The following is a 56430-nucleotide window of genomic DNA, read 5'->3' as shown; positions in this document are numbered from 1 at the left end:
GTCGTCCTCGCACGCGCTGATCGGCGGCCTGGTCGGCGCCGCGCTGCTGGCCGGCGACCAGGTGAAGTGGCACGGCATCCTCAACAAGGTCATCCTGCCGATGCTGCTGTCCCCGCTGGCCGGCTTCGTCCTCGGCTTCCTGGCGATGCTGGCCCTGATGTGGAGCTTCCGCAACGGCCGGCCGGGCAAGCTCAACCGCGGCTTCCGCTGGGCCCAGACCGCCTCGGCGGCCGCCATGTCGATCGGCCACGGCCTGCAGGACGCGGCGAAGACGATCGGCGTGATCGTGCTGGCGCTGTACGTCGGCGGCTTCCAGCAGACCGTGACCCACATCCCGCAGTGGACCTACTGGACGTCGGCTACGGTGCTCGCCCTCGGCACGTACGCGGGTGGCTGGCGCATCATCCGCACCCTCGGCCGCAAAATCATCGACCTGGGCCCGCCCGAGGGCTTCGCCGCCGAGGTCGTGGCGAGCGCCCTGCTCTTCGTCTTCGGCATCGGCCTGGGCGCCCCGATCAGCACCACCCACACGATCACCTCGGCCATCATGGGCGTCGGCGCGACGAAGAAGCTCTCCGCCGTACGCTGGGGCGTGGCCGGCAACATCGTCGGCGCCTGGATCCTGACCTTCCCCGGCGCGGGCGGCATAGCCGCCCTGACCTTCCTGGCCATCCGTCCGCTCTTCAGCTGAAGAGCTGACCGTGCACAACGCGCCGATACTTCGTATTTCTGCTGCTCGTCGCGTTTTCCGTCGTCTCGACGAGGCCTTCCTTCCGCAGGATCGTGAGCCATCGCCGCACCGTGGGGTCGGTCAGGCCGGCGCGTGCCGCCAGCTCAGCACGTGAGGCGATGGACGTCCCCAGCGCTTCCAAAATCTGCTCACGCCGGTCGGTGGGTGTGGGGTGGCGCTTGCCTACGTCGGCGTCGGCGGCCAAGCGGGGAACCAGGGAATACCGGGCCCACCGGCGCGTGCCCACCACGTGCTCGACCAACTCACGAGCTACCAGGTCCTGCAACTCGGAGGTGGCCACTCGGGAATCCAGTCCGGTCAGCTTCCGATAGGTCGGGTCGTCGAGAACGGTCCCGGCATGAAGCACAGCCCAGGATCCGGAGAAGGGACGCGTTGCGCGACGAGGTGGCGCCCTCCTCGCCGAGGTTGTCCAGGGTCACCGGCCCTTCGATCGCCACGCTGTCGAGGAATCGGGTCCGTTCTCCTCGTCCGACCCGCGCTCGGTCGGATAGTGCACGAAGGCCAGCATGAGCTGCGGAAAATACTCCTGCGGATAGGAACCGAGCGCCAAGAGACCGCCGACTGTCACGACATCACCGGCTTCGGTTCCGTCCGCGACCGTCGCCTTCATACGGCGCAGGATCTCCGGCGGGGACAATTCCTGGTAGGCATACGGTCGGCTGCTCTTGAGCCGCACCATCATGGCCGCGCCCAGGCGTTCGTCAAGCGCATCCAGACCGGAGGAAGCTCCGGCACCTCCGCAACCAGAAGCGGCACGCCTTCGAAGGTGTGGATCTGAATGTACGGCCGCAACGCGGGTTCCATCTCTCGTCGGAGCAGGTGCTGGCCAGATCCGACGCCATCTTCGACGGATCGGTGAGACCCGTCGTTAGCAGGATGACCTCAATACGCCACGCCGATCTCGGAGCGGATCGTGTCGAGGAGGCTCATCACCTCGAGGCTGGTCGCGTGGGGCATCAGCGGGCTCTCGAGCTCGCCGGCCAGGAAGCAGCGCTGCACCTCGGCCGCCTCGAACTGGTAGCCGCTGCCCTCGAAGGGAAACTCGAAGATTTCCGGGTCGTGGCGCGGCCGGGTCAGGGTGAACTCGCGCGGCACGAAGAAGCCCGGCGGCAGGTCGATGCGGCCCTCGGTGCCGGTGATCGAGGCGGCGTTGCGGCTCTCGCCGTTGATGCTGCAGGTCAGGGCCGCGACCGCGCCGTTCTGGTAGCCCATCAGCACGCCGGTGTTCTCGTCGACGCCCTCGGGGGTCAGGTGGGCCCAGGAGTGCACCTCGGCCGGCGCGCCGAGGATCAGGTGGACCAGGTTGATCGGGTAGACGCCGAGGTCGAGCAGGGCGCCGCCGCCCAGCTTGGGGTCGCGCAGGCGGTGCTCGGGCGGGAACGGGCCGTGCAGGCCGAAGTCGGCGTGGATCGAGCTGATCCAGCCGATCGCGCCCTCGTCGATCAGGTCGGTGATCTTGCGGATGGCCGGGTTCATGCGCATCCACATGGCTTCCATCAGGAAGACGTCGCGTTCTCGGGCGGCCGCCACCAGCCGGGCCGCCGCGGCCAGGTCGAGGGTGATCGGCTTCTCGACCAGGACGCCCTTGCCGCTCTCGATGCAGGCCAGCGCGGCGTCGAAGTGCATCGCGTGCGGGGTGGCCACGTAGACCACGTCGACCTCGTCGTCGGCGGCCAGCGCCTGGTAGGAGCCGTGCGACCGGGCGAAGCCGAACCGCTCGGCGAACGCCGCCGCCGACTCCGGCGATCGGGATCCGACGGCGGCGAGTTCGGCGCCCTCGACGAGCGCGAGGTCAGCGGCGAACTGTGCGGCGATGCCACCGGTGGCCAGCACGCCCCAGCGAACCTTCGGTTGGGTCATGATCGGTACGCTATCGCCCTTCGCGCCGCCGGTGGCAGGATCGACTGGTGACCGATGCCATGCCGCTCCCGTCCGCCATGGTCGAGCGCGCTCGCGCGTTCCAGGGGCCGCCGGCCCCCACCCGCGCGGCGGCCACCGTCGTCCTCCTACGCCCTCGAGGCGAGACCTTTCAGGTGTACGTGTTGAGGCGCGCGACGACGATGGTCTTCGGCGGGGTCTACGCGTTCCCGGGAGGGCGGGTCGACCCGTCGGACCGTCCGGAGACGTTGCGCGACGACTGGGCCGCGCGCCTGGGGGTGGGCGACCAGGAGGCCCGGGCGGTGGTCGGCGCGGCCGCCCGCGAGCTGTTCGAGGAGGCCGGCGTGCTGCTGGCCGGCCCGCACGACGAGGTCGACCGCACGGTCAGCGACGGCTCGCTGAGTGGCGTCGTGACGCTCGGCGGCCCCGACGCGACGGCCGAAGCCGAGCAGGACGACGACGAGGTCACCGACGCCGAGCGGACGCTGAGCGACGACGACGAGGAGCCGGCCGCGGTGGTCGGCGACGTGAGCAAGGCCGACAAGGAGCCGGCCGCGGTGGTCGGCGACGTGAGCAAGGCCGACAAGGAGCCGGCCGCGGTGGTCGGCGACGTGAGCAAGGCCGACGAGGAGCCGGCCGCGGTGGTCGGCGACGTGAGCAAGGCCGACTGGGAGGCCGACCGGGCCGCCGTGGCCGCCCGCGAGCTGACGATGACCGAGGTGCTGGAGCGCCGGGGTCTGCGGCTGCGCGACGACCTGCTGCTTCCGTGGGCGCGGTGGATCACCCCGGAGTTCGAGCCCAAGCGCTTCGATACCTGGTTCTTCGTGGCGCTGCTGCCCGAGTCGCAGACCGCGCGGGACGTGTCCGGCGAGGCCGACCACGCACAGTGGATCGGGCCGGCCGAGCACGCGGAGCTGACCATGCTTCCACCCACGCGGGCGATGATGCGCGGGCTCAGCGCGTACGGGAAGGTTGCGGAAGTGATCGCGGCCGCGGGTCGCCGTGATGCGGCGACCCCGGTGATGCCTCGCGTGATCTTCACCGCGGACGGCGGCGCCCGGGTCCTCATCGAGGAGCCGGGCGCCGGCCACCAAGAGGCCTAGCCGAAGCGGCCGGTGATGTAGTCCTCGGTCTTCTTCTCGGTCGGGTTGCTGAAGATCTTCTGGGTGTCGTCGTACTCGATCAGGCGACCGGGGTCGCCGGTCTTGTCGATCGAGAAGAACCCGGTCTTGTCGCTGACCCGGGCCGCCTGCTGCATGTTGTGCGTGACGATGATGATCGTGAAGCGGTCCTTCAGCTTGAACATCAGGTCCTCGATCGCCAGCGTCGAGATCGGGTCGAGGGCCGAGCAGGGCTCGTCCATCAGCACGACCTGCGGCTCGACCGCGATGGTGCGGGCGATGCAGAGACGCTGCTGCTGACCGCCGGAGAGACCGGCGCCGGGCCGGCCGAGCCGGTCCTTGACCTCGTCCCACAGGTTGGCCGAGCGGAGCGACCTCTCGGCCGCCTCCTCGAGCACCGACTTCTTCTTGACGCCGTTGAGCTTGAGGCCGACCACGACGTTCTCGTAGATCGACATCGTCGGGAACGGGTTGGGCCGCTGGAAGACCATGCCGATCAGCCGGCGGACCGCGGTCACGTCGACGTCGGGGTCGTAGATGTTCTGGTCGTCGATGGTTAGCTTGCCCTCGATGCGCGCGTTGGGCAGCACCTCGTGCATGCGGTTGATGGACCGCAGGAACGTCGACTTGCCGCACCCGGACGGACCGATGAGCGCGGTGATCGTCTTGGGCTCGACCGTCATCGAGACGCCGTCGATCGCCTTGAACGAACCGTAGTAGGAGGTGACACCTGTCGCCTCGATGCGCTTGGCCATGGGGGATACCTCTTATCGGGACAGTCGGTTGCGGCGGGCGAGCAGCTTCGCGGCGATGGTCAGGATCAGCACGATCGCGACCAGGGTCAGTGCCGCGGTCCAGGCACGCGCGGGGGCGTACTTGGAGGCGTTGCCGGCCTGCTGGTAGACGTACAGGGCCAGCGAGGACTGGTTGCCGCTGAAGGCGTCGAAGTTGATGGCGTCGGCGCCACCGGCCACCAGCAGCACCGGAGCGGTCTCCCCGGCGGCCCGGGCGATCGACAGCATGACGCCGGTGACGATGCCGGGCAGGGCGGTCGGCAGGACGATCCGCGTGATCGTCTTCCACTTCGGCACGCCCAGGGCGTACGAGCCTTCCCGCAGCGGGCCCGGAACCAGTCGCAGCATCTCCTCGGTGGAGCGCACGATCGTCGGCAACATCAGCACCGTGAGCGCCAGTGCGGCGGCGAAGCCGGAGAACCGCGGGACACCGTTGTTGAACCACTTGCTGACGATCAGCACCCAGAACGAGAGGACGAACAGGCCGACCACGATCGACGGGACGCCGGTCATGACGTCGACGAAGAAGCGGATCGTCGCGGTCAGCTTGCCCCGGCCGTACTCCACGATGTAGATCGCGCCGAGCACACCCAGCGGCACCGCCAGGATGGTCGCGATGCCGACCTGCTCCAGCGTGCCGATGATGGCGTGGTAGGCGCCGCCGTTCGGGTCACGGGCGCCGATGTTGTTCATCGAGGAGTTGAAGAAGTTGCCGTCCAGCCGGGACGAGCCCTTGGAGATCAGCGTCCAGGCGACCGAGGCGAGCGGGATGATGGCGAGCAGGCAGGCGACGTAGATCGCGGCCCGCCACATCCGGTTGCGAGCGGCGCGGCGTCCCTCGATCCGACCGGACACGATGTTGAGCCCGGCCAGGTAGAACACCAGACCGAGCACCAGGGCCAGAACCCAGTTGCCGATCCCGGTGCCGAAGACGATCGCGCCGGCCAACACCAGGGCGACGACGGCGATGGCGAGGTCGGCGACGACCGGCAGCTTCTTCGTACGGATGTTGTCCGCCGTCATCACGACGTCGGGCATCTGATTCTCGAGAACGGTCATGCGGCACTGTCCCGGAACTCGCGACGGCGGTAGATGATCGCCCGCGCCGTCATGTTGACCACCAGCGTGATCGCGAAGAGCACCAGGCCGGAGGCGATCAGGGCGCCGCGGCCGGTGTCGTTGGCTTCGCCGAAGGTGTTGGCGATGTTGGCGGCGATGGTGTTGCCACCGGCCTGGATCAGGTTGAACGAGACATTGAAGGTGATGCCGAGGGTCAGCGCCAGGGCGATGGTCTCGCCGAGGGCACGGCCGAGGCCGAGCATCACGGCGGCGATCACGCCGGGCTTGCCGTACGGCAGGACTGCGGTGCGGACCATCTCCCACTTGGTGGCGCCCAGCGCGAGGGCGGCCTCCTCGTTCATGCCGGGGGTCTGCTGGAAGACCTCGCGGGAGAGCGAGGTGACGATCGGCAGCACCATGATCGCCAGAACCAGCGAGCCGAGCATGATCGACTGCCCGAACGGCCCGTCGCCGCCGAACAGCGGGATCCAGTGGAAGTAGTGGTTGAGCCAGCCCGAGAAGTCCCGCACCGGGTTCTGGAACAGGTCGCGGCCCCAGAGACCGAAGACGACGCTCGGCACGGCCGCGAGCAGGTCCATCACGAAGCCGAGCGGGGTCGCCAGCGACTTCGGGGCGTAGTGCGAGAGGAACAGCGCGATACCCAGAGCGATGGGCACCGCGACGATCAGCGCGATGACAGCGGTGAGCACCGTTCCGAAGGCGAGCGACGCGATGCCGAAATGCGGCGCCGCGTCGTTCGGGAACCACTGCTGGTCGGTCAGGAAGTTCGTCTTGTCGGCCTTGATCGCCGGCACGGCCTTCGAGATCAGGAATACCGCGATGGCAACGATGATCACCAGGACCATCGAGCCGGCGGCCAGGGAGAGGCCACGGAACCCGCTCTCCATGGAGAAGCGCACCTTCTTCGGCAACGCACCGCCACCGCCCAGAGGTGGCTCTTCGTAACGTCTCGGCGAAACGCCGTTGCCGGCGGGCCTGACGTGCCGTCCTGGCACGCCCGATCCGCCGGCGGTGGCGTTCGTCGAGCGGGAGGGGGTGTCACCCATCTGCTCGCTCGCTGTCTGTCGAATTCGGAGGATTCGGAGGTTCAGGTGCGGTGGATCAGGCGATGCCGGCGACCGAGGCGGCCACCTTGGTGCGGACCGACTCGGGCAGCGGCGCGTAGCCGAGGTCACTGAGGACGGACTGGCCACCGGTGCTCGAGGTGTAGGTCAGGAACGCCTTGATGTCGGCGGCCTTGGCGCTGCCCTTGCTGCAGGCGATCTCGTAGGTCACCAGGACGATCGGGTAGGCACCCGCCTGCGTGGTGGCGTAGTCGATGGTCATCGTGAGGTCGGGAGCGGTGCCCGTGACCTTGGCGCCCTCGATGGTCTTGCCGGCGCTCTCACCGGTCAGCGCGGCGTACTCACCGGCGCCGTTCTTGACCTTCGCCATCGCGAGGCTGCTGTTCTGGGCGAACGACAGCTCGACGTAGGCCAGCGAGCCCGGGGTGCTCTTGATCTTGGCGGCAACGCCGTCCGAACCCTGGGCGCCGATGCCGCCCGGAGCCTTCCAGGTCTTGTCGTGGTCGAAGGTCCAGTCCGACGCCGCGACCTTCGAGAGGTACTTGGTGAAGTTGTCGGTGGTGCCGGACGAGTCCGAGCGGTGCACCGTCTGGATCGCGGTGGAGGGCAGGGTCGCGCCGTTGTTCTGCGAGGCGATCGCCGGGTCGTTCCACTTGGTGATCTTGCCCGCGAAGATCTTGGCCAGCGTCGGGCCGTCGATCTGCAGGTCCTTCACGCCGTCCACGTTGTAGACGACGGCGATCGGGCCGACGACCATCGGCAGGTCCATCGCCACGCCGCCCGCGCACTTGGGGTCGGCCTTGGCGTGCTCCTCGGGCTTGAGCGCCGAGTCGGAGCCGGCGAAGTCGGAGGTGCCGGCGGTGAAGGCCTCGACGCCCGCCCCGGAACCGGTGCCCTGGTAGTCGATCTTGGCGCCCGAGCACTGGCCCTGGTAGTCCTTGATCCACTCGGCCATGGCGTTCTTCTGGGCCGTCGAGCCCGACGCGGTGAGGCTGCCCGTGGCGCAGCTACCGGCCGCCGCGGAAGCGTTCGCGGCTCCGCCGGCGTTCGACGACGTGTTGTTGTCCGAGCCACAGGCAGCGAGCGACAGCGCCGCAGTCAAAGCAATGCCGGCAACGTAACCGGACCGCTGGAGCTTCACAGTTTTCCTCTCGGATGGGTGCATCGCCGGTCTCTCACCGGCACAACCCGAAAGTTAGGAGGCGGAGGTAGCCGCCGAACCGGGCCCAAATGAACGAGGGGTGAACTCGTCAAGCCCTATAGATGGCTTCGGACTGAGGGCGAGTTGTCCGTTGCGTGAACCGAGTGGCGAGTGACTGAAAAGTCGGATATATCGGTGCGACTGTAATCGGCTCGAGACCGGGCCTTGTCTCGCTCGTGACGTAACAGACTCGTCGCCGGCCCGCGTTAGCTGCATAATACAGTTATGAGCTCCAAGCCAACGTCGAACCCGTTCCGGCAGCCACGAGCCGTCTGGGCCGTGGCCTTCGCCTGCGTCATCTCGTTCATGGGCATCGGCCTCGTCGACCCGATCCTGCCCGCGCTCGCGCACAACCTGAACGCCACACCCAGCCAGGTGTCCCTGCTGTTCACCAGCTACCTGGTCGTGACCGCGGTCGCCATGCTGTTCGTCGGCTGGATCTCGAGCCGGATCGGCGCCAAGCGCACGCTGATCTACGGCTTGATCCTGATCGTCATCTTCGCCGCGCTCGCCGGCACCTCCGGCTCGGTCGGCGGCATCGTCGGCTTCCGGGCCGGCTGGGGCCTCGGCAACGCGATGTTCATCGCCACCAGCCTGGCCGTCATCGTGGCCTCGGCCAGCGGCGGCTTCGCCGGAGCGATCATCCTCTACGAGACCGCGCTCGGCCTCGGCATCGCGGTCGGCCCGCTGCTCGGCGGCGAACTCGGCAGCATCAGCTGGCGAGGCCCGTTCTTCGGGGTGTCGGTCCTCATGGGTATCGCGCTGATCGCGACCGCGCTCTTCGTGCCGTCGCTGCCCAAGCCGCAGCACAAGACCTCGATCGCCGCCCCGCTCCAGGCGCTGCGCCACCGCGGCCTGCTGACCATGGGCATCATGGCGCTGCTCTACAACTGGGGCTTCTTCACGATGCTCGGCTACGCGCCCTACCCGATGGAGCTCTCGGCGCAGAAGCTCGGCCTCGTCTTCACCGGCTGGGGGCTGCTGGTCGCCGCGTTCAGCGTCTACTTCGCGCCCCGCCTGCAAGCCCGGTTCGGCACCGCCAAGGTGCTGTACGTCAACATGTTCGCGCTCGGCATCGTCATGGCCGTGATCGCGGCCGGCGTGCAGACCCCGGCCGTGGTGATCGTCGCGGTGATCGTGAGCGGCGCCTTCATCGGCATCAACAACACGCTCACCACCCAGGCGGTCATGCTGGTCGCGCCGGTCGAACGGTCGGTCGCCTCCTCGGCGTACGGCTTCGTGCGGTTCATCGGCGGGGGCCTGGCCCCGTTCGTGGCCGGCAAACTCGCCGACGCCTTCAACCTGAGCGTTCCGTTCTACCTGGGCGGCGTCGCGTTCATTCTCGCCATCTTCGTGCTGGCCAGCGGCCACAAGCTGGTCACCGCGGCCGAGGCCGGGCTGTCCGAGCCCGCACCCCTGGAGGCGGTCGGCCCGGTGGCCGACGCGGGTTCCCGCCCGGTGGTCGTCGCCGTCGGCGCCACCCCGGACGCGGGTGAGGTCGTCGAAGCGGCCGCCGCGATCGCCCGCGACCTCGGCGCTCCCCTCGAGGTGGTCCGGGTCCGCGAGACGGTGGTGATCGAGGAACTGGCGGTCGACCCGGAGGACGAGGACGACGCCCGCGCCGCCGTCACCGAACTGCTCGGCCACCTGGCCGCGCACGGCATCGCGGCGACCGGGCAGATCCTGCGCAGCGTCGGTGATCACGCCGCGGCCGGCCGGGTGCTGGCCCGGCACGCCGACGAGATCGACGCCCGTACGGTCGCGGTCGGTCGCTCCCCGCGCGGCCCGGCGTCCCAGTTCGCCGAGGGCAGCTTCACCTCCGCCCTCACCCACTCGACCACCCGTACGGTGGTGTTGGTCAGTCCTGGCGCCACGCCGCACGAATTGACGGCCGACGTTCTCCCGTCGCTGCGCGGGGCCTAGGTTGGATCCATGGGGTTCGAGCTCGGCACGGATGGTCCCGGCGCGATCGTCGTCGGTGTCGACGGATCCCCGACGTCGCTGCGCGCCGCGGCCTACGCGGCCGGACTCGCCCGGCGGCAGCACACCAAGCTGATCGTGGTCTACGCGCGAACGTCGCCGGCCACCCTGCTCACGCTGGCCGACCACAGCGGGCTGGCGACCAACGCGGTGCTCCAGACCCAGGACGAGCTGGAAAACCAGCTCCGCACCGAGCTCGAACGCCAGTCGTCGGTCTGGGGCGTCGACGCCCGCCTGGTCGTACGCCGCGGCGACCCGTTCACGCTGCTCGCCGAAGTAGCGAAGGAGACCCGGGCCGAGGCCGTGGTGGTCGGCTCCTCGGCCGGCGTCGGCCACCGCATCACCGGCTCCCTGGCGATCCGCCTGGTCAAATACGGCCGCTGGCCGGTGACCGTGGTGCCCTAGCTCCGCTGGTACATGACGTCGGCCTTGTGGATCTCGAATCCGAGGCGGCGGTAGAGAGCGACCGCGGCCTCGTTGTCCTCGTCGACGTAGAGCATCGCCGTGGTCAGGCCCTCGGCGGCCAGGAAACGCAGGCCTTCGACCTCGAGCGCGACGCCCAGCCCGCGGCGGTGGCCGCCCGGGTCGACGCCGAGCACGTACGTCTCGCCCAGCGCGGGATCGTCGCCGGTGGCCGGATGCACCTTGGTCCAGTGGAAACCGAGCAGGGTGTCCTCGATGTCGACCGCGAGCAGGAAGCCGGCCGGGTCGAACCAGGGCTCGTCCTCGCGCAGGCGCAGGTCGTCGAGCGTCCAGCGGCCCTGCTCGGGGTGGTCGGCGAAGGCGCGCGAGTTGACCCCGAGCCACGCCTGCTCGTCGGAACCGGGCCGGAAGTGACGGATCGTCACGCCGGGCGGCAGCGGGGCGTCGGGCAGAGGCGCCTCCAGGGAGCGGCGCATCTGCCAGAGGACGCGTACGCGCTCGAAGCCGTTCCGGACGGCGAAAGCCTTCGCACCCGGTTCGTCGCCGTGGGCCCAGAATCGCAGCGGGCCCTCGCCGGCCGCCTCGAGCAGCGCGCTGCCGTGCCCGCGGCGGCGCGCACCCGGGCCGACGAACAGCTCGCCCGCGCCGTCCTCCACGAAGGCGTAGCCGCTCAGCGATCCGTCGGCCTCGTGGGCCAGCAGGTGACGGCCGGAGCTGCCGCGCACGCGCAGCACGACGTCCTCGGACAGGGGGTAGACGTGATCGGCCCGCTCGGCGGCGGCCGCCAGCGCCAGAACCTGATCGGTCTCGGACGCGGACAGCCGTTCCACAGCTCGAACCGTCATAGCGAAAAGCCTAGACCGGAATCGGCACCGGTTCAGTCGCGGGCAGCTGGCGGCCCGAGGGCGGGACCACGAACTTGTAGCCGACCTGGCGCACGGTGCCGATCATCGACTCGTACTCGGAGCCGAGCTTGGCCCGCAGGCGCCGCACGTGCACGTCGACCGTGCGGGTGCCGCCGAAGTAGTCGTAGCCCCAGACCTCGCGCAGCAGCTGGTCGCGGGTGAAGACCCGGCCCGGGTGCTGGGCGAGGAACTTGAGCAGCTCGAACTCCTTGTAAGTGAGGTCGAGCGGGCGGCCCTTGAGCTTGGCCTGATAGGTGTCCGGATCGATGGTGAGCTCGCCGGACCGGATCGAACCGCCGGCGCCCGCGGTCGCGTTGGTGAGGCGGCCCACGCCCAGGCGCAGCCGGGCCTCGAGCTCGGCCGGGCCCGCACCGGCCAGGATGACGTCGTCGACGCCCCAGTCGGCGTTGAGCGCGATCAGGCCGGCCTCGGTGACCACGGCGAACAGCGGCACCCCGATGCCGGTGGCGTGGAGCATGCGGCAGGTGGCGCGCGCCTCGGACAGCTCGGTGCGGGCATCGACCAGCACGGCGTCCGGGCTCGGGCCGGAGACCAGGGTGCGGACATCGCGCGGGGCGGTGCGTACGGAGTGGGGAAGCAGATCAAGCGCGGGGAGCACAGCCGAGGGCTCACCGGCCCGTGCCGTCACCAACAAAAGGATTTCCACACTCACCTCCGTCCTTGCGGCGCGGGGCCGCTCGGGTGACCCGGCCGCGACCTGCTGTTAACAGTCGCGTGACCGGAGAAACGTCCCGGCGTCACCGACGGGTGGGCTAGCCATCACTTTAACCGATCTGCTCGCACGCAGGCTTCGGTCATGTAACCAGCTGATGACGTAAACCGGCACTCCGTGACCGAACGGGCGGGGGATTAGTGCGGTGCACCCTTCTCTGGCACCATCGCAGGCGTGTTCCCCTCCATGCCGCAGAAAGACGACTGGGACGCCGAAGCGACACGCGACGTAGCTCGCGCGTCCGGTGGCGGCCGCGGCCCGAGCACGTACGGCGCCGTGCCCGAGGAGGGCCGCACCAGCCACCGCTCCACTGGCAACTCTTCCGGAGACGACCGCAAGGACCACCCGGAGGAGGACGAGGAGGAACTCGAGGAGATCGAGGTCGTCCCGGTCCGGCGGCAACTCTCCCTGGCCATCGCCGCCTTCGCCGGCCTGCTCGGCATGGGCCTGATCCTGGGTGCGGCGACCGCGGCGCCCGACAGCCGTCTCCCGTTCGCGATCGTGCTGTTCGGGGTGCAACTGCTCTTCCTGCTGGCCTGGACGATGGCGTTGCGTCCCCCGGCGGCGAGCGCGACCGCCGGCGTCTGCGTGGCGGTCGGGCTGGTCGCCGACTACCTGGTCGCCGAGCGTGAAGGCACCGGCTTCCTGACCCTGCTGCTGGTCGGGCTCGGCGGCTTCGTGGTCGCGCTGGCCGGCCAGCTGTTCCGGGCCGAGGACCGCGCCCGGGTCAGCGACACCTACCGGACGACGCTGGTGATCGTGCTCGGAGTCGTGGCGTACGCGATCCCGGTGACCCTCACGAGCGTGCCGGTCGGCACCCAGACCGTGGAGGTCTGCGCCGCCGCCGCAGGCGTGGCGCTGCTGATCGCCCGGGTGACCGACGCGATCTTCCCCAAGCCCCGCATCGCGCCGCAGGTGCCGCGCGGCGCGACCGGCGTGGTTGTCGGCGCGATGCTCGGCACGCTGCTCGCGGCCCTCCTGGGCAGCGAGCTGGTGCTGCCGTTCACGCCGGCCAAGGGCGCGGTGATCGGCCTGATCGCGGCAGTCGTGGCCACCCTGGTCGACCTGGCGGTCAACTTCGGCGAGGCCGGGCGCACGCTGGCCGGCGACGCGCCGACCTTCTGGGTGGCCCGGCACATGCAGGGCCCGCTGGGGGCATTTGCCCTGGTCGCTCCCGTCGCGTACGCGTTGACCCACTGGTATATGTCTTAGCCCCCGTTTCGCGACCCTCTGGATCGGGGCATGTACGGTCCTCGACAGCCATCGCCGTTCGAGGAGGATCCGTGGCCGAGTACGGGACACCGCGCCCCAAGCGACGCCGTGGGCGCGGCCTGCTGATCACGCTCATCGTGCTGCTCGTCATCGTCGGCATCGTGCTGTTCGCGGGCGACCGGGTCGGCCGTTCCTACGCCGAGCGCATCATCAGCGACAAGGTGAGCGACCAGGTCGCCAACCAGAAGGCGACAAGCGAGAAGCCGGACGTCACGATCGAGGGCTTCCCGTTCCTCACCCAGGTCCTCCACGGCCGGTACGACGAGATCAAGATCGAGCTGGCCAATTTCTCCGGGCCGGCCGACCAGAACGGCACCAAGAAGATCAAGCTGCCGCTGCTGGACATCCGGGCCAAGAACGTGCAGGCCTCGATCGACACCCTGCGCTCGGGCGGCAACATCGTCGCCGGCGCGGTGACCGGCACCGGCACGATCGACTACAAGCAGCTGGCGGCGCTGGTCGACCAGCCCGGCCTCACGCTGACCGAGAAGAACGGCCAGCTCACCGGCTCGGCCAAGGTCAACGCGCTGGGCCAGAGCTTCGACGTGACCGGCGCGGCCAAGCTGAGCGTCGCCGACGGCCTCGTCCACGTGCGGTTCGCGAACGTCGACTCCCCCGACCTGCCCAACCTCCCCGGCATCAAGGCGCTGGTCGCCGGCTACGCCGACAAGCTGGGCATCGACGTACGCGTGCCGACCCTTCCGCTCAAGCTCAAGGTGCAGCAGGTGCAGCCCGAGGCCGACGGTCTGCGGTTCACCGCCGGGGCCAGCAACGTCACCCTCAACTCGAGTGGTGCGTGACCTCGTTTGTGATCCGGCCCTCCTTCCCGGATCGTGGTTGGTTCTGTTACCACCTCGTGAACCGCTGGTAGTGTCGGCCGCATGAGCCTGCTGCTCACCAAGAGGCGCGCGGTCGACCTGTGCCGCGTGGCCGCCTGCCTGTGTCGCCCTGTCATCTGACGGGGCCACGAGTGCTGAGCACGTTTTAGCTCTGTTCTTTCGCCCGGCGATGAAGCCGGCTTGTGGCACCCGTCGCAAACCCCGAGATCCGTTCCGTCCATGGGTCCCGCGCGGGGTGCGACAACACCTTCCGTGCGCTGACTCACCCCTAATCCCTCACCCATCAAGGGAGTGAATCGATGAGTCGCGACACCGCACTCGTGTCGGCCGACTGGGCCGAAAAGAACCTGGAAACCCCGGGGGTTGTTTTCGTCGAGGTCGACGAGGACACCACCGCGTACGACGGCGGCCACATTCCGGGCGCCGTCAAGATCGACTGGAAGAAGGACCTGCAGGACCAGGTCCGGCGCGACTTCATCAACCAGGAGCAGTTCTCGGCGCTGCTGTCGTCGCGGGGCATCTCCAACGACGACAAGGTCGTGCTCTACGGCGGCAACAACAACTGGTTCGCCGCGTACGCGTACTGGTACTTCAAGCTGTACGGCCACCGCGACGTCGTGCTGCTCGACGGCGGCCGCAAGAAGTGGGAGCTCGACGCCCGTCCGTACTCGAAGGACGTGCCGTCCCGCGCCGAGACCAGCTACCAGGCGTCCGCACCCGACCTGTCGATCCGCGCGTTCCGCGACGAGGTCGTCCAGTCGATCGGCGTGAAGAACCTGGTCGACGTCCGCAGCCCCGACGAGTACGCGGGCCGCCTCCTCGCCCCGGCCCACCTCCCGCAGGAGCAGTCGCAGCGCGCCGGCCACATCCCGACCTCGATCAACGTGCCGTGGAGCAAGGCGGCCAACGAGGACGGCACCTTCAAGTCGGACGACGAACTCGCCAAGATCTACGGCGACGCCGGCCTGGTCGACGGCAAGGACACCATCGCCCTGTGCCGGATCGGCGAGCGCTCCTCGCACACCTGGTTCGTGCTCAAGGAACTGCTCGGCCAGCAGAACGTGAAGAACTACGACGGATCGTGGACCGAGTACGGCTCGCTCATCGGCGTGCCGATCGCGCTCGGCGACGAGCCCGGGAAGGCGTGATCCCATGACGTCACCGTCGAACATCGCGGCCGGCTGCGCCGCCCCGGACCAGTCGGCACCCATCCCGGCCGGCGTCGACCTCGAAAAGGAAACGGTCATCACCGGCATCGTCAGTGCCGCTGACGGTGCGGCGGTCGGCGGGGCGTACGTCCGCCTCCTCGACTCCTCGGGCGAGTTCACCGCCGAGGTCGTGTCGTCGCCGGAGGGCGTCTTCCGCTTCTTCGCGGCCCCTGGGTCGTGGACGCTGCGGGCCCTTTCGCGGTCCGGCAACGGGGAGGTCGTCGTCGACGCCACTCGTGGTGTCAACGAGGTCGGCATCGGCGTCACCGCCGCCTGATCCTGTACGAAAAGCGGGGCTCCATCAGGAGCCCCGCTTTTTTGTGAGCTGCCCTCGGCTTTGTGAGCTGCCCTCGGCTTATGAGCTGACCGGCTTTATGCGCCGCCCGGCTTCATGCGCCGCCCGGCTCCATGCGCTGACCGGCTTTATGCGCTGGCCGGCTTCATGCGCTGGCCGGCTTCACGCGCTGGCCGGCTTCATGCGCTGGCCGCGTTTATGAGCTGCCCCCGACCACCACCGCATCGGGCGGGGTCTCCGGGCGGGTGCGACCCAACCGGCGTACGCCCGTATTCAGGACCGCAATGACCGGGACCGCGACCAGCGCCCCGATGATGCCGGCCAGGATCACCCCCGACGCGATGCCGACGATCACGACCAGCGGATGGATCGCCACCGCCCGGCCCATGATCAGCGGCTGGAGGACGTGGCCCTCGACCTGCTGCACCAGGATCACCGCGCCGAGCACGATCAGCGACACCACCCAGCCCTGATCGACCAGGGCGACCAGCACGGCCACCGCGCCGGAGACGCTGGCGCCGACGATCGGGATGAAGGCGCCCAGGAACACCAGCGCGGCCAGCGGGAACGGGAACGGGATCTTCAAGATCACCAGGGCCAGCCCGATGCCGAGCGCGTCGATGAACGCGACCAGCACGGTCGCTCGTACGTAACTGCTCAGCGTCTGCCACGAGGCGTCACCGGCGTCGGCCAGCGACCAGCGGGCGTTCAACGGGAACAGCCGCACGATGAACCGCCAGATCTTGCGGCCGTCACGCAGGAAGAAAAACGTCGAGAAGAGCACCAGCAGCATGCCGGTGACCAGTTCGGCCAGCGTCGCCGCGGTGGACAGGCCGGTCGAGGTCAACGTCGACGTGTTCGAGTTGACCCAGTTCTGCGCATTGTTGATCGCGTCGTTGAGCTGGGCGTCGGACAGGTGCAGCGGACCCGTCTTGGCCCACTCCTGGATCTGCCGCACACCCTGAGTGGTCTTCGAGGTCAGCTCGGGCAGGCCGTCGATGAACTGGTTGATGACCAGCGTCAGCGTGCCGGCGATCACCGCGATGCCGCCGACCAGCACCAGGAAGGTGGCCAGCGACCGTGGCACCTTCAGCCGGAAGAGCAGCCCAACGGCCGGCGCGAGCAGCGCCGACAGCAGCAGCGCGATGGCCAGCGGGATCATGACCACGCTGATGATGCTGATGAACCGCAGCAGCGCCCAGCCGACCACGCCGACCACGATCAGCCGCCAGCTCCAGGCGGCGGCGATCCGCAGCGAATGCGGGACCTCGGTGTCGTCCAGGCTCGAGATCGACCGGTGGACCAGCTCGGGTTCGGCGGGCGGTGGCGGCTCGAAGTCGTCCTCGACGAGTTCCGGCTCGAGTTCCCGCTCGACGATCTCCCGCCGGGCCACGCGCACCGACTCGCGGCCGGAATCATAGGCGCGCCGGAGGTTGCTCCGGACCCGCTGCAAACGGCTCAACCGTGTTACCTCCCTGCCCGCCCGACGGATGTGCGGTCTTCACCGTAGTAGCCGCGTGCCTCTCCGTGCGCACAGCTACCAGCGGCAAACGACCAGGAGTGCGCGGCGTACCGTCTGCGTCGTGAGCACCGACACCCGAACCGAGTCCGGATTGCCGATCCGGATGCTGCACGACCGCGTCCTCGTCCAGCAGGACGGCGGTGAGGGCGAACGGCGGTCGACCGCCGGCATCGTGATCCCGGCGACCGCCTCGATGGGCCGGCGCCTGTCGTGGGCGACGGCGGTCGGGGTCGGCCCGAACGTGCGGTCGATCGTGGTCGGCGACCGCGTCCTGTTCGACCCCGACGACCGCTCCGAGGTCGAACTCCACGGCCGCGGCTACGTCCTGCTGCGCGAACGCGACGTCCACGCGGTAGCCGCCTCCCGCGTCGAATCGAACGCCACCGGCCTCTACCTCTAGGTGCGCTCGTCACCACCCTGAGCTGGTGTTTCACCGCCCGGCAGACCCGAATCCGGAGCGCCGTAGCCCGGAGCGCCGTGCCCAGGAGCGCCCTGCCCCGCGGCGCTCTCCCCTGGGGCGCCGTAGCCTGGGGCGCCGTAGCCCGGAGCGCTTTGCCCGGAGGCGCTCTGCCCCGGAGCGCCGTAGCCTGGAACGCTCTGCCCACGAGCGCCCTCCGCCGGAGCGCCGTAGCTCGGAGTGCCCTGACCCGGAACTCCATAACTCGGGGTGTTCTGGCCCGGCCCGCCGAAGTTCGGGGCACCGGACGCAGGCATGCCCGAAGGCGACCCATAACCAGGCGCGCCATAGCTCGGATCGCCATAGCTCGGCGTGCCTTGACCTGACGCCTCGTAACCCGGAGCGCCGTAACTCGGCGTGCCAGAACCCGGCATCCCGTAAGCCGAAGTGCCCGACGCCGACGGACCGTAGCCAGGCGTGGCCTGACCCGCCGCGTCGTAGGCGGGACCGCCGTAACTCGGCGTTCCAGAGGCCGGGGCGCCATAAGCCGGAGTGCCGGACGCCGGGCCGCCGTAAGACGGAGTGCCAGACGCCGGGGCACCGTAAGCCGGCGTCCCAGAAGCCGGGGAACCGTAAGCCGGGGCGCCATAGGACGGCTGGCCGTAGGCGGATGCGCCCGGCTGCGGATAGCCATAGCCCGACAGCTGCGCGCCATAGCCCGACGGCTGCGCGCCATAGCCCGACGGCTGCGCGCCATAGCCCGACGGCTGCGCGCCATAGCCCGACGGCTGCGCGCCATAGCCTGGCGCCGGGTAGCCCGGGGTGATGCCGTAGCCCGCGTACGCCGTTTGCGCGAACTTGATCGGCACCGGCACCACCGGCTCGTCGGGTGGGGTCACCGTGCGGACCACGCCGTCGGGGAAGGCGATCTGGTAGAGCTCGCCGTTCCAGAAAGCCTGCGGCATCTGCGGGTCGCGGCCGGTGAACGACGACCGGTAGTCGACGATCGCGGTCAGGAGGCGCTGCTCCTCGGCCTCGGCTCGCTGCAGTGACAGTGGCGTGCGGTGCAGGCCTCGCTGCATGCCGTCGCGTAGCAGGGCCAGTTGGGTGGCGGCGAACTGGAAGCCTTTCATCGCGCGCTGCCCGGCCGGGCCGGCGACCCGCTTGGCCCACTGCCGGGCCGAGTAGCGGCGGCCCAGGCTGCCCAGGGCGGCCACCTCGGGCGGCGCGAACCAGCCGGTGCGTACGTAGAAGGGCAGAATGCGCTCGGCGATCCGGCCCTCCCAGCCGCGCAGGGCGATCGCGAAGCCGACCACCGCGAAGAAGAAGGGCACCATGAAGCCCAGGTAGCCGTACAGCATGATGAACGGCTCGCCCAGGCTCACCGACAGGGTCGGCAGCAGGTTGAACGTGCCGTGCAGCATCATCGCGACCAGGATGCCGGCGATCGGGGCGAGCCAGCGCACCCGGCGGTCGCCGGAGCGGGACGAGACGCCGAGGCCGATGCCGGTCATCGAGGTGAAGAGCGGGTGCGCGAAGCCGGTGAACAGGATGCGCACGATGAAGATGGCGAAGACGTTCTGGAGGCCGGTGGCCGCTCCGTACTGTTCGGCGCCCGCCGCGTAGCCGTGGCCGCCCAGGTAGAGGACATTTTCCACCATGGCGAAGCCGAGCGCGGACAGGCCGCAGTAGACGATGCCGTCGGTGATGCCGGACCATTCCTCGCGGCGGCGCCAGAACAGCAGCAGCGGGCCGCTCGCCTTCATCGACTCCTCGATGAGCGGGGCGATCAGCACGGCGACCAGCGACTCGGAGAGGCCGGCCTTGTCGAACAGCCAGGCCGCGCCGGTGTTGACCAGCAGCGCGACCGAGGTGGCGACGGTGGCGCCCCAGGCGAAGCAGAAGGCCAGCAGGTGCATCGGCTCGGGCTCGTAGCGGTCGAGCCAGAGGAACGCGGCGACCAGCAGCGGTACCGGGATGACGGCTGCGATGATGCCGACGAAGAGGGCCACGCCGCCGTAGTTGGCGCCCAGGAACAGCAGCATGCCGACCGCGCCGGCCAGGATCAGGGCGACCACGCCACCGATCGGCAGCCAGCGCCGCCAGCCGCCGCGGGCCCGGCCGGTCGCCGGGTCACGCCAGGAATGGAGCCGGGTCGTCGACGCCTCACTCGGCACCGGCAGGAAGGTGGCCGGCGGGGAGCCCGCCCCTGGGCCGGCCGCGTAGCCCATGGCCGGGTCGAATGCACCGCCGGCGTAGGACGGCGCCGGCCCGGGGTGGGGGGCCGACAGGCCGAGCGGAGCCGTCTCCCCCACCGAATAAGCCGGTGCGGGCGGCTGGGCAGGAGCGGAGGAAGCCGGGAACGCCGAGGTGGGCGCTTCCGGGGCAGGCGGGGTGGCGCCCTGCTCGGGCCCCCCGCCCGGTGAAACGTCGGCCATGCCCGCCAGCGTAGTCACCCGCGGCGGGCGGGGCGGCCCCGAGGACTACCGAGGAAGATCAAGGCCACCGAGCGGCGCGGCGGCGGAGGGTACGCGAGTGCGCCTGCCGACCGACGGCCTGGCGCACCATGCGTACGGCCTCGGAGCTCTCCACCCCGGTGGCGCGCAGCAGGTCGCTGACCGTGGTCCGCACCTGCGCCACGACCACCCCGCCGGAGAAACCGACCCCGTCGTCGTACCCCCGCATGGCCTGCACCACGGCCCGCAGGGCCCGTTCGCGGGCCGCGAGCGGCTCGGCGCCCTTGGCCCACTCCTGTTTGAGCAGCCCGACCGCGTCGCCGAGCAGGCCGATGGCCGCCGGCAGGCACTCGGGCACCGTCTCGTCGTCGTCGAGCGCGGTCTTCACCCGACGGCTCATCACCCGCACGTTGCGCAGCGCGTAGGTCATGTGCGGCGCCCCGCCGACGTATTGGGCCAGCGCGCCGCGGGTGTGCCAGCGGGCCGGGGCGAACGCCACGTTTTCGCGGGCGGCCGAGACCGCCGAGGCGAAGGCGGCGAACGTGCTCTCGGCCGCCCGGAGCTGGGCCAGGGCCGCGGTGATCCGGTCGCCGTCGCGGACGGCCAGCGCGGCCGAGATCTCGTGGAGGCCGTCGGCCAGCGCCTGCAGGGCCGGGTCGGCGGAGCGCCGCACCACCGTCAGCGGGTTGAGCGGCAGCAGCACCGTCATCACGGTCAGGCCGATGCCGCCGCCGACCAGCGCGTCGAAGAACCGGGTCCAGGGCTGGCCGGTGCTCGAGGTGAGCGTGGCGACCAGCACGGCCGAGGAGGCGGATTGGGTGACCAGCGGGGTGCCGCCGCCGACCCCGGTGGCGATCAGGACGGCCATGACCACGACGAGGCCGATCTGCCACGGCCCGGTGCCGATGACGTGGATGATCGCGTCGCCGATGCCGATGCCGAGCGCGACCCCGATGACGAGTTCGGTGGTGCGCTGCACCCGCTGCCCGACCGAGGAGGCCAGGGTGATCACGGCGGCGATGGGCGCGAAGAAGGGTGCCGGCCGCCCGATCAGGTCGTGGGCGATGAACCAGGCCAGCGCCGCACCGACCCCGGCTTGGAGGGCCAGGGTCAGGCCACCGCGTACGCGGGCGAGGGCACCTTTCATGGAAGGAGAACCTACCGACGAGCGTGACAGGATGGCGAGCGTGACCTCCCTCGTTGACCAGTTCTGTGACGCGGCCCGGCAGGCCGGTGCGACCGCCGGCGACGACGACCTGCGGGCGGCCGGCGACTACCTGCTCGGGCGGTGGTCGGAGCCGCAGCGGCACTACCACACCGTCGCCCACCTGAGCGCCGTGCTGGCCGTGGTTGACGAGCACGCCGGCCTGGCGCCGCACCCGGAGCGGGTGCGGCTGGCGGCGTGGATGCACGACGCGGTCTACGACCCTCGCGCGCTGGGTGACGCCAACGAGCGGGACAGCGCCGAGTTCGCCGCCGGCCTGCTGGCCACGCTGGGGGTGCCCGACCGGGTGGCGGCCGAGGTGGCCCGCCTGGTCGGCCTGACCGCGGGGCACGCGACCGGCGACGACGACCCGGACGGCGAGTTGCTCTGCGACGCCGACCTGGCCGTGCTGGCCGGCGACGACGAGCAGTACGCGGCCTACACGGCCGCCGTCCGCCGGGAGTACGCGCACGTCGGCGACGACGATTTCCGGGCCGGCCGGGCCCAGGTGCTCAAGGCCCTGCTCGAGCTGCCCACGATCTACCGCCTGCCGTCCCTGCGCGAGGAGTGGGAGCAGCGGGCGCGGGCCAACCTAGAACGAGAGATGCTTGGGCCGTCGCAGCCCGGACGCCCTTAGCCGGAAGGCCAGCTCGCGCGAGGGCAGGAGTGTCGCCCCGAGCCAGATCGCACTGCGGAACATGGCCGAGGGGATGTCGTAGTGGTCGCGGTCGAACCCCCGGCGCGGCGCGCCCAGCATCTCGGCGAACACATGCAATTCGTCGTAGGACAGGTCGCTGACCAGGTGCGACCAGAGTCGCCCGCGAGCCGGCCACAGCGGCTCGTCGACGAGGATCAAAGGTCGGCGACCAGGTCGATCCCGCGGTCGGCGGCGAACCCGCGTACGTCGGGAACGCCGACGCGTGCCGCATCGGCGGTGAGATCGTCCGGCATGGTCTGCGATTGGCGTTCGGCGTCGACCCGGGCCCGGTAGTGCTCGATCTCGCGCTCGCGGACCGCCGCGTCCCAGCCGAGCGCATCGCCCATCAGCTTGGCCGCGTGTTCCATCGTCTCGGTGCCGCGGTGCGACGTCTCGATCGAGATGCGGGTGCGCCGGGTCAGCACGTCGTCGAGGTGCAGCGCGCCCTCGGCCAGTGCCGCGTACGCCACCTCGGCGGCCAGGTATTCCGGCGCACCGGTCAGCGGCGCGGCCAGGCCCGGATCGGCCGCGATCATGGCCAGCAGGTGGACCGACAGCGTGCCGTACCTCTCCAGCAGGTGCTCGATCACCCCGGTGGTGACGCCGTGCCGCCGGGCCGTGTCCTGCCGGTCACGCCAGGCGGCGGCGTAGCCGTCGGCGCCGAGCAGCGGAAGCTGGTCGGTGTGCGAGGCCCGCCGGGGACCCCCGAGGCGCTGCATGGCCCGGTCGATGACGTCGGCCGCCATCACCCGGTAGGTGGTGTATTTGCCGCCCGCGACCAGGATCAGGCCGAGCATCGGTTCGAACACCGCGTGCTCGCGGGAAAGCTTCGAGGTCGAGTCGGCCTCGCCGGCCAGCAGCGGGCGCAGACCGGCGTAGACGCCCTCGATGTCGTCGGTGGTCAGCGGCCGGTCGAGCACCGTGTTGACCTGGTCGAGGATGTAGCGGATGTCGCGGGCCGAGGCCGCCGGGTGGGACCGGTCGAGCTGCCAGTCGGTGTCGGTCGTCCCGATGATCCAGTGGCCGCCCCACGGCAGCACGAACAGGACCGAAGTGGGGGTGCGCAGGATCAGGCCGGCCTCGCCGGTGATCGCCGAGCGGGGCACGACCAGGTGGACGCCCTTGGAGGCGCGCACCCGCATGCCCGGGCGCACGCCGACGTCGCTGAGCATGCGCGACATGTCGTCGCTCCACACCCCGGTGGCCGCGACGACCGTGCGGGCGCGGACCTCGAACTCGGGCTCGTCGGGCGACTCGAGGTCGCGGACGCGGACGCCGACCACCTCGCGGGCCTCGCGGAGGAAACCGGTCACCCGGGCGCTGGTGACCACGGCCGCGCCCAGGCTGGCCGCGGTGCGGGCCAGGTTGACCACCAGGCGCGCGTCGTCGACCTGGCCGTCGTAGTAGCGGATCGCGCCGGCCACCGTGTCGGCCCGCAGGCTCGGGAACAGGTGGCGGGCACCGTTGCGGCTCAGGTGCCGGTGCAGCGGCATCCCCCGGCCGGTGCCGAAGACACCGGCGAACACGTCGTACGCCGCGACGCCGAGCCCGTAGTAGCCACGGTGCCAGGCCCGGGCGGCCGGGTTGGCGGCCGGCAGCGGCACCAGGATCGGCACCGGGCGCACCAGGTGCGGTGCGAGCCGGGTCGAGAGCAGTCCGCGCTCGGTGAGCGCCTCGTGCACCAGGTGCAACTCGAGCTGCTCCAGGTAGCGCAGGCCGCCGTGAATCAGCTTGCTGGAACGGCTGGACGTGCCGGCGGCCAGGTCGCGGGCCTCGACGAGGGCCACCTTGAGCCCGCGGGACGCGGCGTCGAGGGCGGCACCGGCGCCGGTCACACCGCCGCCGACCACCAGGACGTCGAACTGCTCGTCACGCAGCCGCCGAAGGTCGGCGACGCGGCGGATCGGGGAGAGCCGGCCGGCGGTGTTGCGGGAGACCGATGGATCGCGCACCCGTCCAACGTTAGCGCTCGCGCCGGGCGCGGCAAGGGCGGGCCGCCAATGGCGACCCGCCCTTATGTGGTGCTTATGACTGGACTCAGAAGTCCATGTCTCCGCCGCCCGGGGCGCCGGCCGGGGCCGGGTTCTTCTCGGGCTTGTCGGCCACGACGGCCTCGGTGGTGAGGAACAGCGCGGCGATCGACGCGGCGTTCTGCAGCGCCGAGCGGGTGACCTTGGCCGGGTCGATGATGCCCGCGGCCAGCAGGTCGACGTACTCGCCGGTCGCGGCGTTCAGGCCCCAACCCGCTTCGAGGTTGCGCACCTTCTCGACCACGACGCCGCCCTCGAGGCCGGCGTTCACGGCGATCTGACGCAGCGGGGCGTCGAGCGCGACCTTGACGATGTTGGCACCGGTGGCCTCGTCGCCCACCAGGTCCAGCTTGTCGAACGCGGACTTGCCGGCCTGCACGAGCGCCACGCCACCGCCGGGGACGATGCCCTCTTCGACGGCCGCCTTCGCGTTGCGAACGGCGTCCTCGATGCGGTGCTTGCGCTCCTTGAGCTCGACCTCGGTGGCCGCGCCGACCTTGATGACCGCAACGCCGCCGGCCAGCTTGGCCAGGCGCTCCTGCAGCTTCTCGCGGTCGTAGTCGGAGTCCGACTTCTCGATCTCGGCCCGGATCTGGTTGACCCGGCCCTGGATCTGCTCGGCGTTGCCGCCGCCGTCGACGACGGTGGTCTCGTCCTTGGTGATGACGACCTTGCGGGCGGTGCCCAGCAGGCTCAGGTCGGCGCCGTCGAGCTTGAGGCCGACCTCCTCGCTGATGACCGCGCCACCGGTGAGGATCGCGATGTCCTCGAGCATGGCCTTGCGACGGTCACCGAAGCCGGGGGCCTTGACGGCGACCGACTTGAAGGTGCCACGGACCTTGTTGACCACCAGGGTCGCCAGGGCCTCGCCCTCGACGTCCTCGGCGATGATGATCAGCGGCTTGCCGCCCTGCATGACCTTCTCGAGGATCGGGAGCAGGTCCTTCACCGCGGAGATCTTGCTGTTGGCGATCAGGATGTACGGGTCGTCGAAGACGGCCTCCATACGCTCGGCGTCGGTCATGAAGTACGCCGAGATGTAGCCCTTGTCGAAGCGCATGCCCTCGGTGAGCTCGAGCTCGAGACCGAAGGTGTTGCTCTCCTCGACGGTGATGACGCCTTCCTTGCCGACCTTGTCCATGGCCTCGGCGATGATCTCGCCGACCGTGGAGTCACCGGCGGAGATGGAGGCGGTCGAAGCAATCTGCTCCTTGGTCTCCACGTCCTTGGCGATCTGGGTCAGACCCTCGGAGACGCTGGCGACAGCAGCCTCGATGCCCCGCTTGAGGGCCATCGGGTTGGCGCCGGCGGCCACGTTGCGCAGGCCCTCGCGGACGAGCGCCTGGGCGAGAACGGTCGCCGTCGTCGTGCCGTCACCGGCGACGTCGTCGGTCTTCTTGGCGACCTCCTTGACCAGCTCGGCGCCGATCTTCTCGAAGGTGCCCTCGAGCTCGATCTCCTTGGCGATCGACACACCATCGTTGGTGATGGTGGGAGCGCCCCACTTCTTCTCGAGCACTACGTTGCGGCCCTTGGGGCCGAGCGTCACCTTGACGGCGTCGGCGAGCTGGTTCATACCGCTCTCGAGGCCGCGACGAGCTTCCTCGTCGAATGCGATGATCTTGGCCATACGGCGTTGTCCTCCTGGACATTCGCGGTGCCGGGCCGTCTGGCCCTGCCGCTCGTTGCGAAACTGTGTTGCCTGAATCCTGCGGACGTCACCACCTGGCGATGTGACGTCCCAAGTCGAGCCGGATGGCCCGCGACGACCAGCCCCGCGCCCCGGCGCCGATGGCGGCACCGCGACCGGAACCCCACCGTCCCGACCTGTTTGGCACTCACAGGTCACGAGTGCCAATGACTTGTTTAGCACTCTGAGGGGGCGAGTGCAAGCAAACAGCACCCTGTTCGCTAGCGGCTCAGAAGAGCTCCGGGGCGGCCAGCTCGGCGCGCAGGGAGACGCTGGTCACCGGGCCTTCGGCCCGACGGGCCTGGGCGTACGTGACCAGGGCCGCGACCGCCCAGAACACGCCGGACGCGACCCCGGTGGCGGTCTGCGCGACCGAGCCACCGACGGCGTCGGCCAGCCGGGGCAGCAGGATGAACGCCAGGGAGGCCACGGCCAGCCCGGCCACCCCGGCGGGTGGTGTGCCGGCCAGCAGGTGCAGCGCCCGGCTCGGGCCTCGGCCGTGCTCGATCAGCACCACGCAGCCGACCATGCCGGCCACCGTGAGCACCGCGCTCGACGCGAGCACCAGGATGATCCGCAGCGGCTCGGCCACGCTGCCGGCCACATCGGGCTGCGAGTCGAGCAGCGGCAGGCCCTGTGCGACCAGACCGAACAGGGCCAGCCAGAGCCAGAGCGGGCGCAACCGGTCGGCGACCAGCGACCAGACCGTGCGCAGGCGTGGCCGGGCGCCGTCGGCGGCCGCCGGTACCGCCACCCCGACCGCTCCGGCCAGCACGATCAGCAGCGGCAGGGCCGAGACCGCGAAATAGGCCAGCCACATCAGCGGGAGCAGCAGCAGGCCGAAGCCGCCGATCACGTCGGAGAGCGCGGGCGCGGCGATCAGGGTGTCGTCGACGCGCCCGACGAAGAAGTGCGTGGGCAGCGCGGCCAGCAGCGCGATCAGCACGAACAGCACCACGTTGCGCAGCAGGACGCCGCCGGCCTTGTCGGCCCAGCCGCCGAACCCGGGACCCGGCACCAGGCGGTCGGACATCTGGGGAGCCGCGGTCACGACCAGCCCGGGATGGGGCAACTCGGCCGTCCGCGACTCGGCGTCGAGCGGATCCGCCGCCTCGACCACCGGTTCGTCGACCAGGCGCAGCGGGGGCTCGGCTGATTCCATAGCTGACCACCTTGCCTCAGCCTGCGGCGACTTGCCACCCCGGACGGATATGCGGCAACCCGGTTGCCGCCCGCACCTGGACCGGGGTAGGGAGAAGACCATGAAAAGCTGGACCGTACGCCGGGTGACCGTCGACGACGCCGCCCGCATGCGCGCTCTCCGGCTCGAGATGCTGGCCGACAGCCCGCTCGCGTTCCTCGAGACGCTGGCCACCGCGGCGGCGCGGCCCCACGAGGCCTACCGGGCACGCATCGCCCAGGCCACCGTCGGCCGCCAGCTGGCCCAGTTCATCGCCGACCCCGGTGGTCGCCTGATCGGGCACGCCGGCGGCACGGTCATGCCGGAAGATCCGGCGACCACGATCGTGTTCGCGGTCTACCTGACCCCGGCCTACCGCGGCAGCGGCCTGCTCGGCGACCTGGTCGACGCGGTCTCCGAGTGGTCCCGCGAGTGCGGGCGCGACGAGCTGATGCTCGAGGTGGTGACCGGCAACGACCGGGCCGTCCGGGCGTACGAGAAGCTCGGCTTCAAGGAGGTCGGCGAGCCGGTGCCGCACCCGGTCATCCCGGTGCTGACCGAACTGAGGATGCGGCGCCGGGTCTGAGCGGGTCTCACACGTCGAGCCGCCAGTGGATGATCGACTCCGAGGGCGCGAAGCCGATCTGCCGGTTGATCGAGAGCATGTGCCCGTTGGAGAGCGCGTTGAACGTGTCGATGTAGCGCAGTTCGGGTCGCCGGTCCCGCACGAACCGCAGGTTCTCCAGCTTGAGCACCAGGCCCAGCCGGTGTCCGCGGTCCTCCGGCAGCACCAGGGTGATCTGCTGCCAGGCCCGCTGCGGCTCGGCGAGCAGGCCGGCGATGGCCGTCCAGCCGACCAGCCGGCCGTTGCGACGTACGCCGGTGTTGAAGGTCTCCCGGCCCCGGCTCACGTTGGACGCCTCGGCCTGCCGGATCTGATCGGCGTCCAGCTGCTCGGGCTCCAGCGGCAGGTCGCCGATCGGGGAGTCGGTGTTGATCCGGTTCCCGACCGTGGCGACGTCGTCGATGATGTCGTCGGGCGGCACGCCCGTCCACTGCACCACGTCGTAGCCGGGGGCGTGCTTCCACGCCTCGGCCAGCAGCGCGTCGAGGCGGTCCTGGTCGGCGTCGTGCAGGTCGAGGCGGCAACGGATCTGCTGCAGCGCGGCCCGGGCGCCGGCCGCCTCGGCGAACGCGGCGCCGTCCGGCCGGGTCTGCACCGACCGGCCGACCAGGTGGTGCCGGCCGAGCGCGCGGGCGCGGTGCTGGGCCAGCTCGAGCAGCACCCGGCCGGCCCCGCGGCGGCGCTGCCGCGGAAGCACGACCAGGTCGACCTCGACCAGCGCCCGGTTGTCGTGCTGCGGGAAGCCGAGCACCAGGTAGCCGACCGGGGTGTCGCCGGCCTTGGCGAGATAGCGCTCGTAGGTGAGGCCGGGCCACGGGTTGTCGAGGGCGGCCAGGAACGCCTCGCGCGGCAGCGCGGGCAGGTCGGGCTGATCGAACTCCTGACAGGAGCAGACGATCCCGAACGCGTCATCCGGAGAATCCAGCGGCACCGCTGAAATGCGCATGGCCGTCACCCTGCTCGGGTGACGGCCACCTAACAATCTATTAAATGACTCTATTAAATGACTGCTCTTGGATGACTGGACGAATTTGGTCGGGAGGGCGGACGCACGGCGCCTCCGGCACCGGGTCGTTGGGCCCCTCGAGAGATTGTCACCAAGCTCGAGAAGTGAGGGGCCTCAGTACGGCGTCACGCCCTCCCGCGTAGAGCATCCTGCCGATCGGCCGGTCGGTTCGCAAGTCCTCCCACGATGGAATCTTGAACCGTGGGCAGAGGATCAGTCACTCTGCGTCATCCGAGCAGGCCCGCTTCGCGAGCACCGCGCAGCGACGGCTTGATGCGGTGCGTGGGTCCCACCAGTTCGGCGACCGCGTCCAAGGTCTTGAGCCCCTCACCCGTGTTGAAGACGACGGTCTCCTTCGCCGGGTCGAGCTTTCCGGTTTCCACAAGCTTTTTCAGTACGGCCACGGTCGTGCCGCCGGCCGTCTCCGCGAAGACTCCGGTCGTCTCGGCGAGGAGCCGGATGCCGTCGCGGATCTCGTCGTCGTCGGCGTAGTCCATCCAGCCGCCCGTCCGCTTGACCGCCTCGATCGCGTACGCCCCGGCCGCCGGGTCGCCGATGTTGAGCGACTTGGCGATGCCGGTCGGCTTGACCGGGACGATCTCGTCGGTGCCGCCCTGCAGCGCCGTCGCGATCGGGTTGCAGCCGGCCGACTGGGCGCCGAACACGGTCCAGCCGCCCTCCGGCGCGTCGACCAGGCCGATCTCGACCAGCTCGGAGAACGCCTTGTCCACCTTGGTGAGCAGCTCGCCGGAGGCCATCGGGATGACGACCTGGGCCGGGATGCGCCAGCCGAGCTGCTCGGCGACCTCGTAGCCCAGCGTCTTCGAGCCCTCGGCGTAGAACGGGCGGACGTTCACGTTGACGAAAGCGGTGTCCTCGAACTCGTCGGTCTCGACGAGCTCGCCGCAGAGCCGGTTGACGTCGTCGTACGACCCCTCGATCGCGACCAGTTCGCCACCGTAGACCGCGGTGGTGATGATCTTGCCCTGCTCCAGGTCGTACGGGATGAAGACGATGCTCGGAACACCCGCCCGCGCCGCGTGCGCGGCCACCGAGTTGGCCAGGTTGCCGGTCGAGGCGCACGCGTACCGGGTGAAGCCGAGGCCGCGGGCCGCGGTCAGCGCGACCGAGACGACCCGGTCCTTGAACGAGTGGGTCGGGTTGGCCGAGTCGTCCTTCACCCACAGCGGGCCGGTGATGCCGAGCCGGGCCGCCAGGCCGGGCGCGCCCACCAGCGGGGTCAGGCCGGGGTCGAGGGTCACCCGGGTCGCCGGGTCCTGGCCGGTCGGGAGGAGACCGGCGTACCGCCAGATGTTCTTGGGGCCCGCCTCGATCTGGGCCCGGGTCACCCGCGCGAGCGCCGCCGAGTCGTACGCGACCTCGAGCGGGCCGAAACATTCGTAGCAGGCGTGCTGCGCGACCAGTGGATATTGTGCGCCGCAGGCGCGACAGACGAGGCCTTTGGCCGGGGATTCGGTGGCAGCGGGTGCACTGACGGTAGACGTCATCGAGGCGTGTCCTCTCATCTTTCCCCGGCGGCGACCTGCCGAACGGGGACGGAATTAGCACCTGCCGCGCGTCAATGCGCGGTGGTTGCCGGGGCTTCGTCGGGCCGTATCCCTCTGCCCCTCTGGATGAGGTATTCAGTTGTTTCCCACACCTTACGCGGACGTTCCGGCTCCGCCACGGGTCGATCCCGAGGTGTGAGCCACACCTTAATCCGTCAAGATCGTCACGCAGCCGATATTAACGGTCAGCGCACGGTAACCAAGGCGCTCGTTGATCGCGACCATCGGTCGGTTGGCCTCGCTGTTGGCCGTGTAGGCGACGGTGGCGCCGGACCGGGCCGCCCGGTCGAGGGAGGTCCGCTTGAGAAGGCCCGCCAGTCCCATTCCGCGGAACTCGGGGACGGTCGCGGTCATGTCCGACCAGAGCCGGGTGCCGTCCCTCAGGAGCAGCGTGAAGGCGAGCACCCGGCCGCCCTGGACCGCGATCATGCTGGACCGCCGGTCGAGGTCGGGGTTGTCCCAGACCTCGTAGCGCCAGGTGTCGCGCGGGCTCGCGACGGCCGGGAGATCGCCGGGCTCGTCGGTTGCCGCCTCGCCGTCGGCCCGGTAGAGAGCTTGCTCGTCGACCTCGTACAGCGGGATCACGCGAAGGCCGTCCAGTGGCACAGGTCTGCGCGGGGCGGTGGCGCGCGGACGGTCGGACAGGTCGAGCGCTGAGTAGCGGATCTCGCGCGACGGCTGGAAGCCGTGCCGGCGGGCGAACGGCAGCGAGTCGGGCTGGGCGACCGTGCTGATGCGGCGGAGGCCGGCCGAACGCAAGTGGTCGGTCGCGGCTCGGTGGAGGGCGGTGCCCACGCCCCGGCGGCGGTGGTCCGGGTGGACGTGGAGCAGGGAGATCGCGCCGGCGTCGGTGGCCTCCGCCCGCGGGTTGCCGGAGGCGGCGACCCAGCCGATCACGCGGTCGCCGTCGGTGGCTACGAAGGCGGCCCAGGATTCGCCCGGCGGCGGGTTGGCGATCATGCGGGTGGTGGCGGCCACCCCGCGTACGAGATAGGGAAAGACCGTCTCGCGCAGGGTGACCACCGCTGGGGCGTCGGCCGGAACGGCCGGGCGAATTGTCGGCACGGCGATCAGGATGGGGGAAATCCATGGGTCCGACAACGCAATTCGGGGCTAGCGGCTCGGCAGCCGGAGGAAAGCGGCTCGGGACCAGAGGATGCCGACCAGCGAGAGGCCGATCGACCAGGCGACCGCGGCGATCCAGGTGGTGCCGACCGGAGTGCCGGTGAGCAGGGCCCGGAAGGTGTCGATGATCGGGGTGAAGGGCTGGTATTCGGCGAACCAGCGGATGCCCTTGGACATCGCGTCGGGGGAGACGAAGGCGCTGCTCACGAACGGGCCGAACTGGAAGAGCAGGGAGCTCGAGTTGGCGCCGGCCACGGTCTTGGCGACCAGGCCGAAGGCGGCGCACATCCAGCTCACCGCGAAGATGACCAGCAGGGCCAGGCCGCTGAATGCCAGCCAGTCGACGAAGGACGCCGACGGGCGGAAGCCGACCAGCAGCGCCACGCCGACCACCAGCACGAGGCTTGCCGCGGTGCGGATCAGGCTGCCGCCGACCTGGCCGGCCAGCACCGCGGTGCGCGGGATCGCCATCGTGCGCAGGCGGGCGATCACGCCCTCGCTCATGTCCTCGTTGATGTTGATCGCGGTGGCCGCGCCTCCGCCGCCGATCGCCATCATCAGGATGCCGGGGACGATGTAGTTGACGTAGGAAACGCCGCCGCCCAGGGCGCCGCCGAAGACATACGTGAAGAGCAGCAGCATCAGGCACGGGAAGGCGATGCCGCTGACCGTCATGAGCGGGAACCGGAGCATGTGCCGCATGTCGCGGCGGAGCATGGTGGCGGAATCAACGAGCACGTAGGTCATCGGATGCCCCCGGTGAGTGCGAAGAAGACGTCGTCGAGCGTGGACGCGGCGCCGACCGAGCTCTTGAGTTCGGCCGCGGTGCCGGTGGCGACCAGCACGCCGCGGTCGAGCAGCGCGATCCGGTCGGCCAACTGGTCGGCCTCGTCGAGGTACTGCGTGGTCAGGAAGATCGTCACGCCGTCGACCGCGACCAGTTCGCGGATGATCTCCCACATGGTGCGGCGGCTGCGCGGGTCGAGGCCGGTGGTCGGCTCGTCGAGGAAGATCAGCTTGGGGTCGCCGATCAGGGTCATGGCCAGGTCGAGGCGACGCTTCATGCCGCCGGAGTAGGCGTGTGCCGGCTTGTCGGCCGCGTCGGCCAGGTCGAAGCGCTGCAGCAGTTCGTCGACCCGGGCCGCGCCGGCCCGGCGGCCGAGGTGCCGCAGGTCGGCGATCAGGCGCAGGTTTTCGCGGCCGGTCAACAGCTTGTCGACGGCCGAGAACTGGCCGGTCACGCCGATGATTGTGCGGATTTCCGCCGGCGCAAGCCGCAGATCGTGCCCGTCGATTCTCACCTGCCCGTCGTCGAAGCCGACGAGCGTCGTGAGGATCTCCACCATGGTGGTCTTGCCGGCGCCGTTGGGGCCGAGCAGCGCGAACACGCTGCCCGCCGGCACGTCGAGGTCGATGCCGTCGAGGACGGTCTGCTTGCCGAATGACTTGTGGAGCCCGCTCACGGAGATCATACGCATACTCTACATACAAGTATGCGTATGCGCTACGTATAAAAGAGCGGGCTACGAAGTGATGTCCTTGCGGGTGAAGCGCCAGAAGGCCAGCGACCAGAACACCGTCGCGTAGAGGACCGCGGTGATCGCCCCTTTGACCAGGTCATCGACCTGCGGCGGGGTGGAGAGCAAGCCCAGCCAGGCCTCGCTGTAGTGGGTCGGCAGCACGTTGCGGATGCTGCCGAGCGCCGTGATCTGGTCGAGAATGCCGGAGAGGATCCACAGCAGCACCGCGCCGCCGACCGCGCCGAGCGCGGCGTCGGTCGACACCGACAACAGGAAGGCCAGGCCGGCCACGATCAGCATGGTGATCGCGAGGTACGCCATGATCCCCAGCAGCCGCACCACGCCCTGACCGGGCGGAATCGTGGCCGCCACGGTGCTGCCGAGCGGGTGCCACCCATAGCGCAGCGTGCCCGCCAGCAGCGCTGTCCCGCCAAGAATCAGCAGGGCGACCAGCGAGTAGAGCAGCGACACGATCAGCTTGACCGCGAGCAACCGGGCCCGCGGCACCGGGACAGCCAGCAGATAGCGCAGACTCCCCCAACTGGCCTCGCTGGCGACGGTGTCGCCGTTGAACAGCGCCACCACCACGACCAGCAGGAAACCCGACGAGACACCCAGGCAGCAGAGCGCGAAGTTGAGCCCGCTCGAGGTGGCCAGGTCGATCAGGCTGCCGAACGCGCCGCCGCCGTTGTTGTCGTCCGAGTTGCTGTCGCTGCCGAACTCGAACGCCACCAGGATGATCAGCGGCAGCACGAACATGAAGCCCAGCGCCAGCTGTGTACGCCGTCGCGTCGCCTGCCGCCGCACCTCGGCCAGGATGGACAGTGTCCGGGTGGGCCGATAGCCCACCGCACCTGTTCTGGCGAGCTCAGTGGTCATCGGTCTCCGCTCCCCTTCGAGTTGTCCCCGACCAGGGCCAGGAACGCATCTTCCAAACGCCGCCGGGGAACCACCCGGTCGACGTCCACCCCGGCCCGCACCAGCGAGGCGACCACCTCGGCGCGTGGCGTCCCGTTCATGTCGACGATCAGGCCGGACGGCCCGTCGGGAGTCACCGAGCGGACCCCGAGACCGGTCAGCACGCGCTCGGCGGCCGGCACGTCGGAAACCTCGATCTGCACCGAGGGCGACTCGCCGACGATCTCCTCGACCGGGCCGGACGCGACGATCCGGCCCTTGTTGACCACCACCGCGTGGGTGCAGGTCTGCTCGACCTCGGCCAGCAGGTGGCTGGAGACCAGCACCGCCCGGCCGTCGGTGGCGTACCGCCTCAGGACCCGGCGCATCTCGGCGATCTGCGGCGGGTCGAGCCCGTCCGTCGGCTCGTCGAGCACCAGCAGGTCCGGCAGCCCGAGCATGGCCTGGGCGATCGCCAGCCGCTGGCGCATGCCGTGGCTGTACTTCCTGGTCTTGCGGTGCACCGAGCCGCCCAGGCCGGCGATCTCGAGCGCCTCCTCGAAGTGCGCGTCGGCCTCCGGGCGGCCGGTCGCCGTCCAATACGCGCGAAGGTTTTCGTAGCCGCTCAGGTGCGGCAGGAAGCCGGGGCCCTCGACCAGCGCGCCGACCCTAGAGAGCACCGGCGAGCCCGGGGCCAGCCGGTGGCCGAAGACCAGTGCGTCGCCGGCGGTCGGCATGGTCAGCCCCATCAGCACCCGCAGCGTGGTCGTCTTGCCGGCGCCGTTCGGGCCGAGCAGGCCGACCACCTGGCCGGGTTCGACGGTGAAGCTGACCTCCTCGACCGCGACGAAGCCGTCCGCGTAGGCCTTGCGCAGGTTGCGGACGACCAGCGGGGTGCCGGCGAACTCGGCGATCGTCGGATCGTGCCGCTTACGCAGGCGCTGCCGGCGGATCAGCAGCACGACCGCCAGGCCGAGCGCGATGGCGACCAGCAGGCCGCCCAGCACCCAGCGCCAGATCGTCTCCGGGTCGGCGATCGGCGTGCCGACGACCGTCGGCAGGGTGACCGCGTCGCCGATCTGCACGGTGTAGGTCGCCGGGGCCGGCGGGGACAGGAACGCCTGATCGCTGGTGGCGACCACCACGCGTACGGTGTGTCCGGGATCGATCTGCCGCACGATCGCCGGAAGGGTGACCGTCGCCGGGGTTGCCTGCGCGATGTCGGCCGGCAGGCCGACGAGCCGGACCGGCGCGACCAGGCCCGCGCTCAGCGTCTCGGCGCCCGACTTGTCGACGTCGTAGAGCTTGACGAACAGTGTCGCCTCCCCGGTCGGCGAGGCGGCTTTCAGCTGGACCGTGGGCGCGCCGACGACGTCGATGGTGCTCGGCAGCGGCTTCGAGTCGAACGTGGCGAACTGCCCGGGGATGTCCGAGGCGACGCCGCCGAGCAGGGCGCTGAGGCGCCCGCCGACACCGGGCAGCGAACTCAGGGCGCCCGGATTGCCGTTCGGCGGGTTGGCGACCGGCTGCGCCGGTCCGGTGAGCGAGACCCGGGTCCGATCGGTTCCGGTTGTTCCCGGGTACGCCTTGGTCGAGTAGCCGCTGGTGACCAGGCCCCGGTCGACGGCGCTGAAGCCGGCCACCCGCGAGTAGGTGAAGTCCGTGTCGGGCGTCTTGCCGGTGCCCTTCACGTAGTGGTCGAGCCACTGCAGTGTGAGGAAGCGCGTCCGGTCCTGGTCATTCTGCGGGCCGAGACCACCGTCGTGGCCTCCGGTGAACCAGGCGACCCGCACCGGGGTGCCGGCGGCGGCGATCCCGCGGGCGTTCGCGTCGGCCTCGGAGAGCGGGAACAGCGTGTCGACCGCGCCCTGTATGAGCAGGGTCGGGGCCTTGATCTGGCCGAGGACGGTGTCCGGGCTCGACTTCCGCAGCAGGGCGAGCGTGGCGTCGTCGGGGGTGCCGCTGGTGGCGAGCTTGAGGTAGGCCGCGCACACGTCGGCGGCGAACCGCCCGCAGGCCGGCGTGCCCTGTTGCTCGGTTCCGGGTTGGCCCGCTGCCGCGCCGTTGCCGAAGAACAGTCCGGCCCAGCCCTTCTTGAACACCCCGGTCGCGCTGCTGTCGGCCGACTGGGGCAGGAACGAGCGGCCGAGATCGTTCCAGGTGATCTGCGGCACGATCGCGTCGACCCGGTGGTCCTTACCGGCCAGCAGCAGTGACAGCGCGCCGCCGTAGGAGCCGCCGACCGCCGCCACCCGCGGGTCGCCGGTGCCGTCCAGCTTGATCTCCGGCCGGGCGGCCAGCCAGTCGACCAGTCGCTGCGCGTCGGTGACCTCGTAGTCGGGGCTGTCCAGGTGGATCTGGCCGCCGCTGCGCCCGAAGCCCTCCGCGGTCCAGGTCAGCACCGCGTAACCGTGGTCGGCGAGGGACTCGGCGTCGCTGCTCACCGAGTCTTTCGTGCCGCCGAAGCCGTGCGCGAGCAGCACCGCCGGGACCCGTCCGCCGCGGTCGCGAGGCAGGTAGTAGCGGGCGTCGAGGGCCACCGGCTGGTTGCCGTCCGGGCCGGTCATCACGTTGATCATGAGGTTGCGGGCGGTCCAGCCGGGCCGGTCCGGCCAGGCCGCCCAGCCGACCAGAGCGGCGACGAGCACGAGCGTTATCGAACCGGCGACGACGCGGCGTTTCGTCATTTTTGGGGGTCTGACCATGCCGCCAAAGCTAATCGGCGACTTCTGAGCTTCGCCTGTGAAGGCTCTCAGCAGCCGGGTGCGCCGGTCTGCAGGATCGATGCGGGGCCGGCCTCGACCGCCGTCACCTTGCCTCCGGCAAGGCGGAACAGCAGGGCGAAATCGCCGGTCGGTGCGTACCAGGCCCGGCCGGAGGTCACGCTTCCGTTCGGGTACGCGGACTTCACGCTCGCCTCGCTCGACCCGACCTTGATCCCGGCCGTCGTCTGTACGGCCGCGCTGGTGATCTTGACGTGCTGGATCTTGCCCTTGGCCAGGAACAGCGTCGGGCTGCCCCACTTGGCGACGCCACTGCCCGAATCGCAGCCGGTCACGCCGCTCTTCACCGGGCCGATGAGCTTGGCCGTGGTGAGCGCGGCCTCCTCCTGGCCGATCGTGTAGGGGCCGATGCCGACGGCGTTGATCTGGGTGCCGGTGGAAAGCGTCTGCGGGTGACCCTTGACCGCGCCGGCCGGATCGGTCGGGGCGGCCGGCTGGTTGCCGGTGTCACCCGCTGTCCCGGTCGGCGGCCCGGTCGGCGGCGCAGTCGGCGGCGCAGTCGGCACGGCCGGCGCGCTGGTGCCCGCGCTCCCGGTCGGCGCGCTCGCGCTCGCCACCGGCTGGGCTTGCGGGGCTGGGCGATCATCCTTGTCGCGGCTGCAGGCGGCAAGGCCGGCCACCACGAGCACAATTGCCGGGACGACGAGACGATGCCTCATGCTCTCCAACCCATGCTCCCTCATCGACTCCTTCATCGGCGATACCGTGTGACCCTAGGACAAACGTGCATACGGAGGCACCTCGGTGGCTGACGAATTGACGCTGACCGTGACATTGCGGCCGGCCGCCCTCGACGCCCGCCGCGGCATCGTGCGGCTGCATCCCGAGGTCATGGCCGCCCTGGCCATCAACCCGGGCGACGCCGTACGCCTCACCGGCACCCGCACCACCGCCGGCCTGGCCGCGCGCGCCGAGGCCGGCGCAAGTCGTGCCCTTCTGTACGCCGACGACCTCACCCTGGGGAACCTCGGCATGCGCGACGGCGGCCAGGTCCGGGTCACGCCGCTGCCCGTGGTCGCCGCTCAGCGGGTCACGTTGACCGGGCCGGCCGAGATCGTCGCCGTGGTGTCGCCGGAAATGCTGCGCCTGGCGCTGCTCGGCAAGGTCGTCAGCACCGGCGACGACGTCTCGCTGATCCCGCAGGACGTGGTGCCCGAGGCGGCCAACCGGTCGCTGGTCGAGTCGGCCCGGCGCTCGCTGGCCAACCGGGTCGGCTACGGATGGACGAGCACCCTGCTGTCCGTGCTCTCGATCGAGGGCGCCGACGCCGCTCTGGTCACGATGGACACCGTGGTCGGGTGGGAGTCGTCGTACACGACTGCCCCTTCGTCGGCCGCGGCCGCCCGCCCGTCCGCGCCCGCCTCGACCGATCCCGAGGTGCCGCCGCCCAGCCTCGACGACCTGCCCGGCCTGCGGGCCCAGGCCAAGGAACTGGAGGAACTGCTCGACCTCGGCTTCCACCACGGCGAGGTGCTGGCCCGAATCGGCACCAAGGTCTCCCTCGGTGTTCTGATCACCGGGCCTTCCGGCTCCGGCAAGTCGGCCCTCGTACGCGCGGTCGCCGCCCAGGTCGGCGCCCGGGTGTTCCCGGTCTGGGCGCCGGAAATGGCCGCCCTGACCAACGACGCGGCCGCCACCCGCCTGCGCGGCCTGGCCCGCGACGCCCGCGGCGCCGGCCCCGCGGTGCTGCTCTTCTCCGACGTCGAGGCGCTCGCCCCACGCGACGAACCGGGCCCGCTCGCCACCGTCTTCCACCAGCTGATCGAGGAGACGGTCCGGGCCGGGGTGGCCGTGGTGTGCACGACCAGCCGGCCCGAGTCGGTGGACCGTTCGCTGCGCGCACCCGACCTGCTCGCGGTCCAGCTGGCCGTGCCGCTGCCCGATGCCGCGATGCGCCGCGAGCAGCTGGTTGTGCTCACCCGGGGCATGCCGCTGGCCGAGGACGTGCGGTTGGATGACGTCTCCGGGCGTACGCCCGGTTTTGTCGCCGCCGACCTCGGCGCCCTGGCCCGCGAGGCCGGCGTCCGCGCCGCCCTGCGGCAGAAGGACGCCGAATCCCCCACCGTGACCATGGCCGACTTCGAGGCCGCCCTCGACGTGGTCCGGCCCACCTCGATGGCCGACTCGACGCTCGAGGTCGCGGCGGTCACCCTCGACGACGTCGGCGACATGGTCGAGGTCAAACAGGTGCTGACCGAGTCGGTGCTGTGGCCGCTCACCTACCCCGACACGTTCGCCCGGCTGGGCGTCTCCCCGCCCCGCGGCGTGCTGCTCTACGGGCCGCCCGGCTGCGGTAAGACGTACCTGGTGAAGGCGATCGCCGGCACCGGCAAGGCCAACGTGCTGTCGGTCAAGGGCGCCGAGCTGCTGAGCAAGTGGGTCGGCGACAGCGAGCGGGCCGTACGCGAACTGTTCCGCCGGGCCCGCGAGGCCGCACCCACCCTGGTCTTCCTCGACGAGGTAGACGCCCTCGCCCCGACCCGCGGCCAGGGCACCGACGGTGGCACCGCCGACCGCGTGGTAGCTGCGTTGCTGACCGAACTGGACGGCGTCGAAGACCTCCGCAACGTCGTCGTCATCGGAGCCACCAACCGGCCCGACCTGATCGACCCGGCCCTGCTGCGTCCAGGCCGCCTCGAGCGCCTGGTCTACGTCCCGCCGCCGGACGCCGACGCCCGCACGGCCATCCTCAAGGCGGCGGCCAAGGCGGTCCCGCTGGATCCGTCGGTCGACCTGGCGGTGCTGGGCGCCTCGCTGGACGGCTTCTCGGCGGCCGACTGCGCGGCCCTGATCCGCGAGTCGGCCCTGGCCGCGATGCGCGACTCCCTGGAGGCCACCACGGTCACCGCCGACAACGTGGCGTCGGCCCGCGCCCGGATCCGTCCCTCCCTCGACCCGTCCCAGGTCGCGTGGCTCGCGACGTACGCTTCGACGCACCAGCCCGGCTGAGCCCTACTGGTCGACGGTGAAGACCACCGAACGGCCGCCCTCGGCGGCACGCCGGTAGAACTCCCGCACGTCCTGCAGGTAGTGCCAGGTGTACTCGAAGTCCTCGTCGCCCAGCTCGCCCTGGTAGTCATCGGGGTCGATGGCGTCGTACCGCGCCCGCAGCCACCCCTCGTCGACCTCGTCGAGCGCCGCCGCCACTCCGGCCACCTGCTCGGCGAGGACGTGCGCGACCACGTACTCCTCGCCCTCGTAGTGGTGGCCGCCGCCGAGCACCACCAGCTCGAGCGGGCTGCCGCTCTGCCGCCCCAGCCGCAGGGTGCCGTCACCGAGGCAGCGGTGCATGGCATCCCAGGCTTTGTCCACTTCGCACAGCCAGTCCCAGTCCCAGTCACCCTCGACCTCGGCGACGAAGTCCCGGACCTCGTCGTCGTCCCGGGTGGCAACCAGCGCCGCATCCTGCGACGCGCTCAGCGCGAACAACACCCCACGGCAACCCACGGCGGCATCATAGAGACCGATGTGAGGCCTTCTCGGGTCCGGTGCTTGCCGGGTCGATGTGGTCGACGTGGTGGAGGGCCTGGGCGAGCAGCCGGCGGACGTGGTCGTCGGCCGCCGAGTAGTACATGAAGGTGCCCTGCCGGCGGGCCGTCACCAGGCGGGACATGCGCAGCTTGGCCAGGTGCTGGCTGACCGCCGTCGGGGAGGTGCCGGCCAGCTCGGCCAGGCAGGCGACCGACGACTCGCCCTGGAGCAGCGCCCACAGCACCTTGATGCGCGTCGGGTCGGCCAGCAGCCGGAACGTCTCGGCGGCGAGGTCGACCTCCTCGTCGTCGGGCATGTCGAAGTCGGCCAGCCTGTCATGCATATCTCAGAGCCTAACTGAGTACGTATCTGCGTATCTGCGCAGGTATGCTTTCGACCCGTGGTGACAGAGGAAAGAACCCGACCGGCCGCGCCGGCCCCCGCGCCCGCCCGATCGGCCCGGCGGCCGGTGCCCGAGGTGCGCTGGGCGGCGATGGCGGCCACGCTTTTCGTGGCCGGCCTGCTCGCCCAGCTGGTCGGCACCCCGGCCTGGTGCTGGTGGACGCTCTACCTGGGCTGCTACGCCGCGGGCGGGTGGGAGCCGGGCTGGGCGGGAGTGCAGGCGCTGCGGGAGCGGCGGCTCGACGTCGACCTGCTGATGGTGTTCGCGGCGGTCGGCGCGGCCGCCATCGGGCAGGTCCTCGACGGGGCGCTGCTCATCGTCATCTTCGCCACCTCGGGCGCCCTGGAGGCGGTCGCGACGCGGCGGACCGCGGACTCGGTCCGGCGCCTGCTCGACCTGGCGCCCGAGTACGCCAACCGGCTCACCGCGGACGGCGAAGAAGCCGTCCCCGCGGCCGACCTGCAGGTGAGCGACGTGATCGTGGTCCGCCCCGGTGAGCGCATCGGCGCCGACGGCCACGTCGTCGACGGTGTCAGCGAAGTCGACCAGGCGAGCATCACCGGTGAGCCGCTGCCCGTCGACAAGCGGCCGGGTGACGACGTGTTCGCGGGCACGGTCAACGGCACCGGCGCCTTGCGGATCGTCGTCAGCCGCCCGGCCGCGGACAGCGTCGTCGCACGGATCGTCGCCCTCGTCGAGCAGGCGAGCGCCACCAAAGCCCGCACCCAGCTGCTCGTCGAAAGGGTCGAACAGCGCTACTCGATCGGCATGGTCGCCGCCACCGTCGCCCTGTTCGTCATTCCGCTGCTGCTCGGCGCCGACCTGCAGCCGACCCTGCTGCGGGCGATGACGTTCATGATCGTGGCCTCGCCCTGCGCGGTCGTGCTGGCGACCATGCCGCCGCTGCTGTCCGCGATCGCCAACGCCGGCCGGCACGGCGTGCTGGTCAAATCGGCGGTGGTCATGGAACAGATCGGCCAGGTCACCCGGGTCGCCTTCGACAAGACCGGCACACTCACCGAGGGACGGCCGCGGCTCACCACCGTCCAGCCGCTGCCCGACGCCGGACTGAACGCATCGGAGCTGCTCGCCTTGGCCGCCTCCGCCGAAGAACCCTCGGAGCATCCGCTCGCGCGGGCCGTGGTCGCCGCCGCGCGCGCGAAAGGCCTGCGTCTGCAAGCCGCCGAGGACTTCTCCTCCACGCCCGGCCGCGGCGTCACGGCTCGGGTCGGCGGACGCATCGTCCAGATCGGACGCCCGGGCTCCCAGGATGACGCCACGACGATCGAACACCGCGGGGAAACGGCCGTCGTGGTCGCGCTCGACCGGCGACCGGTCGGCGTCCTCGGCTTCGCCGACCGGCTCCGGCCCGAGGCGGCGGCGACGGTCGAAGCGCTGGCCGCTATGACAGCCGCCGCGCCGATCCTGCTGACCGGCGACAACGCTGCCGCAGCCGGCCGCATCGCCGCCGGCACCGGCGCCGGCACGGGCCTCGGCACGGGCCTGGGCACGGGCCTCGGCACGGGCCTCGGTCTCGGCCTCGGCCTCGGCGAGGTGCACGCCGGGCTGCTCCCGGACGGCAAGGTCGAACACGTCAACCGGCAGACGGCCGCCGGTCATCGGCTCCTGGTCGTCGGCGACGGCGTCAACGACGCCCCGGCCCTGGCGGCCGCTCACACGGGCGTCGCGATGGGCCGCTCCGGCTCGGACCTGAGCGTCGCCACCGCAGACGCGGTCATCGTCCGCGACGAACTGGCCGCCCTCCCGGCCGTGATCCGCCTGTCCCGCCGAGCGCGCCGCCTGGTCGTCGTGAACCTGGTGGTTGCGGCCACGTTCATCGCCGTACTTGCCGGCTGGGACCTGTTCGGCCATCTGCCGCTGCCCCTGGGCGTGGCCGGCCACGAGGGCTCCACCGTGATCGTCGGCCTCAACGGGCTTCGCCTGCTGCGGGACACTGCTTGGCGGCCGGAGCGCCGATAGAGCGCGGCCAGGACCGCCGGTCCCTGGTGTAGACGTCGATCTCGTAGGCGGTGTCGCCGACGACGTCGTGAATCTCGACCCGTCGCCTCGCGGAGGGTGCGCGCGGTGAAGACGGCGGGAGTCGGGCAGGCCGCCGGCTACTCACGCGGCATCGTCACCATCACTTCGGAAGCCGCGACGTTCGAGAGGCGCGACGGACTCTTCCGCGGCTGTTGGAAGGAGGCCGACGGCTCGATCCGTGCCGGCGTGGGCGCGGCGGCTACGGCGGGTGGCGCTGGTCGTGTTGGCCGGCCGAACCCCGCCCATCGCCGGCGGGTGTGAGTGGGCCTGGATTCCCAGCAGACCCGGCTGGGCGCCACTCAACGCCGGCGAGCGTGGATGGGCCGGGGCTCCCAGCAGACCCGGCGTGGCGCTACTCAACGCGGCTCGGCACCGAAGACCGCTCCCGATGGCCGAGCTCACCCGGGTCCGTGGATTATGAACTTGGCGCCCACTCACCGTCGGCGGGTGCGGGCCCTCGTGGAGCGCAGGCGGCGGAGGCGGCCGACCAGGACCGGGTCGTGTTCCAGGGCGACCGGGTTGTCGAGCACCGCGTTGAGCAGCTGGTAGTAGCGCGTAGACGACAGCGCGAACGTGTCGCGGATCGCCTGTTCCTTGGCGCCGGCGTGTTTCCACCAGCGTGCCTCGAACGCCAGGATCTGCTGTTCGCGGTCGGACAACGCCGGGGCGACGGTTTCCGATTTTTCCGGTGAGGGGGAATTGTCGGCCGGGCGCGGGGTCGGGATGTGCTGCTGGTCCTCGGCGGGTTGCATGGCACTCCCAGAAAGCACAGATGTACGAGCGGACGCCAGCATAATGGCCACCGTCCGCCCCTCGCATTCCCGGCCGACGTTACATCACGTTATGTCCCGCCTACGAATAGTCCACAAAGCAGCCCCCACAATGACGACAAAGGCGATTGCCAGCGCGGAGCCCGCCATGTGCCACGTGATCGTGAAGGTGTCCGGCTCGCAGCCGTTGGTGCCCGAGAAGTTGCAGGAGTTGTAGTCCTCGACGACGAACTTCTGCTTCATCCAGGCCTCGATCCAGAGCGGGATCAGGTACGCCTGCGAGAACTTGACCTTCGCCAGTGCCAGCGCCGTGCCGAGGCCGAACTGGAAGACGATGACCAGGCCGATCGCGACGCCGAGCGCCATCGCGGTGTGCCGCCCGATCGAGGCCAGCCCGAAGCCGAGCGCGCCCGCGACGACGACCAGGGCCAGGCCGCGGGCCTCCATGAGTCCCAGCGACTTCCAGGCGCCGGCGGTCATCCCGTCGGTGGTGCCGCGATACTTGGCGACCAGCGTGAAGATGCCGGTCCAGGCGGCCGACAAAAGCACGGTCAAGCTGGTCAGGCTGACCAGGAAAGCGAGCAGTTTGGCGCACAGAACGCGCAGCCGTTGGGGGCGCCAGAGCAGCAGGTTGGCCATGCCGCCGCTGCTCCATTCGGCGCCGACGAACGATGCCCCGATCACGAAACCGACCACTGACAGCAGCGCGGCCAGGGTGGTGACCAGGTCGGGGAACTTCTTGCGGAAGTCGAACGTCGGCGGCAGGTACCACCGCGCTTCGAAGTTGTCCTCGGTCGGGACGCCGAGGTCGTCGCAGTTCGACGGGTACGACGAGGCGTCCGGGGTGCCCTTGGCCGCCACGCACTTCTGCTTGTAGGCGGTCGCCTCGTCGAGGCTGCGCTGGTAGTCGGCGTGCGCCTGGGCCTTCGCGTCGGCCGTCTGGGCCGGGCCGATCTGCTGGTTGGTGGCGAACATGGCGATCGCGATCGCGGCCAGCACGAGCACCGCACCGAGCGTGAAATAGCGGGTGAATCGGCGCTTGACCAGGCGGCGGGTTTCCGCGGCGTACAGGCTCACTCGCCCCACCCGCCCCCGGCCGGAGCCATCGCGGTCTGGTCGACTTGACGGTTGCGGCCCTCGACCGGCGCGGTGCCGGTCAACTGAAGGAAGACACTTTCCAGATCGGCGGCGAGCGGCGTCAGCTCGTACACATAAATTTGCTGCTGCGAAAGCAGGCGGGTTATCTGAGCCGGATTGCCGGCGTTTCCGACCACGAAGTGGTCGGCCTCGACCGTGATCTCGGCGCCGTTGGTGCGGAGCAGGCTGACCGCGGGGCGCATGTCGACGCCCGGCTCGAGCCGCACCTTGACCGACGACGACTCGTGCTGGGCGAGCACGTCGGCGACCGAGCCGTAAGCGACCCGCTTCCCGCTCGAGATGATGGTGACCGAGTCGCAGATCAGCTGGATCTCCCCGAGGATGTGGCTGGACAACAGCACGGTCATGCCCTGCTCGGAGAGCGTGCGCATCAGCGTCCGCATCTCGCGGATGCCGCCCGGGTCGAGGCCGTTCGCCGGCTCGTCCAGAACCAGCAGCGCCGGCTCCTTGAGCAGCGCCGACGCCACCGCGAGCCGCTGCTTCATGCCGAGCGAATAGGTCTTGACCCGATCCTTTGCCCGTTCCCGCAACCCGACCAGTTCAAGCACCTGGAAGACCCGGTTGTGGTCGACCCCGCCGGCGTCGGCGAGCAGCGTCAGCGTGTCCTTGGCGGTGAAGTTGCCGAAGAATTGGGGGCTCTCCACGATCGCCCCGACCCGGCCCGCCACTTCGGGCAACTGTTCCGGCACGTCCCGGCCGAGGATGGCCATGCGGCCACCGTTGGGGCGGATCAGCCCGAGGAGCGTACGCAACGTGGTCGTCTTGCCGGACCCGTTGGGCCCGAGAAACCCGTGCACCTGCCCGGCTTCGACGACCATGTCGAACCCGTCGAGGGCCCGGCGCTCCCCTTTACGGCCGCGATAGGTCTTTCGAAGACCAGAGATCTCCAGTACCGCTGTCATTCGCGAGACTCTAGATAACCTCGTCAATATCTAATAGTCGGTGAACGCAGCGGAATCGACCCTTGACTCATCGTCGATATGACCATTTTTGGACAGCACGATCTCGACGCGGGAATGGAGCGACTAGGCCGAGATGACCTCGACGCCGGCCTCGCGGAAGGCGGCGATCGTGGCCGGCGGGGCGCCCGAATCGGTTACCAGGGTTTCGATGCGGGTGATCGGGCAGATCCGGGCGAACGCGTGCCCGCCCAGCTTGGACGAGTCGGCGATGACCACGACGCGTTTGGCCCGGGCGACCATCAGGCTGTTCATCGCCGCCTCGCCCTCGTGGTGGGCGGCCGCGCCGAGTTCGACGTCGAGCGCGTCGACGCCGAGCAGCACGATGTCGAGCGTGACCTCCTTGAGCAGCGCCCCGCCCAGCGGTCCGACCAGCTCGTACGACTGGGGGCGCACCACCCCGCCGGCGACCACGATCTTCATGCGGGAGCGTACGAGCAGCTCGTTGGCGATGTTGAGCGCGTTGGTGACCACCGTGAGCTGGGAGCCTTCGCCGCCCGCGTTCAGGTCGGCCCGCACCGCGAGGGCTCGCGCCACCTCGGTCATCGTCGTGCCGCCGTTGAGGCCGACCACCGTGCCCGGCTCGACCAGGCGGGCGGCCGCCTCCCCGATGCGCTGCTTCTCGGCCGAGTGCTTGGCGCTCTTGTAGCGCAGCGGCAGGTCGTACGACACGCCGTTGGCGACCGCGCCGCCCCGCGTACGGGTGATCATCTGCTGCTGGGCGAGCTGGTCGAAGTCGCGGCGGATGGTGGCCTGGGAGACGTCCAGGCGGTCGGCCGCGTCCTCGACGCTGACCCGGCCGGTCTCGGCCAGTAACTCGAGCAGGGCATTCCACCGCGCGTACCGGTCCACTCGTCACCCCCTGCTGCTCGCTCCGTGATAAGTGTGTGCACATTAGTGCGCGAAAGCCCCCCAAAGCAAAGGCAAGGGGTGCGCAGAAGAAAATCAGGCTGTTGCATCCACGCCGACGCTCCACGCAGAATGACGCTCGAAAGTGCCGAGAACCGAGCGCTTATGCGCACGGGCGGGGGAAGCGCGGCGAGACCACGGAGGGGTGGCCCATGACGTTCGTCAAGGAGGAGATCGCCAGCCAGCCCGACTGCTGGCGCCTGGCGGCCAAGGCGGCCGACGCGCCGGGCCTGCCCCGCACGGGCGAACGGGTGGCGGTGGTCGGTTGCGGCACGTCGTGGTTCATGTCCAGGGCGTACGCGGCGCGGCGCGAGAGCTTCGGCCAGGGTGAGACCGACGCCTTCCAGGCTTCTGAGTTCCCCCGCGGGCGGCGGTACGACCGGGTCGTCGCGATCACCCGCTCCGGCACCACGACCGAGATCGTCGATCTGCTGCGCGAGCTGGACGACCGCACGCCGACGACCGTGCTGACCGCCGATGCCGCCCAGCCCGCCGCCGCCCTGGCCACCGACACCGTCGTGCTCGACTTCGCCGAGGAGCGGTCGGTCGTGCAGACCCGGTTCGCGACCAGCGCGCTCGCCCTGCTCCGGGCCCATCTCGGCGAGGACATCGACCCGATCGCGTCCGACGCCGAGGTCGCGGTGCGGGTGCCGCTGCCGGTGCACCCGGCGCTGGCCGAGCAGATCACCTTCCTCGGCCGCGGCTGGACGGTCGGCCTGGCCGAGGAGGCCGCGCTGAAGTGCCGGGAGGCCGCCGCCTACTGGACCGAGGCGTACCCGGCGATGGACTACCGGCACGGCCCGATCGCGATCGCCGGGCCGCGCCGGGTGGTGTGGGCGTTCGGTGACATCCCGGCCGGGCTGGCCGACGACGTGGAGGCGACCGGGGCGCAGTTCGTGCACAGCCGGCACCACGGCGGCTACGGCTCACTCGGCAAGTGGTGTGGCGGCCGGGCCCCGATCGATCCGATGGCCGACCTCGTGCTCGCCCAGCGGGTCGCGGTGCTGCTCGCCACCAGCCAGGGTCTCGACCCGGACCACCCGCGTCACCTGACCCGCTCGGTTGTCCTGACATGAGCGAGCCGGTCGTCGTCGCCCTGGACGTCGGCGGAACCGGCATGAAATGCGCCCTGGTCCGCCCGGACGGCATCGTTCATCACTCCGAGCGTCATCCGACCCTGGCCGAGCGCGGGCCGGAGGCGGTCACCGCGCACATCCTCGACGTCGCGGCCGGGCTGGCCGGGCGGGCGCGCGCGGACGGTCTCGAGCCGGTCGCGGTCGGCGTCGCCGTGCCGGGCGTGGTCGACGAGGAAAACGGGGTAGCGGTCTGGTCCTCGAATGTCGGCTTCCGCGACGTACCCCTGAAGGCCCTTATCTCGCAGAAGCTGGGCCTGCCGGCCGCGCTCGGCCACGACGTACGCGTGGGCGGCATCGCCGAGGCCCGCCTCGGCGCCGGACGCGGGCAGCGACATGTCCTGTTCGTCGCCATCGGCACGGGCATCGCGGCGGCGTTCGTGCTCGACGGCGCCGGATACGCTGGGGCGCACGGAGCAGCGGGCGAGGTCGGGCACATCATCGTGCGGCCGGGCGGCACGCCGTGTGCGTGCGGCGGCCAGGGGTGCCTGGAGGCGATCGCCTCGGCCCGGGCGATCGGCCGCCGTTATGCCGAATTATCGGGGATCTCGGGCACGACGGCTCTGGATGTCGTCACCCGGGCCGCCGACGGCGAACCCCTGGCCGAAACGGTCTGGAACGAGGCCGTGGACGCGCTCGCCGACGGTCTGGTCACCTGCCAGGGCCTCTACGACGTCAGCGTGCTCGTGCTGGGCGGTGGGCTGGCCGAGGCGGGCGACGCCCTGCTGACACCGGTGCGGAACGCCTTCGAGCAGAAGATCACGTTCCATCGGATGCCGGAGATCGTGCGGGCCGAACTGGGCGACGTCGCGGGCTGCCTGGGCGCCGCGTTGCTCGCCCTCGACCACCTCGCGGACGCCCCGCCGGCCGGGCTTCGCAACACCAAGCACACGCCCGGGGAGGGCTCAGCATGACACGGATCAGCGGCCGGATCGTCCGCCCGGGAGCCGTCGTGCCCGGGCACGTCGAAGTCGACGGGCCGGCGATCCTCGAGGTGACCGGGGACGAGCGGCACGCCGGCGACGACGTGATCGTCCCCGGCTTCGTCGACCTGCACTGCCACGGCGGCGGCGGCCACTCGTTCACGCTCGGCGACCCCGGCGCGGCCCGGGGCGCGGCCGCCTTCCACCTCGGCCACGGCACCACGACGATGCTCGCAAGCCTGGTCAGCTCCCCGTTCGAGCTGATGCGTGACGCGGTCACCGCCTTCCGCCCGCTCGTCGAGGCCGGCGTGCTCGCGGGTGTGCACTTCGAGGGGCCCTACCTCTCGGGCGCGCGCTGCGGCGCGCAGAACCCGGAGTTCCTCCGGGACCCGTCGGTGGACGAGCTGGGTGCTCTGCTCAAGCTTGCGGAAGGCACCGTACGCATGGTGACGATCGCCCCCGAACTCCCCGGCGCCCTGGAAGCGATCTCGTTCCTGCGCGACCAGGGCGTGCTCGCTGCGGTCGGGCACACCGACGCGGCGTACGAGCAGGCGCGCGCCGGTATCGCGGCCGGCGCGACCGTCGGCACCCATCTGTTCAACGGCATGCGTCCGATCCACCACCGCGAGCCCGGCCCGGTGGTCGCCCTGCTCGACACCCCGCCGGCCGTCTGCGAACTGATCGCCGACAACATCCACCTGCATCCGGGCGCGCTGGCGTTCGCGGCCCGTGCCACCGGCCCCGACCGCTCGATGCTGGTCACCGACGCGATGGACGCGGCCGGGATGCCGGACGGCGAGTACGAGCTGGGCGGCCAGGAAGTCGTGGTGGCCGACCGGGTGGCGCGGCTGGCCCGCAACGGCTCGATCGCCGGCAGCACCCTGACCATGGACGCGGCGCTGCGCAACACGGTGGCGGCCGGCATCTCGCTGCCCGACGCCGTGGCGATGGCCTCGACCACCCCGGCCCGGCTGCTGGGACGCGGCGACGAGTTCGGCGCGATCGAGGCCGGCCTACGCGCCGATCTGGTGGTGTTGTCGAAAGACCTCGAGGTCAAACGCGTGATGCGGGCCGGGGAATGGCTCTGATCGGCCCGTTCCACCGCGGCAGGAAGCCGAGCGGGATCGAGTCCCACGGAATCCGGTCGATCAGGCGGGTCAGGAACAGGCCGAGCAGCACACCCGCGATCGAGTCGGTCAGCCAGTGGAAGCCGGTGTAGATCGTCGTGGCGAAGAGGATCGCGACCGGCAGGACCCGGATGAGGAACCACTCCCGGCCGGTCAGCGGGCGGCCCAGCAACGTGGCCACGAGCAGCGCGATCACGCCGTACCAGACGAGCGAGTTGCCCATGTGGCCGGACGGATAGCTCATCGCCGCCGCCCCGGTGGCGTGCGGGTTGAACATCTCGGTCTTGTCCGGGCCCTGGAAGCGGGGAGCGGCCCGGTCCGCCCAGATCTTGAGCGGGCCGATCGTGATGTAGGTGAGCAGGAACGCCGCGACGAACGGGAAGATCGCGCGCACCGAGCGGGTGCGCCAGGTCAGCCACGCGGTCAGGATGATCGATACCGGCATCAGCAGCTGGCCGCCCTGCCCCAGATAGTTGAGGACGCGGGCGGTCCAGTAGATCGGCGCCGGCTGGTGCGCGAACGCCCAATCGGCCACCTGCTGGTCCCACACCAGCAGGTGGCCGTTGATCAGGACGGCCGTCAGCGCGGCGAACGCCGCGACCAGGAGCAGGTCGATCAACCACCATTTTCGGGACACGCCTAAAACTAGAGGAGCTTGGCGAGCTTGGCCGCGAGCAGGTCGGCCCGGACGCCCGAGTTGGGACAGCCGCCGAAGTGGTGCAGCGCCACCACCTTGTTGGTCTTGCGGGAGATCACCGGGGAGCCGGAGGAGCCTCCCTCGGTGTCGCAGAGGTACGAGACGTCCGAGCCGGCCGTGTATCCGGTGTAGTTGGGGTCGATGACCGAGCAGTTGCCGGCCTTCTCGCCCAGCGAACCGGCGATGCGGGTCGGCTCGCCCGCCGGGTGCTGCGGCACGTAGAGCTCCTGGCCCTTGGCCGGGCGCGCGGTGTCGAGGGCCAGATAGCCGAACTTCTGGATCGTCGCGAAGTTGCCGACCGAGAAGAGCGTGTAGTCGTAGGTGTGGTCGGTGGACAGCACCTGCGAGCCCCACACCTTGGTCGGCTGGAAGACGTCGTAGCCGCCGCACGTCGCGCACTGGTAGTTGAACCACACCTCGGTGTCGTAGGCCTCGGCCGACGTGGTGAAGCAGTGGTTGTTGGTGAGCATGCGGTTCTTGGGGCCGACGCGCCAGCCGGTGCACAGCTCGGTGCCGTTGATCAGGAGCCGGGCGATCGCCTTCGACTTGGTGTAGGCGACCGGGTCGGACGACTTGTAGCAGGCCGCGTCCTTCGAGGTGTCGGTGCCGCAGACCGACTCCTCCTTGCCGGTGCGGGTGGGCGGAAGCATCTGGTCCTCGGGCTCGGCCTGGAGCTGCTGGCGGGTGAAGCCCTTGGCGACCTGGTCGACGCCGACACCGAGGTTGCCGAGCACGTTGCTGACGACGTTGCCGGCCGCCCGGTGCATTTCCAGCACGGCGCTGTCACCGGTGACCGACATCGCCCACTTGTCAGCCGTGGCCGAGGTGGAGTCGTAGCGGTAGGACTCGGTCTTCGACGGGTTCGAGACGGTCACGTAGTCGCCGGGCAGCATCGCCATCCGGTCGAAGTGGAGCTTGACGTACGACGCCCCGGGGTAGGTGAACGACTCGGTCTCCGGGCCCCCGGCGAGATTTCCAAGCAGCTTGTCGACGTGCAGCAACTCGCCGACCCGCTGACGGCCGCCGTCGGCCACCGTTGCCGATTCGGGGAGTGCTTCGGTCGTACGGGAAGAGGCCGCGACCGGTGCGCTGACCTTTCCGGTTTCCTTGACCGGCGGGTCGGACGCTTTCGCGCCCGGAGCCGGAGAAACTACCTCGGGTGCCTTCGCGACCGCGGCCACCGGCTTGCGCGAAATGTCCGGTTCCTGCCACGTGCCGACCGGCTTACCGTCGCCCGAGGCGTAGTTGAGCGCCGCCGCACCGGAGGAACCGGCGAGCACCAGGGCGGCACACACCCCCAGGACAATGCCTGTCTTACGTCGCATTTCGCTTCCGCCATTCGCGTCATATCAGGGACAGATCGACTGTTCCGGCGACTTTGCTTGTGTGTAACGAGCCACGTGCGGCGGCGACGCGCGCTCACGAACAGGCACACTTAGGCGGTGCGAATCACCTCCGCCCTCGTCGACCCGGCGCTGCTGGATCTGCCGTGGGCCGTCCCGCTCGAGGAGTGGCCGGCGGACCACCTCGTGGCCCTCCCGCAGGGCATCTCCCGGCACATCGTGCGGTTCGTCAAACTCAACGACGTCGTCTACGCCCTGAAGGAGACCCGCGAGCGCATCGCGGAGAAGGAATACGACCTGCTCCGCGCCCTGGAACGGATCGACTTCCCGGCCGTCGAAGCGGTTGCCATCGTCACCGACCGGCAAGATCCTTCCGGTGAGGCGCTCGAGACCGTGCTGATCACCCGGCACCTGCAGTTCTCGCTGCCCTACCGCGCGCTCTTCTCCCACGTGCTGCGCCCGGAAACGATGAACCGGCTGCTCGACGCGCTCGCCGCACTGATCGTGCGCATGCACCTGACCGGGTTCTCGTGGGGCGACTGCTCGCTGTCCAACACGCTGTTCCGGCGCGACGCCGGCGCGTTCGCGGCCTACCTGGTCGACGCCGAGACCGGCAACCTCTATCCGAAACTCTCCGAGGGCCAGCGCAGCGAGGACATCGAGATCCTCCGGCTCAACATCTTCGGCGAGTGCCTCGACCTGCAGGCGGCCGAACTCCTGCACGAGTCGATCGACCCCGAGGCGGTGGTCGACGACATCGTGGCGCGCTACGACCGGCTGTGGCACGAGGTGACGTACGAGCAGGAGGTGCCGTCCCGCGACGCCCGGCACGACATCGAGCGGCGCATCCGGCGGCTCAACGAGCTCGGGTTCGACGTGGCCGAGGTCGACATGTCCACGGTGGACGGCGGCATCCGGGTGCGGCCCAAGGTCGTCGACGCGGGCTATCACACCCGCCGGTTGCTGCGGCTGACCGGCCTCGACGCCGAGGAGAACCAGGCCCGGCAGCTGCTCAACGACCTCGACACCTATCGGGCCGAGAGCGACCTCACCGACGAGCAGCAGGCGGCCCACCGCTGGCTGACCGAGGTCTTCGAACCGGTCGTGCGGGCGGTGCCGGCCGGCATGCGCAACAAGCTCGAGCCGCAGGAGATCTTCACCCAGATCATCCAGCACAAGTGGTTGCTCTCCGAGCAGGCCGGACGCGACGTCGGCATGGCACCGGCCGTGCAGTCGTACCTCAACGACATCCTGGCCAACAAGCCCGACGAGCAGGCCGTGCTGGGCACGACGGTCGAGTCACTGAGCGGGGTCGAGGCGGGGCTGCTCTAGCGGCGGTGTCGCCTGCTCGACCAGCCGCCGCAGGCCCGCGCGGCGGGCCACCACCACGACCTCGTCGCCCGCCGCGAGCACCCGGCGGTGGTCGGCGGTCCAGTCGACCCACTCCGAGCCGGCCTGCGACATCGCGATCACCCGGGCGCTCTCGGGGCGGTCGGCCCGCCCGAGCGGGGCGCCGTCGAGCTCCGATCCTCCCAGCACCTTGACCGCGGCGACCAGCAGCGCGTGCCGGTCGACCGGGATCGTCGCGAGCACCTCGCGCTCCAGCATCGCGGCGGCGAACGCGGGCGCACACAGGCGGGAGACGCTCCGTGAGATGTTGATATTGAAGGCGTCCTGCACCCGGCGGGCGAAGTCGTCGTCGAACAGCCGCAGCACCACCCGCAGATCGGGCCGGACCGCCCGCGCGTGCAGGGCCGCCTGCAGGTTGACCGCGTCGTCCGTGGACAGCACGACCAACGCCTTGCAGGTCTCGATCGAGGCCTCGTGCAGCGTCTCCTCGCGGGACGCGTCGGCCACGATCAGCGGCACGCCGAGCTGCTCGGCCGCGTGCGCGCCGCGGGCATCCGGCCGCTTGTCGATCGCCACCACGTCGACGCCGAGGTCGGTCAGCTGGCGCAGCACACGGGTGCCGACGTTACCCAGACCGACCAGCACGATGTGGTCGGCGTGGACACTGTGTATCTTGTTGCTGTTCATCGCCAGCCGGGTCCGTACCACGCCGTCGACCACCGCGGCGGTGATCAACGGAAGCAGCGCGACACCGGAGATGGCCAGCACCAGTTGGGCGGCCTGGGCGAGCGCCGACCGGCCGGGCTCCACATCGGATGATCCGATCGCGGTCAGCAGCGAGACGTAGATCGACCGCCAGAGCCCCTGCACGTCGGTCAGGTGGGCCAGCAGACTGCCGGCCAGCGCGGTGATCGCGACGGTGGCGAGCACCGCGATGCCGAGCTTGCGGCTCAGGCCGGCCCGGATCGCCCGGCCCGCGCCGAGCAGGCTCCGCCGCCGGCGGCCGGTGCGGGCGAGGCGGCGAGCGGTGACGGCCTGCGCGTTGTTGCGGCCCGGCCCCTCGGCCAGGACCAGGTCGGTTCCGGCCTCCTGGCCCGGGTTCGGGAGGACGCTGGCCTTCGTGGCCAGGGTCAGAACGATCTCGTCGGCCGCCACGTCACCGCGACGTGCGACGTAGAGCGTGCGCCCGGCATGACGGAAGTGGGTGGGCGCCACCTCGCCCAGGGCCGACGCGACGAAGGCGGGTGCGGCCATCGCGGCGTCCGACATCACGGCGCAGTCGGCGAAGAGCTTCTTCACGCCGTGCCCCAGGCTGGTGTTGAACATCCGCACCACGAGGCGGAGGTCGCCCTCGACCGCGCGGGCGCAGAGCGCCGCGTGCAGATTGACCATGTCGTCGGGCATGACCAGGGCGAGCGCGGCCGCACCGGCCAGGCCGGCGTCGCGGAACGCCCGCTCGTCGAGGCGCTCGGCGTGGATCACGCGCACACCCCGGGCGCGCAGGTCGCCGAAGTCGGGCACGTCCGGCTTGACCTCGGGAGGCGTGATCACCGTGAGCCGGATGCCGGGCCCCGCGTTGGCCAGTTCCTCGGCGAGCGTATAGACCAGCGCATCGGATCCGCACACCACGAAATGCGCGCGGGAGTCACCGTTGCGCTCGCGCAGCCGGGCCACCAGGGACCGCCGCATGACCTCCTTGGACGGTTCGGTTCCCACGCCGCGAGAGTAGTCGGCCGGAACCCCTCGGCGGGGCCACTCGTTTCCCTTCCGATGCTTTCGCCCGAATTGTTCTGGAGGAGATCAGTGCTCAAGTTGTGGTACGCCGGAGCGGCGGTAGCGAGCGGGCTCATCCTGTTCGCCGCGTCCCCTGCCCGGGCCGACGAACAGCCCACCTCCCCCCAGCTGCTGCCCGGCAACTCGGTCGCGCCGCCGTTCGGCGACCTGCTCTCCGGGGCCGGCGGCTACGCGCTCAACTCGGTGCGCGGCGCTTCTTCCGCGGCCTCTTCCGCGGCCTCTTCCGCGACCTCTTCCGCGACCTCGTCCGTGGCCCGGGAAACCACGAACGGCCTCGACCGCGTACGCCGCCCGACCAACAACCTCCACGTGACCGTCCCGCTGGACGGCAGCCGGCCGCTGACCCAGGTGCAGCCTGGAGACAACTCGCCGGCGCTGCTGCCGCGGTCGGCCCGCGACCAGCCCCCGGCCAACGCCACCGGGCCGTTGCTGCCGCAGACCTCGGTCAACGACGGGGCCGGCCTGCTCGGCGGCTTTGCACTGCTCGACGGCCTGTCGCCGAGCGGGCAGCCGCAGTCGCCGTTCGATCCCTCGTTCGGCGACCTGCCCTCCTTCGACGGCCCCACGGTCGGTGAAACCGAAAGCAGGCCGATGCTCGGCGGACTGCTGCCCGACCCCGGCACGCCGTCCGCTCCGGCGATCCCGTCGGCCCCGGGCATCCCGTCCGCTGCGGGCATCCCGTCCGTCACCGACCTGAGCGGCCTGCCCGCCGGCGGCATGGCCGTGCTCGCACCGGCCATCTCCGGCCACCACAAGGCCAAGCCCGCCGCGACGCCGGCGGCCGACCCGTCCTCCACGCCGTCGATCCCGTCCACCCCGTCCTCCGGGCCCGCCGACCCGCGCCTCCACGAGGAGCCGATCGACCCGAGCGAGCGCACCTTCTCCCCCGACACCCGACCGGTGGCCGGCATCGACCAGCAGTACAAGTAGGACATTTCGGCCCGCCCCGATTACCGGGGCGGGCCGCACCTACCCCACCGGGTCGGGAACCCTCCGCCCCAGCGTCACCGAAATGGCCACCGGCACGACCAGGACACCGGCGATCACCTTGATCGGCTCCGGTCCGAGCGGCGCCAGCAGGATCAGCACCGTGCCGGCCGGGAACACGACCAGCATCACCCCGCTCTGATGCGGCCGCAGATGCAGCAACCACACGAAGAACAGATAGACCGCGACCGGCACCGCCACCGCGTACCCGTTGAGCGTCGCCGAGATCTCGGCCGACCCGGCCGCGTGATCGACCGCCACCGACAGCCCCGCACCGACCGCGGCCGCCGACGCGAAGATGAAGTAGTGGCCGTACCCCCACATCATCGATCCGCGCAGCGTGTTCAGCAGGTTGTGGGCCGAGCGATCGAAGTAGATCCACCACAGTGCGAACACGATCACCAGCCCGGCGACCGCCAGTTCGAGCAGCGGCCGCGTCTCGTGGCCGCCCTCATCGAGCGCACCCCGCACGGCCAGCGTCGCCGCCGACACCGTCTCACCCAGCACGATCAGGGTGAACAGGCCATATCGCTCGACGATGTGATGCGGGTGGAACGTGGTCGGGCCGCCCCGCCCCCGCTCAGCCCCGATCGGCACCAGCAGTTCCGCGACCACGAGCAGCAGGAACGCCGCCAGCAGCAGGCCGTCCGGCAGCAGCAGCCGCAGCAGCCAGAGCACCTGCACGACGGCCACGCCGATCGCGTACCGCAACGCCACCGGCCGCCGCTCCCGGTCGGCCCGGGCCGCACGCAACCACTGCCCGACCAGCGCCAACCGCATGATCACGTAACCGGTCGTGACAACCGTGAAGTCGCCCCGGTCGAACGCCGGCTCGATCCCCGCCGCCAGCACCAGCGCGCCCGCGATCTGCACCAGCGTCGTGATCCGGTAGACGTCGTCGTCGGTGTCGTACGCCGAGGCGAACCAGGTGAAATTCATCCAGGCCCACCAGATCGCGAAGAACACCAGCAGGAAATGCCCCACCCCGAACGCCACGTGACCCTCGGCGATGCTGTGGTGCAGTGGCCCGCCGGCCGCCGCCACCGCCACCACGAAACACAGGTCGAAGAACGCCTCGAGCGACGTCGACGCCCGATGCGGCTCCAATGTTGACCGCGCCCG

50 protein-coding genes, 3 pseudogenes and 1 riboswitch (2 of these 54 cut by a window edge) are annotated in these 56430 nt (G+C 70.6%); of the genes and pseudogenes, 19 read left to right on the top strand and 34 right to left on the bottom strand.

From position 1 onward, the window contains the following. Positions 1–691: the 3' portion of an anion permease gene (locus tag ACIA5C_RS26365; RefSeq protein WP_396059084.1), read on the top strand. Its footprint begins 314 nt before the window's first position; 691 of the gene's 1005 nt are visible here — the last part of the coding sequence; the start codon falls outside the window, past its left edge; it ends in the stop codon at positions 689–691. Here ACIA5C_RS26365 and ACIA5C_RS26360 read toward each other — a convergent pair. The 3 genes from ACIA5C_RS26360 to ACIA5C_RS26350 form a co-directional block, all read right to left on the bottom strand. Beyond that, positions 684–1031: a winged helix-turn-helix domain-containing protein gene (locus ACIA5C_RS26360; protein WP_396059082.1), complete on the bottom strand. Its 348-nt coding sequence runs from the start codon at positions 1029–1031 to the stop codon at positions 684–686. The two genes, ACIA5C_RS26365 and ACIA5C_RS26360, sit on opposite strands and share 8 nt — an antisense overlap. Before the next feature lie 135 nt (positions 1032–1166). Beyond that, complete coding sequence (locus tag ACIA5C_RS26355) at positions 1167–1433, bottom strand: hypothetical protein (protein WP_396059079.1); 267 nt, start codon at positions 1431–1433, stop codon at positions 1167–1169. 200 nt (positions 1434–1633) lie between these two features. Next, the gene (locus ACIA5C_RS26350; RefSeq protein ID WP_396059077.1) at positions 1634–2611 is read right to left on the bottom strand and encodes a Gfo/Idh/MocA family protein; all 978 of its coding nucleotides are present in this window, start codon (positions 2609–2611) and stop codon (positions 1634–1636) included. A 47-nt stretch (positions 2612–2658) separates the two neighbouring features. On the opposite strand from ACIA5C_RS26350, the pseudogene ACIA5C_RS26345 reads away from it, so the two are divergent. Next, positions 2659–3105 (top strand): annotated as a pseudogene (locus ACIA5C_RS26345) (NUDIX domain-containing protein); the annotation flags it as partial. Positions 3106–3728: 623 nt separating this feature from the next. On the opposite strand, the gene pstB reads toward ACIA5C_RS26345, so the two are convergent. Genes pstB through pstS form a run of 4 tightly spaced genes read right to left on the bottom strand, consistent with a single transcriptional unit; the run spans position 3729 to position 7829 of the window. After that, positions 3729–4505 carry a phosphate ABC transporter ATP-binding protein PstB gene (gene pstB, locus ACIA5C_RS26340; RefSeq protein WP_396059075.1) on the bottom strand — a complete coding sequence of 259 codons (777 nt, stop codon included), beginning with the start codon at positions 4503–4505 and terminating at the stop codon, positions 3729–3731. Between the two features lie 12 nt (positions 4506–4517). Continuing rightward, positions 4518–5567 carry a phosphate ABC transporter permease PstA gene (gene pstA, locus ACIA5C_RS26335; RefSeq protein ID WP_396059652.1) on the bottom strand — a complete coding sequence of 350 codons (1050 nt, stop codon included), beginning with the start codon at positions 5565–5567 and terminating at the stop codon, positions 4518–4520. Between the two features lie 32 nt (positions 5568–5599). Then, complete coding sequence (gene pstC / locus ACIA5C_RS26330; RefSeq protein WP_396059072.1) at positions 5600–6670, bottom strand: phosphate ABC transporter permease subunit PstC; 1071 nt, start codon at positions 6668–6670, stop codon at positions 5600–5602. Between the two features lie 55 nt (positions 6671–6725). Then, positions 6726–7829, bottom strand: a complete 1104-nt coding sequence (gene pstS, locus ACIA5C_RS26325) for a phosphate ABC transporter substrate-binding protein PstS (protein WP_396059070.1) — start codon at positions 7827–7829, stop codon at positions 6726–6728. Positions 7830–8114: 285 nt separating this feature from the next. Between pstS and ACIA5C_RS26320 the strand changes: the two genes are divergently transcribed. Together ACIA5C_RS26320 and ACIA5C_RS26315 are read left to right on the top strand one after the other, a co-directional pair. Further along, complete coding sequence (locus ACIA5C_RS26320; protein WP_396059068.1) at positions 8115–9812, top strand: MFS transporter; 1698 nt, start codon at positions 8115–8117, stop codon at positions 9810–9812. Between the two features lie 9 nt (positions 9813–9821). After that, positions 9822–10274 carry a universal stress protein gene (locus ACIA5C_RS26315; protein ID WP_396059066.1) on the top strand — a complete coding sequence of 151 codons (453 nt, stop codon included), beginning with the start codon at positions 9822–9824 and terminating at the stop codon, positions 10272–10274. On the opposite strand, the gene mshD is transcribed toward ACIA5C_RS26315, so the two are convergent. Together mshD and ACIA5C_RS26305 are read right to left on the bottom strand one after the other, a co-directional pair. Continuing rightward, complete coding sequence (mshD, locus tag ACIA5C_RS26310; protein ID WP_396059064.1) at positions 10271–11137, bottom strand: mycothiol synthase; 867 nt, start codon at positions 11135–11137, stop codon at positions 10271–10273. The genes ACIA5C_RS26315 and mshD overlap by 4 nt on opposite strands. A 10-nt stretch (positions 11138–11147) precedes the next feature. Further along, a complete protein-coding gene (locus ACIA5C_RS26305; protein ID WP_396059062.1) occupies positions 11148–11864 on the bottom strand; it encodes a winged-helix domain-containing protein in 717 nt (238 codons plus the stop codon). A gap of 240 nt (positions 11865–12104) precedes the next feature. Here ACIA5C_RS26305 and ACIA5C_RS26300 point away from each other — a divergent pair, with 240 nt between their 5' ends. The 5 genes from ACIA5C_RS26300 (at position 12105) to ACIA5C_RS26280 (ending at position 15526) form a co-directional block, all read left to right on the top strand. Further along, a complete protein-coding gene (locus ACIA5C_RS26300) occupies positions 12105–13142 on the top strand; it encodes a hypothetical protein (RefSeq protein ID WP_396059060.1) in 1038 nt (345 codons plus the stop codon). Positions 13143–13213: 71 nt separating this feature from the next. After that, entirely contained in the window at positions 13214–14002 is a 789-nt protein-coding gene (locus tag ACIA5C_RS26295) for a DUF2993 domain-containing protein (protein ID WP_396059058.1), read from the top strand. A gap of 81 nt (positions 14003–14083) precedes the next feature. Continuing rightward, positions 14084–14161, top strand: coding sequence for an Ms5788A family Cys-rich leader peptide (locus ACIA5C_RS26290; protein ID WP_311772860.1), 78 nt, complete (start codon positions 14084–14086; stop codon positions 14159–14161). A 179-nt stretch (positions 14162–14340) separates the two neighbouring features. Next, positions 14341–15189, top strand: a complete 849-nt coding sequence (locus ACIA5C_RS26285; protein WP_396059056.1) for a sulfurtransferase — start codon at positions 14341–14343, stop codon at positions 15187–15189. 4 nt (positions 15190–15193) lie between these two features. Further along, positions 15194–15526 carry a DUF1416 domain-containing protein gene (locus ACIA5C_RS26280; RefSeq protein WP_396059054.1) on the top strand — a complete coding sequence of 111 codons (333 nt, stop codon included), beginning with the start codon at positions 15194–15196 and terminating at the stop codon, positions 15524–15526. A 214-nt stretch (positions 15527–15740) separates the two neighbouring features. Here the strand turns inward: ACIA5C_RS26280 and ACIA5C_RS26275 are convergent, their stop codons facing one another. Then, positions 15741–16997 carry an AI-2E family transporter gene (locus tag ACIA5C_RS26275; RefSeq protein ID WP_396059650.1) on the bottom strand — a complete coding sequence of 419 codons (1257 nt, stop codon included), beginning with the start codon at positions 16995–16997 and terminating at the stop codon, positions 15741–15743. A gap of 172 nt (positions 16998–17169) precedes the next feature. Between ACIA5C_RS26275 and ACIA5C_RS26270 the strand changes: the two genes are divergently transcribed. Beyond that, positions 17170–17466: a co-chaperone GroES gene (locus ACIA5C_RS26270; RefSeq protein ID WP_364110940.1), complete on the top strand. Its 297-nt coding sequence runs from the start codon at positions 17170–17172 to the stop codon at positions 17464–17466. A 515-nt stretch (positions 17467–17981) separates the two neighbouring features. Here ACIA5C_RS26270 and ACIA5C_RS26265 read toward each other — a convergent pair. Further along, a pseudogene (locus ACIA5C_RS26265) lies at positions 17982–19694 on the bottom strand (PrsW family glutamic-type intramembrane protease); the annotation flags it as partial. Between the two features lie 265 nt (positions 19695–19959). Then, complete coding sequence (locus ACIA5C_RS26260; protein WP_396059052.1) at positions 19960–21066, bottom strand: aromatic acid exporter family protein; 1107 nt, start codon at positions 21064–21066, stop codon at positions 19960–19962. 31 nt (positions 21067–21097) lie between these two features. Here ACIA5C_RS26260 and ACIA5C_RS26255 point away from each other — a divergent pair, with 31 nt between their 5' ends. Further along, entirely contained in the window at positions 21098–21760 is a 663-nt protein-coding gene (locus ACIA5C_RS26255; RefSeq protein ID WP_396059050.1) for a metal-dependent phosphohydrolase, read from the top strand. Here ACIA5C_RS26255 and ACIA5C_RS26250 read toward each other — a convergent pair. From ACIA5C_RS26250 to ACIA5C_RS26235, 4 genes are all read right to left on the bottom strand, one after another. Next, positions 21716–21979, bottom strand: a complete 264-nt coding sequence (locus tag ACIA5C_RS26250; protein ID WP_396059048.1) for a DUF4031 domain-containing protein — start codon at positions 21977–21979, stop codon at positions 21716–21718. The genes ACIA5C_RS26255 and ACIA5C_RS26250 overlap by 45 nt on opposite strands. Next, the gene (locus ACIA5C_RS26245) at positions 21976–23772 is read right to left on the bottom strand and encodes a glycerol-3-phosphate dehydrogenase/oxidase (protein ID WP_396059046.1); all 1797 of its coding nucleotides are present in this window, start codon (positions 23770–23772) and stop codon (positions 21976–21978) included. The genes ACIA5C_RS26250 and ACIA5C_RS26245 overlap by 4 nt, the downstream gene beginning before the upstream one ends. Before the next feature lie 85 nt (positions 23773–23857). Then, a complete protein-coding gene (groL, locus tag ACIA5C_RS26240; RefSeq protein WP_396059044.1) occupies positions 23858–25480 on the bottom strand; it encodes a chaperonin GroEL in 1623 nt (540 codons plus the stop codon). Between the two features lie 289 nt (positions 25481–25769). Next, on the bottom strand, positions 25770–26702 hold the full coding sequence (locus ACIA5C_RS26235; protein WP_396059042.1) for a hypothetical protein: 933 nt from the start codon (positions 26700–26702) through the stop codon (positions 25770–25772). Between the two features lie 100 nt (positions 26703–26802). Between ACIA5C_RS26235 and ACIA5C_RS26230 the strand changes: the two genes are divergently transcribed. Continuing rightward, complete coding sequence (locus ACIA5C_RS26230; RefSeq protein ID WP_396059040.1) at positions 26803–27306, top strand: GNAT family N-acetyltransferase; 504 nt, start codon at positions 26803–26805, stop codon at positions 27304–27306. Between the two features lie 7 nt (positions 27307–27313). Here the strand turns inward: ACIA5C_RS26230 and ACIA5C_RS26225 are convergent, their stop codons facing one another. The 8 genes and pseudogenes from ACIA5C_RS26225 to ACIA5C_RS26190 all read right to left on the bottom strand — a co-directional run bounded on the left by ACIA5C_RS26225 (position 27314) and on the right by ACIA5C_RS26190 (position 36903). After that, complete coding sequence (locus tag ACIA5C_RS26225) at positions 27314–28291, bottom strand: GNAT family N-acetyltransferase (RefSeq protein WP_396059038.1); 978 nt, start codon at positions 28289–28291, stop codon at positions 27314–27316. A 287-nt stretch (positions 28292–28578) separates the two neighbouring features. Next, positions 28579–29859: a threonine synthase gene (thrC, locus tag ACIA5C_RS26220; protein ID WP_396059036.1), complete on the bottom strand. Its 1281-nt coding sequence runs from the start codon at positions 29857–29859 to the stop codon at positions 28579–28581. Positions 29860–29870: 11 nt separating this feature from the next. Then, positions 29871–29992: riboswitch (SAM riboswitch) on the bottom strand. 74 nt (positions 29993–30066) lie between these two features. Beyond that, positions 30067–30984: a GNAT family N-acetyltransferase gene (locus ACIA5C_RS26215; RefSeq protein WP_396059034.1), complete on the bottom strand. Its 918-nt coding sequence runs from the start codon at positions 30982–30984 to the stop codon at positions 30067–30069. Between the two features lie 48 nt (positions 30985–31032). Beyond that, positions 31033–31791, bottom strand: coding sequence for an ABC transporter permease (locus ACIA5C_RS26210; RefSeq protein WP_396059032.1), 759 nt, complete (start codon positions 31789–31791; stop codon positions 31033–31035). A gap of 53 nt (positions 31792–31844) precedes the next feature. Next, positions 31845–32522 (bottom strand): annotated as a pseudogene (locus ACIA5C_RS26205) (ABC transporter ATP-binding protein); the annotation flags it as partial. Positions 32523–32567: 45 nt separating this feature from the next. Continuing rightward, positions 32568–33443, bottom strand: a complete 876-nt coding sequence (locus tag ACIA5C_RS26200; protein WP_396059030.1) for an ABC transporter permease — start codon at positions 33441–33443, stop codon at positions 32568–32570. Further along, positions 33440–36148, bottom strand: a complete 2709-nt coding sequence (locus ACIA5C_RS26195) for an alpha/beta fold hydrolase (protein WP_396059028.1) — start codon at positions 36146–36148, stop codon at positions 33440–33442. The genes ACIA5C_RS26200 and ACIA5C_RS26195 overlap by 4 nt, the downstream gene beginning before the upstream one ends. A 65-nt stretch (positions 36149–36213) precedes the next feature. Further along, on the bottom strand, positions 36214–36903 hold the full coding sequence (locus tag ACIA5C_RS26190) for a hypothetical protein (RefSeq protein ID WP_396059026.1): 690 nt from the start codon (positions 36901–36903) through the stop codon (positions 36214–36216). An 85-nt stretch (positions 36904–36988) separates the two neighbouring features. Here ACIA5C_RS26190 and ACIA5C_RS26185 point away from each other — a divergent pair, with 85 nt between their 5' ends. Then, entirely contained in the window at positions 36989–39193 is a 2205-nt protein-coding gene (locus tag ACIA5C_RS26185) for an AAA family ATPase (RefSeq protein WP_396059024.1), read from the top strand. 3 nt (positions 39194–39196) lie between these two features. On the opposite strand, the gene ACIA5C_RS26180 is transcribed toward ACIA5C_RS26185, so the two are convergent. Next, positions 39197–39691 carry a YfbM family protein gene (locus ACIA5C_RS26180; protein WP_396059022.1) on the bottom strand — a complete coding sequence of 165 codons (495 nt, stop codon included), beginning with the start codon at positions 39689–39691 and terminating at the stop codon, positions 39197–39199. A 7-nt stretch (positions 39692–39698) separates the two neighbouring features. Then, positions 39699–40058 carry an ArsR/SmtB family transcription factor gene (locus ACIA5C_RS26175; protein ID WP_396059020.1) on the bottom strand — a complete coding sequence of 120 codons (360 nt, stop codon included), beginning with the start codon at positions 40056–40058 and terminating at the stop codon, positions 39699–39701. Between the two features lie 57 nt (positions 40059–40115). On the opposite strand from ACIA5C_RS26175, the gene ACIA5C_RS26170 reads away from it, so the two are divergent. Continuing rightward, complete coding sequence (locus tag ACIA5C_RS26170) at positions 40116–42098, top strand: heavy metal translocating P-type ATPase (RefSeq protein ID WP_396059018.1); 1983 nt, start codon at positions 40116–40118, stop codon at positions 42096–42098. 494 nt (positions 42099–42592) lie between these two features. Here ACIA5C_RS26170 and ACIA5C_RS26165 read toward each other — a convergent pair whose 3' ends face one another. The 4 genes from ACIA5C_RS26165 to ACIA5C_RS26150 all read right to left on the bottom strand — a co-directional run bounded on the left by ACIA5C_RS26165 (position 42593) and on the right by ACIA5C_RS26150 (position 45897). Continuing rightward, positions 42593–42910 (bottom strand): DUF3263 domain-containing protein, encoded by a 318-nt coding sequence (locus ACIA5C_RS26165; RefSeq protein WP_396059016.1) that lies wholly within the window; start codon positions 42908–42910, stop codon positions 42593–42595. Between the two features lie 84 nt (positions 42911–42994). Next, on the bottom strand, positions 42995–44005 hold the full coding sequence (locus tag ACIA5C_RS26160) for an ABC transporter permease subunit (protein ID WP_396059014.1): 1011 nt from the start codon (positions 44003–44005) through the stop codon (positions 42995–42997). Continuing rightward, entirely contained in the window at positions 44002–44988 is a 987-nt protein-coding gene (locus ACIA5C_RS26155; RefSeq protein WP_396059012.1) for an ABC transporter ATP-binding protein, read from the bottom strand. Before ACIA5C_RS26155 ends, ACIA5C_RS26160 begins: the two co-directional genes overlap by 4 nt. Before the next feature lie 123 nt (positions 44989–45111). After that, on the bottom strand, positions 45112–45897 hold the full coding sequence (locus ACIA5C_RS26150; protein ID WP_396059010.1) for a DeoR/GlpR family DNA-binding transcription regulator: 786 nt from the start codon (positions 45895–45897) through the stop codon (positions 45112–45114). A gap of 209 nt (positions 45898–46106) precedes the next feature. Between ACIA5C_RS26150 and ACIA5C_RS26145 the strand changes: the two genes are divergently transcribed. From ACIA5C_RS26145 to nagA, 3 genes are read left to right on the top strand one after another with little or no spacing between them, the layout of a single operon-like run. Further along, positions 46107–47030, top strand: a complete 924-nt coding sequence (locus tag ACIA5C_RS26145) for an SIS domain-containing protein (protein WP_396059008.1) — start codon at positions 46107–46109, stop codon at positions 47028–47030. Beyond that, a complete protein-coding gene (locus ACIA5C_RS26140; RefSeq protein WP_396059006.1) occupies positions 47027–48001 on the top strand; it encodes an ROK family protein in 975 nt (324 codons plus the stop codon). Before ACIA5C_RS26145 ends, ACIA5C_RS26140 begins: the two co-directional genes overlap by 4 nt. Next, positions 47998–49098 (top strand): N-acetylglucosamine-6-phosphate deacetylase, encoded by a 1101-nt coding sequence (gene nagA, locus ACIA5C_RS26135; RefSeq protein WP_396059004.1) that lies wholly within the window; start codon positions 47998–48000, stop codon positions 49096–49098. The genes ACIA5C_RS26140 and nagA overlap by 4 nt, the downstream gene beginning before the upstream one ends. On the opposite strand, the gene ACIA5C_RS26130 is transcribed toward nagA, so the two are convergent. Both ACIA5C_RS26130 and ACIA5C_RS26125 read right to left on the bottom strand, forming a co-directional pair. Then, positions 49064–49774, bottom strand: coding sequence for a phosphatase PAP2 family protein (locus ACIA5C_RS26130; protein WP_396059002.1), 711 nt, complete (start codon positions 49772–49774; stop codon positions 49064–49066). The genes nagA and ACIA5C_RS26130 overlap by 35 nt on opposite strands. A gap of 8 nt (positions 49775–49782) precedes the next feature. Beyond that, positions 49783–51159 carry a trypsin-like serine peptidase gene (locus tag ACIA5C_RS26125; protein WP_396059000.1) on the bottom strand — a complete coding sequence of 459 codons (1377 nt, stop codon included), beginning with the start codon at positions 51157–51159 and terminating at the stop codon, positions 49783–49785. 117 nt (positions 51160–51276) lie between these two features. On the opposite strand from ACIA5C_RS26125, the gene ACIA5C_RS26120 reads away from it, so the two are divergent. Next, the gene (locus tag ACIA5C_RS26120; RefSeq protein ID WP_396058998.1) at positions 51277–52509 is read left to right on the top strand and encodes a DUF4032 domain-containing protein; all 1233 of its coding nucleotides are present in this window, start codon (positions 51277–51279) and stop codon (positions 52507–52509) included. Here ACIA5C_RS26120 and ACIA5C_RS26115 read toward each other — a convergent pair. Further along, entirely contained in the window at positions 52477–54243 is a 1767-nt protein-coding gene (locus ACIA5C_RS26115) for an NAD-binding protein (RefSeq protein ID WP_396058996.1), read from the bottom strand. The genes ACIA5C_RS26120 and ACIA5C_RS26115 overlap by 33 nt on opposite strands. Positions 54244–54330: 87 nt before the next feature. On the opposite strand from ACIA5C_RS26115, the gene ACIA5C_RS26110 reads away from it, so the two are divergent. Next, a complete protein-coding gene (locus tag ACIA5C_RS26110) occupies positions 54331–55251 on the top strand; it encodes a hypothetical protein (protein ID WP_396058994.1) in 921 nt (306 codons plus the stop codon). 39 nt (positions 55252–55290) lie between these two features. Here the strand turns inward: ACIA5C_RS26110 and ACIA5C_RS26105 are convergent, their stop codons facing one another. Further along, a protein-coding gene (locus ACIA5C_RS26105) for a low temperature requirement protein A (protein WP_396058992.1) crosses the window boundary here: on the bottom strand, positions 55291–56430 show its 3' portion. It continues 36 nt past the right edge of the window; 1140 of the gene's 1176 nt are visible here — the last part of the coding sequence; the start codon falls outside the window, past its right edge; the stop codon is at positions 55291–55293.

The organism is Actinoplanes sp. NPDC051343, from assembly GCF_044455125.1.
Lineage (GTDB): Bacteria > Actinomycetota > Actinomycetes > Mycobacteriales > Micromonosporaceae > Actinoplanes.
The sequence above is the reverse complement of the archived record's forward strand: the minus strand, read 5'-3'. Positions and strand labels throughout refer to the sequence as shown.

What these genes read in the sequence shown, in the direction of transcription:
- ACIA5C_RS26315 (WP_396059066.1), top strand. Translation starts at nt 9,822, where the DNA reads ATGGGGTTCGAGCTCGGCACGGATGGTCCCGGCGCGATCGTCGTCGGT.
- groL (WP_396059044.1), bottom strand. Translation starts at nt 25,480, where the DNA reads ATGGCCAAGATCATCGCATTCGACGAGGAAGCTCGTCGCGGCCTCGAG.
- ACIA5C_RS26355 (WP_396059079.1), bottom strand. Translation starts at nt 1,433, where the DNA reads ATGATGGTGCGGCTCAAGAGCAGCCGACCGTATGCCTACCAGGAATTG.
- ACIA5C_RS26190 (WP_396059026.1), bottom strand. Translation starts at nt 36,903, where the DNA reads ATGAGGCATCGTCTCGTCGTCCCGGCAATTGTGCTCGTGGTGGCCGGC.
- pstB (WP_396059075.1), bottom strand. Translation starts at nt 4,505, where the DNA reads ATGGCCAAGCGCATCGAGGCGACAGGTGTCACCTCCTACTACGGTTCG.
- ACIA5C_RS26280 (WP_396059054.1), top strand. Translation starts at nt 15,194, where the DNA reads ATGACGTCACCGTCGAACATCGCGGCCGGCTGCGCCGCCCCGGACCAG.
- ACIA5C_RS26165 (WP_396059016.1), bottom strand. Translation starts at nt 42,910, where the DNA reads ATGCAACCCGCCGAGGACCAGCAGCACATCCCGACCCCGCGCCCGGCC.
- pstA (WP_396059652.1), bottom strand. Translation starts at nt 5,567, where the DNA reads ATGACGGCGGACAACATCCGTACGAAGAAGCTGCCGGTCGTCGCCGAC.
- ACIA5C_RS26175 (WP_396059020.1), bottom strand. Translation starts at nt 40,058, where the DNA reads ATGCATGACAGGCTGGCCGACTTCGACATGCCCGACGACGAGGAGGTC.
- ACIA5C_RS26285 (WP_396059056.1), top strand. Translation starts at nt 14,341, where the DNA reads ATGAGTCGCGACACCGCACTCGTGTCGGCCGACTGGGCCGAAAAGAAC.
- ACIA5C_RS26270 (WP_364110940.1), top strand. Translation starts at nt 17,170, where the DNA reads ATGCTGCACGACCGCGTCCTCGTCCAGCAGGACGGCGGTGAGGGCGAA.
- ACIA5C_RS26350 (WP_396059077.1), bottom strand. Translation starts at nt 2,611, where the DNA reads ATGACCCAACCGAAGGTTCGCTGGGGCGTGCTGGCCACCGGTGGCATC.
- ACIA5C_RS26125 (WP_396059000.1), bottom strand. Translation starts at nt 51,159, where the DNA reads ATGCGACGTAAGACAGGCATTGTCCTGGGGGTGTGTGCCGCCCTGGTG.
- ACIA5C_RS26320 (WP_396059068.1), top strand. Translation starts at nt 8,115, where the DNA reads ATGAGCTCCAAGCCAACGTCGAACCCGTTCCGGCAGCCACGAGCCGTC.
- ACIA5C_RS26210 (WP_396059032.1), bottom strand. Translation starts at nt 31,791, where the DNA reads ATGACCTACGTGCTCGTTGATTCCGCCACCATGCTCCGCCGCGACATG.
- pstC (WP_396059072.1), bottom strand. Translation starts at nt 6,670, where the DNA reads ATGGGTGACACCCCCTCCCGCTCGACGAACGCCACCGCCGGCGGATCG.
- ACIA5C_RS26225 (WP_396059038.1), bottom strand. Translation starts at nt 28,291, where the DNA reads ATGCGCATTTCAGCGGTGCCGCTGGATTCTCCGGATGACGCGTTCGGG.
- ACIA5C_RS26290 (WP_311772860.1), top strand. Translation starts at nt 14,084, where the DNA reads ATGAGCCTGCTGCTCACCAAGAGGCGCGCGGTCGACCTGTGCCGCGTG.
- thrC (WP_396059036.1), bottom strand. Translation starts at nt 29,859, where the DNA reads ATGACGTCTACCGTCAGTGCACCCGCTGCCACCGAATCCCCGGCCAAA.
- ACIA5C_RS26155 (WP_396059012.1), bottom strand. Translation starts at nt 44,988, where the DNA reads ATGACAGCGGTACTGGAGATCTCTGGTCTTCGAAAGACCTATCGCGGC.
- mshD (WP_396059064.1), bottom strand. Translation starts at nt 11,137, where the DNA reads ATGACGGTTCGAGCTGTGGAACGGCTGTCCGCGTCCGAGACCGATCAG.
- ACIA5C_RS26195 (WP_396059028.1), bottom strand. Translation starts at nt 36,148, where the DNA reads ATGACGAAACGCCGCGTCGTCGCCGGTTCGATAACGCTCGTGCTCGTC.
- ACIA5C_RS26260 (WP_396059052.1), bottom strand. Translation starts at nt 21,066, where the DNA reads ATGAAAGGTGCCCTCGCCCGCGTACGCGGTGGCCTGACCCTGGCCCTC.
- ACIA5C_RS26255 (WP_396059050.1), top strand. Translation starts at nt 21,098, where the DNA reads ATGGCGAGCGTGACCTCCCTCGTTGACCAGTTCTGTGACGCGGCCCGG.
- nagA (WP_396059004.1), top strand. Translation starts at nt 47,998, where the DNA reads ATGACACGGATCAGCGGCCGGATCGTCCGCCCGGGAGCCGTCGTGCCC.
- ACIA5C_RS26140 (WP_396059006.1), top strand. Translation starts at nt 47,027, where the DNA reads ATGAGCGAGCCGGTCGTCGTCGCCCTGGACGTCGGCGGAACCGGCATG.
- ACIA5C_RS26235 (WP_396059042.1), bottom strand. Translation starts at nt 26,702, where the DNA reads ATGGAATCAGCCGAGCCCCCGCTGCGCCTGGTCGACGAACCGGTGGTC.
- ACIA5C_RS26145 (WP_396059008.1), top strand. Translation starts at nt 46,107, where the DNA reads ATGACGTTCGTCAAGGAGGAGATCGCCAGCCAGCCCGACTGCTGGCGC.
- ACIA5C_RS26230 (WP_396059040.1), top strand. Translation starts at nt 26,803, where the DNA reads ATGAAAAGCTGGACCGTACGCCGGGTGACCGTCGACGACGCCGCCCGC.
- ACIA5C_RS26200 (WP_396059030.1), bottom strand. Translation starts at nt 33,443, where the DNA reads ATGACCACTGAGCTCGCCAGAACAGGTGCGGTGGGCTATCGGCCCACC.